Here is a 57,397-nt window from a genome sequence, read left to right on the forward strand (position 1 = left end):
CAGGCTTCATTTGAAGAAAGTAAGGATCGGCTACTAACTCGTTTTGGAAAGGATGACTAACCATCGCAGCTTTTCAGTTCCCGTTTCAACGGATTTTGGATGTAAAAGAAAACGAAAAGTCTCAGGCTCAGCTCGAAATGGCCGAGTCGCTCAAAGTGCAAGTGGGTCTCGAGTACGAAACGCACCAACTTGAAAAAGACATTCATGCGATGCGTGAGAGACTTGAACAGCGACAGTTAGAGGGCCTTCCCATTCTTGAGCTTTTAAAAGAAGAAGAGCATATTGCGTATCTCGAAAAGCAGCTTGAACGAAAACGACAACAACTGAATCAGGTAGAACACAGGGTGAGCGAGCAGCAGGATACATTGGCTTCAAAAGTAAGAGAAGAAAAGACGTGGCAATCGATTAAAGAAACGCGAAAAGAAGAGTTTGATCATGATCAGAAAATGATTGAACAAAACGAATTGGACGATCTAAACACCGTTCGCGCGTACATGCTGGCAAGAAACGGCTAAAAGGAGTGAGAGGGATGCGAAAGCGACAGAAAAGTACATGGAAAGAACGCATCATTCACGGTTTTCTTTTACCGCTTGCCTTTATGGCAACCGTCCTGCTCGTCGTTCTTCCGTTTCTCGGATATGACCTGTTTGCCGTGGCCACTTCCCTTACGAAGAAACCAATTGCTTATGTTGAAAAAAATTTGACGGCTGAAGCAACGGATCAAAGTGAAGAAGATTTGCTGGAAAAAGAGATTGATCACAAGGACAACGAAATATCTTCATTAAAAAAACAGCTTGATGAACAAGAAATAGAGCTAAAGAAAAAGCAATCAGAGCTAGAATCGTTAGCAGAGGAAATGAAAAGTGAGTTAGCTGACAAGGAAGATCGTGAGAAGAAGCTTCAGCAGCTAGCGAAAACCTATGAAGGGATGTCAGCTTCAAAATCTGCGTCCATTATGGAAAATCTCACCCTAAACGAAGCCGCTTTACTGCTGGATGCAATGGGGAGCACGGAGCAGGCGGCTGTGCTAGGTAAAATGAATTCGACCATAGCCGCTGATCTAACGATTGCTTTAAAGGATCTTGAAAGAGCGGAAGATCCTGAACTTGCAGCGATGCAGGAAAGAGTGGCGCTTCTGATGAATGCGATCGACCGAAGTAACAGTACGCTTTCCACTTCAGATGTTGCTAAAGATCTATCCGAAATGCCTGAAGAAGAAGCGGCCGATATCCTTTCAAAGATGGCTCACTCAGATAAAGAGAAAGAAGTGGGACTCTCCATTCTTCAAGAACTGGAAGACGACAAGCGTAAGGCGTTACTTGCCAAAATGGAAGAATCGATTTCATCGAGTTACGTTACGGATTTAGCGAACTGAGAGGAGGTGAATAAGTGAACGCCATCCAGTCACTTGGGAAAAGCGTGATCGTGCAGCCAAAGGGAAAAGCGAATAGTTCAACCGAATTTTCTTCCCTGTTAAACACAGTGGAAGAAAAGAAGAATGGAAAAGAAGCCGAGCCATCAGCTGAATTAAAAGAAGAAACAGTAGCTGAACAAGAAGCCGGAGTACAAAAAAGCAGTGAGCTACCGTTTCATTTTTTAGTCATGAATTCCGTAGTTGCTCCGTTAGAAAATGGACAAGATGATCAAGCGTCTAGCCAAAAGAAACTTCCAGATAATGATGAAAATGAGGAACTTGATAAAAATAACGAACCTCAAATCATCCTACCTGGATTTACGAAGCAAGAATTGATGAAAATGGAGCGGGGCGGTATACAACTTCCATATGAAAAAATCACTTCCGAACCCTACTCGAATAGGCAGGTAAGTGGACAGGCGATTCAAGAAAAGGCAGAACTTCAGCTGGAAGGTGTCAGTCTACCTGGTTTTACGAAACAAGAATGGTTGAAGATGGAGCAAGCGCTCGTTGCTGAAGTTGAAAAGCTTGTCGACGGAGACGGGAAAAAGCTAGTAGAGGGTGCGAAGGTTCAAGCCCCAAAAGAGCTTCTTGCGACGATAAACCAACTCATAGAGGAGCAATCTTCACAAGAAAAGAACCTTGTTAAAGAAATGGATCAAACCACTCAACCAAAAGAGCAGGTTATTACTGTTAAAGACGAGATGGAAAGACCGGTAGTAGTTGAAGCAGCACAAGAAGCCAGTTCTCAAAGCGAAAAAACAGAAGTGTCTGAGACGCTAGAGAATGTGGAACAGCCGCTGGATGTAATAGGGGATGAAGGACAGACGAATGAAAAGCTAGATGGAGGGATTCCGCTAGTCAAGCAAAGTCATGACGTATCGTTAAAAGAGATGCACGTGCAAGCTCGTTACTTGAACACAGAACTAAGTGAAATGATAACGGAGCGCATGCAGCTTTCTAAAAATGGCGATGAAACAAACATCAGAATCAAACTTTCTCCAGAAAATCTCGGACAGCTTGATATTCGGTTAACCACATTAGATGGAAAAGTAACAGCGCATATCGTGACTGCGACTGCAGGCGCAAAAGATCTCATTGAATCACAGCTTCATCAGCTTCGTCATACGCTCGTTCAGCAGGGCATTCAGCTTGATGAAGTCGAAGTCGTTCAGCAGTCTCAGGGATCCCAACAACCTTTCATGCATGATGGACGGGGAGAACAGGGTCAGCAGTTTCAGCAAGGAAAGCAGCGCCAGGGAAGAAAAGGCGAATATGAATTAGAAGACAATCCACTTGTAACAAGCGAGAAAGAAGAAAGCACGTCAGGCGGAATAAACTACGCCATTTAGGAGGGATTACGTGAATACAAACTCCGTTTCAGCAACTCAAGTAGCACAAACACAAAAGACGGAGGCACCAGGTCAGCTAGGAAAAGATGATTTCCTGAAAATTCTTGTTGCCCAGCTTTCGAATCAGGATCCGATGAAGCCGATGCAGGACACCGAATTTATCGGTCAGATGGCGCAATTTAGTTCACTCGAGCAAATGACAAACATGAATACGTCGTTGAACAAATTTGTTGATCGTCAGTTACAAAGCTCGATGACCGATTATGCGGATTTGATTGGAAAAAGCGTTCAGTGGCAGGAGAATAACGAAGTAAGCTCTGGTAAGGTTCAAGCTGTTTTATACAAGGAAGGCACCGTACTCGCAGAACTTGATAATGGTAATCAAGTAGATGTTTCCCTTTTAGAGCGTATCGAAACGAGGGGATAGCATGGCAAACATTCAAGTGAATCAAGTCTATTATCCGAAGCAGCCAGTTCAATCCTCACAAAAGCAGGCGACAAAAACCTCTTTTGCTGAACAGCTAAAACAAACCATACAGTCACAAGTTTCATTTAGTCATCACGCACAGGTTCGACTCGAGCAAAACGGCATTTCACTTTCAGATCAGCAGCTCCAGCAGTTAAATGACGGAGTCGAGAAAGCGCGAGAAAAAGGGTCAAAAGAATCGCTCATGCTGATGAAGGATCTGGCATTTGTCGTTAGCATAAAAAACAACAAAGTCATCACCGCCATGAAACAAGATAACATGGAAAATCAAATCGTAACGAACATTGATTCAGCACTTATTTTATAGTGGCCGGACCGAGCAGGAGGCCGATTCGCTGTGGACCGATTGAAGCAGCGACACAATTAGAGGGGGAAACAACTTGTTAAGATCAATGTACTCAGGCGTTTCAGGAATGAGAGGCTTTCAAACGAAGCTAGATGTGATTGGGAATAATATAGCGAACGTGAATACAACGGGTTTCAAAAAAAGTAGGGTGATGTTTCAGGACTTATTGAGTCAAAATATGGGCGACGGTGGGGTTAATACAAAACAAGTTGGGCTAGGTGTAACGAACTCTGCCATTGATACAATGCACACAGCTGGATCACTTATGACAACAGGAGTAAAGACAGATCTGTCAATTGAAGGAGAAGGATATTTTCAGGTTCAACGTAAAGAAGCAAATGGAACAACTACTAAACTATTAACAAGTTCTGGTAATTTCTATATTAACAATAATAATGAATTAGTAACTTCTCAAGGTTATAGCGTACTTAATGATGCTGGACAACCAATTACAAATCTACCTGCTGATTTTGCAATTAATCGTCAGGGTGAAATTGTTCAAACTGATCAAAATGGTAACTCAACTATTTTTGGAACAATAAGAACTGGAACGGTTGCCAATCCGGCTGGCCTTTCAAAAGATGGAGGTTCAACATATAAAGTAACGGATAAATCTGGTGGGTTTACTAATGGACTTCCGGATGGTTCTCGTGTCGTTTCCGGCCAACTCGAAATGTCCAACGTTGACCTAACCGAAGAGTTCACCGAAATGATCGTAGCACAGCGTGGGTTCCAGGCGAACTCAAGAGTGATTACAACGTCAGATGAAATCCTTCAAGAAATCGTCAATTTAAAACGATAGGGGGTAAGGGCTGAGGTTTCTCCTCGGCCTGCTCTGTTCATATGATATCGCTAACCAAATTAAATCGAGAAACGATGATGTTAAATGCCATCTACATTGAAACGATTGAATCAACGCCAGATACGATGATTTTATTAACGAACGGCAAACGCTATGTTGTGATTGAAACGATCGATGAAGTGAAACGACTTGTGACAGAATTCTACCGTACCATTAATGTATTAGAGAAAAAATAGACGAACGGGGGTGATCATGTTGTCTGATATGCTATCGCCAGCAACTGTCGACGCGCTTCTTGCTGCTATTGATGAGCCTGGCAAGAAGAAGCCAATAAAAGAACGAAAAGTGCAAACGTATGATTTTAAAAGAGCGCTTCGCTTTTCACAGGATCATATTCGAATTTTAACGCGTATTCATGAAAACTATGCGCGACTCATGACGACCTATTCATCTGCTCAGCTTCGGACGATCATTCAAGCCTCCGTTCATTCTGTTGATCAGATGCCATTTGAAGAATTTGTGAAGTCCATAACAGAGAACTCCATTCTTAGTCTCTTTGTTGCTTCACCATTACAAGGACAGATGGTGCTTGAAGTGGCGCCAGAGCTCGCATATGCAATGCTTGATCGCATGCTTGGAGGGCAGGGGGTTCAACCGGATAAGCTCTCCCATTTAACCGAAATTGAGACGATGGTGATTGAACGAATTTTTAGTAAAATTCTTGAAAGCTTTCAAGATGCCTGGACGTCCGTCCTTAAGCTGAAAACGGAATTAAAAGAGCTTGAAGTGAACCCACACTTTCTTCAAATTGTATCGCCGAACGAAACGGTCGTAACCGTGACTCTGCGTGTAAAAGTGGGAGAGGTGAGCGGCGATATTCGAGTCTGTCTTCCTCATGTAGTACTTGAGCCCATTATGCCGAGGCTTTCAGCTCATCACTGGCTGTCCAATCAAAAAAAGGATCGCGAGCCGCAGGAAAGCAAGGAACTTGAAAAAAGACTAAAGAAGACCAATTTAGGGATTATCGCTGAGCTTGGTCATTCTGAAATTACCATTGAAGAATTTTTAAATTTGGAAGATGGTGACGTTATTCGCTTAAATCAAACGGTTTCTGATCCGCTTATTGTTAAGGTGGATAACCGTGTGAAGTTTCATGGGCAGCCTGGCACATCAAAAGGTCGAATGGCCGTACAAATCACTGAAGTGAAAGAAGAGGAGGAAATAGGCCATGACGGATGAGCGTCTTTCAAAAGAAGAAATCAATGCCTTATTTCAAGAAACAGCAGCGGGAAAGGAGGGGGACCACGTGCGTTTTCATGAAATTGAGAAAGAAGCACTTAGTGAGCTGTTTAGCGTCGCAATTGGAAGTCTGACAACAACACTCTCTTCGGTTTTTATGCAAGACGTCTTTGTATCGAATGTGAAGATGCAGTTCCTTCCTGAAGATCGTTTGCAACAAGAGGTGCCTCTTCCTTACGTGGAAGCCGCCATCCGCTATGAAGGAGCGGCAGCGGGTCATACCATCATGATGGTAAACCCTCCAGACGCTCAGGATATGGCTGATATATGGCTCGTTGCAAAAGGAGATGAAGGCGACCCAAGCGTTGATAAAAGCTTAACTACTGTCATGACTGGCATGATGGAAAGCCTACATAAGGGACTTAGTATGGCATCTGGCTCTTCATTTTCTGGAACGTTTACGAATCTTCAAGTTGTCTCAGAATTAACCAACTCTGTGCTGCTTGAAAATGCACCTGAATCGGTTTATGTAGACATTACATTTGAGCTTTCCATTGGGTCAATTGTGCAAACCGTCGTTCATCATGTCATTCCAGCAACAGTAGCCAAACAAATCAGCGAACTACTTGTGAGCGCTGAAGACCTTCAAGACGCTGAAAAGCAAGAGATCGAGAAGGCAAAAGAGCAGGAGGCCGAAGTGCACCCAAAATCATTAAACGAGCCTGAACAGGTGTCAGAAGAAAAGGAATCAATGGACTCATTTGCCTCACGCGTGACAGAGCCTGAGCCGAGTATCCAAAACGTTCAGTTCACGAATTTTAGCCAGGAAGATCACCCGTATAGTGAGCAACGAAACCTAAATATGTTGTTAGATATTCCGCTTCAGGTGACTGTCGAATTAGGACGAACGAAGCGTATTGTAAAAGACATTCTTGAGCTTTCACATGGATCGATTTTAGAGCTTGATAAGCTTGCCGGAGAGCCGGTCGATATTTTGATTAATAGTAAACTCATCGCAAAGGGCGAAGTTGTCGTGATCGATGAGAACTTTGGGGTCAGAGTAACGGATATTTTAAGCGCAGCCGAGCGTTTGTCAAAGCTGCGTTAGAAGGAGCGTTTAGAGATGAGACAGCATGTGATTAGCATCATGACACTCCTGTTATGCCTTGTCATCTTTATGCCCGATCCTGTAATAGCAGCGAATAACGGCAGCGTAACAGATTGGCTAACGGAAGAGGGAGACCAGCCTTCCGAACCTCAAGAAGAGCCGGCTGAGGTGGGAGCAAACACGAACATTTTTTTTCTCCTTATTAAGCTCGTTTTCTATACGATCGTCGTTGTTGGGCTGATTTATTTGCTTATTCGCTTTCTATCAAAACGTCAGCAAAAGCTTCAGCATCACTCGGTGTTTACACCGATTGGCGGAACGCCGCTCGGTAACAATAAATCAGTTCAAATGGTGAAGGTTGGGGATTCGCTTTATATGATCGGTGTTGGAGATAACGTCAATCTGTTGAAAGAAATTGAGGATAAGGCAGAAGTAGAGCGCATCTTAGAGCAGGCGGAAGAGCAGAAAACAGGTTTTTCGTTTAGGAATCAAAAACAAACGGGCATTCAAGAGTTGATTCAGGCAAGTTTAAAGAAACAGCGAAACAAACGTAGTAACTATTGGAACGACGGCGATGAAAGGGACGATAAGTAATGGATTTGCTCATAAACTTAACGATTCCAGGCCTTGATTTCGGATCAAACGCCACAGAAGATGTGTCCGTCACCATTCAGCTTGTCCTCCTCTTAACCGTTCTTTCGCTTGCCCCGGCCATTCTTGTCTTGATGACGTGTTTTACGAGAATCGTTGTCGTTCTTTCGTTCGTACGCTCAGCGCTTGCGACGCAGTCAATGCCACCGAATCAGGTGCTCATCGGTCTCGCTTTGTTTCTAACCTTTTTCGTCATGTCTCCCGTCCTTTCAGAGATTAATAGTGAGGCGCTTCAACCTTATCTGAATGAAGAAATCGGACAGGAAGAAGCGCTTGATGCAGCTGAACAGCCAATTAAAGAGTTTATGGCGGGCCATACGCGCGAAAAAGACCTGGCGCTTTTTTATAAATATGCAGAACTAGAGAAACCAGAGTCGGTTGAAGACATTCGTCTCACTGCTCTCGTTCCTGCTTTTGCGATTTCAGAACTGAAAACGGCATTCCAAATTGGATTTATTATTTTTATCCCTTTTCTCATAATTGATATGGTTGTTGCCTCAACGCTTATGGCGATGGGGATGATGATGCTACCGCCGGTTATGATTTCGTTACCGTTTAAAATTCTATTATTTGTGCTTGTCGATGGCTGGTATTTGGTCGTCGAATCACTTCTATTAAGCTTCTAAGGAGGACGACGATGACGCCGGATATGGTCATTTCACTTGCAGAAGATGCCGTTTATACCGTGATTATTATTTCAGCTCCGCTTCTGTTAATCGCTCTTGGCGTAGGGTTAATCGTGAGTGTGTTTCAGGCGATGACGCAAATTCAAGAACAGACGCTGGCCTTTATTCCAAAAATCGTTGCCGTACTGTTAACGATTGTTCTGTTTGGACCGTGGATGCTCACTACGCTACTCGATTACACAACGAATTTATATCAAAATTTGTATAGGTTTATCGGCTAAAAATGGAAAGCATCGTAAACGCTCTGCCCTTATTTTTACTAGTCTTTATGAGGGCAACGTCGTTTTTTATAACTGCCCCGGTGTTCTCAACAAGAAGCGTTCCAAACCGCTTTAAAGTGGGACTTGGGTTTTTTATTGCTTTGATTGTGACGGCAGGGTTAGGAGCTGAAACAGATTTAACCCTCGATCTCATGTTTGTTGTCTATATTTTAAAAGAACTGTTTATTGGATTGTCACTAGGATTTATTGCTTCTCTTATTTTGTACACCGTACAAGTTGCAGGTGCCTTCATCGATTTTCAGATGGGCTTTGTCATTGCAAATGTCATTGATCCTCAGACGAGAACCCAGGTACCGATTATCGGAAACTTTAAATACATGCTTGCCTTACTTTTTCTCGTTTCCGTAGACGGACATCATATGATGCTTGATGGACTAGTTAGAAGCTATGAACTTTTACCTGCTGATACGCTTCTCAGCCAGTCGGACAGCCAGTCACTTGCTCGATTTATTGCTGAAGTTTTCGCCGGGATGTTCTTCTCCGCGTTTCAGCTGGCGTTACCGATCGTTGCTTCTCTTTTTCTTGTCGATGTGGCGTTAGGGCTTCTCGCAAGGGCGGTTCCACAGGTGAATATCTTTGTTGTTGGATTGCCTTTGAAAATTTTTGTTGGCTTTGTTCTCATCCTCGTAACGATTCCGACGTTTTTCTTTTTACTCCGAGGCGTTTTTCAAGAAATGCTGGAGACGATGGGCCAGCTTATTCAATTATTGGGTGGGTAGTGTGATGCAAACATATCGCTTCCAGATGGATCTTCAGTTCTTTTCACAAGAAAAGACAGAGAAAGCAACACCGCAAAAGAAACAGGAATCTCGTAAAAAGGGTCAGGTGGCAAGAAGTGCTGAGATCCCATCCGCTTTTATGATGATTGGCGTTTTTTTATTTATGTCGTTCATTGGGGGATGGATGATCGAAAGTCTCCAATCGATGATTCGAGGCAACCTTGTCCAGATTACGAACTGGACACTCACAGAGCAAAATGTCGATCGCATGTTAAAAGAAAACGTCTGGCAAGCGGCGATGATCGCGGCACCGCTCATGGGCATTTCGCTCGTGATGGGTGTGCTAGGAAACTATATGCAAGTTGGTTTTCTCGTTTCCACCGATCCGCTCCAGGCAAAGCTTGAACGAATTAATCCATTAAAAGGAGCCAAGAGGATTTTCTCGGCTCGAACGCTCGTAGAACTATTAAAATCATTAATTAAAATCACTTTTATTTCAGCTGTTACGTTTATTGTTCTTTGGAATAAGCGAGAGGAAGTCATGCTTATTTCGCAAAAGTCGATCGGGGAAGCAACTGCTCTTGTAGGCTCACTCATCGTTCAAACGGGTTTAGCTGTAGGAATTCTATTATTATTCCTTGCCCTCTTAGACTATGTTTATCAGAAATATGACTTTGAAAAAAACATCCGTATGTCAAAACAGGACATTAAGGATGAATATAAAAAGAGCGAGGGAGACCCGCTCATTAAATCAAAAATCAAAGAAAAGCAGCGTGCACTCGGAATGAACCGCATGATTGCGGAAATTCCAAATGCAGACGTCGTCATTACGAACCCAACGCACTTTGCTGTGGCGCTTCGGTATGACCCGAAAGAAATGGATAAGCCGACAGTGGTTGCAAAAGGGATGGACTATGTTGCGCAAAAGATTAAAGAAAAAGCGAAAGAGCATGACATCATGACGACAGAAAATGTTCAGCTTGCGCGCGCGCTCTATCATCAGGTGGAAATAGGTGAAGGGGTTCCAGAAGAACTTTTCAAAGCCGTTGCGGAAGTACTTGCTTACGTTTATAGCATAAAAGGCTACCCGGGAGGAGGGAACTAAGAATGAAGATAAAAGATTATGCCGTGCTCGTATCCGTCATCATGATTGTGATTATGATGGTGATCCCGTTCCCTCCGCTTTTACTCGATTTTCTCATTATGATGAACATTAGCCTGGCGCTGACGATCATTCTTGTTGCGATGAATACGAAAGAGGCACTCCAATTCTCGATCTTTCCTTCACTTTTATTATTAACAACGCTCTTTCGCCTTGGCTTAAACGTCTCGACAACGCGCTCCATTTTAACGAATAAAACAGGTGGACAGGTGATCGAAACGTTTGGTTCCTTCGTAGTTGGTGGAAGTGTTGTCATCGGACTCCTTGTGTTCCTGATTCTTGTGATTATTCAATTCATTGTGATTACAAAAGGATCCGAACGAGTAGCGGAAGTAGCTGCTCGGTTTACGCTCGACGCAATGCCAGGGAAGCAAATGAGCATTGATGCCGATTTAAACGCAGGCATGATTTCAGATCGTGAGGCGAAAGTAAGTCGAGAGAAAATTGCGCGCGAAGCTGACTTTTATGGGGCGATGGACGGAGCCAGTAAATTTGTGAAAGGCGATGCGATTGCCGGAATTGTCATTACGCTCATTAATATTATTGGTGGACTCATTATTGGAATGGTCGTTCATGGGATGCCGGTTGGTGATGCGGCAACGACTTTCACACTTCTCTCGATCGGTGATGGACTTGTCAGTCAAATTCCTGCCCTTCTTATTTCAACAGCGACAGGGATTGTTGTGACGCGCGCGGCATCAGATGGCAACCTTGGATCAGATATTACCGCGCAAATCTTCGCTTATCCGAAGCTTCTCTACGTAGTTGGAGCTGTTGTCACACTCCTCGGTCTTGCGACGCCGATTAATCCCCTTCTTACGTTTCCAATCGCAGGTCTTCTCGTCTATGGAGGCTGGATGATGCAAAAGAACTTGGATCAAACAAAAGAAGTCGAATTAGCGGCAGGCGAGGAAGAAGTCGAAGAAATGAAAAAGCCAGAAAGTGTGACGAGTCTTCTTCAAGTCGATCCCATTGAGTTTGAGTTTGGCTACGGACTTATCCCGCTAGCCGATCAAAAGCAGGGTGGAGACCTACTTGATCGCGTCATTATGATTCGTAGGCAGATTGCACTTGAGTTCGGCATTGTTGTGCCGGTTATTCGCATTCGTGACAACATTCAGCTTGAACCAAACGAATACGTTATTAAAATTAAAGGAAACCGCGTCGCTGGTGGACAAGTCCTGTTGGATCAATACCTTGCGATGAGTAGTGGTTTAGAAGATGACAGCATCACAGGCATTGAAACGGTTGAACCCGCTTTCGGACTTCCGGCTCTCTGGGTAACGGAAGAAATGAAAGATCGTGCCGAGCTTTCGGGTTACACGATTGTCGATCCGCCGTCAGTGGTCTCCACTCATTTAACAGAAGTGATCAAGCGCCATGCGCATGAATTGCTAAGTCGTCAGGAAGTGAAGCACCTGCTTGATAATGTGAGAGAAACGTCTCCAGCTGTTTTAGAAGAACTCATTCCCAATATCCTAACAATCGGTGATGTGCAGAAAGTGCTAATGCGACTCCTGAAAGAGAAAGTCTCGATTCGCTCGCTTGATATGATTCTCGAATCGCTAGCGGACAACGGGGTGCGAACAAAAGATACCGATGTCCTGGCGGAATATGTAAGGCAGTCTTTATCACGTCAGATCACATCTCAAATAGCTGTGCCTGGAGAACCTGTCAAAGTTTTGACGGCAGGAGCGCGGCTTGAAAAGCGCTTCGCGGAATCGGTTCAGCAGTCCGATCAGGGCAGCTATTTAGCCCTTGATCCTGAAACGTCGCAAGCGATTTATCAAGAAGTGTTGCAACAGGTCAACCGCCTTCAGCAGTCGGGCATTCAGCCGATTCTATTAACGTCACCAGCGATTCGCATGTATTTACGCCAATTTTTAGAGCGCTATATGCCTGAACTCACGATTCTATCATATAGCGAATTAGAGCCTGATGTTGAAGTCCAGAGTGTAGGAGTGATTAATCTACCATGAAGATCAAACGTTATGTGGTCACCCAGCTTCGCGAAGCGATGCCCCTTATTCGACAGGAGCTTGGCCAGAATGCAGTTATATTAGAAACAAAAAAGGTAAAAGTGGGTGGGATTTTCGGCTTATTTCGAAAACATCGTCTTGAAGTGCTGGCTGCACTTGATGAAGAAAAAGTAGTGAAAGAAGAGACAGAATTTGCGTCGCTTTTACAATCTGAGAAAAAGCGTCGGGAAGAGTCGCCTGAACGAGTGGAAGAGGTTGCGCCTCAAGTGAGTAAACAACCAGAACCTGAGACGCAGGTGCTTGATGAGCTGAAATCGATGAAAGAAATCATGATGCAAATGATGGAGAATGAGCGTTTACCGAAACAGTTAAAGCCAGTACAAGCCTTTTTAGAAGCACAAGAATTCTCGCCGGCCATTCGCTCAGGTGTCATGGCGGAACTACTGATTAAATCAAAATCTTATCCAAGTTATACAAAAGAAGATGCTTTTATATGGATGAGACAGGAATTTGCCGAACGAATAAAGAATTATCCTAGTATAAGAAGTGAACCGAAGAAAATACGGTGCTTTGTTGGTCCAACAGGTGTGGGGAAAACAACAACAATTGCAAAAATAGCCGGGCATTTATTGTTAAAAGAGCATCAATCCGTTGGCCTTATCACGTCAGATACGTACCGGATTGCCGCAGTTGAACAGCTTCGAACATATGCCGATATTCTTGGTATCCAAATGGAGGTCGTTCAGTCTCCTGCCGATTTAGAACAGGCGCTTGAACGTCTTTCTGACTGCGATGTCATTCTCATGGACACGGCAGGTCGGAATTATCAGCAGTATAGCTATATTACACAGTTGGAATCGCTTCTATCCGGTCAAGAATTGTCCATTACGCTCATGTTAAGTCTGACTCATCGTTATTCTGATATGAAAGTGATTGCCGATAATTTTCATTCGCTCGGTGTTTCGGAAGTGATAATGACGAAGATGGATGAAACAACAGTGCGAGGGCCTATTTTTAATTTTATGGAAGACTATAACCTCCCGATCACGACCCTAACAACTGGACAGAACGTCCCTGACGATCTCGTGAGAACGACTCCCGATCTCCTTCTTGAGCTAGTGAGGGAGGAGCGGTGATGGATCAAGCCAATCAATTACGTGAAGAAGTGAAGCGGCTGACTTTCCCTACTTCAAGTCAGCGAAAAACAAAAGTAATTGCGGTAACAAGTGGGAAAGGCGGCGTAGGAAAATCGAATGTATCGCTTAATTTTGCGCTTAGTCTTGTTGCGTTAAATAAAAAAGTAGTCATTTTCGACTTAGATTTCGGTATGGCGAACCTGGATGTGCTGATGGGCGTTACGCCAAAAGAAACGATTATGACGATGGTTGAGAAAGAGCTATCTCTTGAAGCTGTCGTTGAAACAGGCATAAATGGTCTTCAATATATCGCAGGTGGTCATGGGATCGGGAAAATTCTTACGTTAGACGGACAGCATATGACTCATTTCTTTAAAGAAGTTAGCTCTCTTCAAGGCAAAGTCGATTACATTATTCTTGATACAGGCGCAGGGCTTACCTATGAAGGGATGCGGTTTTTACAAGCAGCTGATGATGTGTTTCTTGTCATTAACCCTGAGCCGCCTTCCATTACAGATGGTTATAGTGTACTAAAAGCACTTTATATGAAGAATAACTCAGCTTCTGTGAAATTGATCGTCAATCGATCTCTTAATAAGGAAGAGGCAGAACAGACGTCGCTTAATTTCCAAAAAGCCTCTGCTCAGTTCTTAAATAAGACGATTGATTTCCTTGGGGCAATTCCAGACGACCCTTATGTACGAAAAGCGGTTATTGCACAGTCTCCTTATTTACTGGAATATCCTAATTCGAAAGCGGCAAAAGCGATTGACGAATTGGTTCGAACCTATTTAAACCTTCCTGCGGCTTATAAGCTTGGCGTGAAAGGCTTTTTAACTAAAATACTGTTTCATAAATAAAAGGGTAGAATTTTTCAGGTGGTGAACTTCATGAAATCCAAAATGGATAAACAGACAACCGAATATTGGAGGGCGTGGAAAGAAGAGAAAAAAGAAGAAGCGGGTAACTATCTGATGTCGCTTTATCGTCCGCTTGTTGATTTCGCTGTACAGCGCTATGCATCTGCCCTCCCCTCTACCGTTCAGCGTGATGATCTTACGAGTTTCGCGTACCAGGGGCTACTTGATGCACTTGAAAAATTCGAGCCAGAACGTGATTTGAAATTTGAAACGTACGCCGGCTGGCGGATTAAAGGAGCGATCATTGATGGGCTTCGTCAAAATGATTGGGTGCCTCGTTCCGTTCGTGACAAAGCGCGTAAAATTGAAGAGGCTTATGCCGTTTTAGAACAGCAAAATCAAACGTCGAGCAGCGATCAGGACGTGGCTACGTATCTTGGAATGTCGGTTGCAGAAGTTCAGCGGGTTATACAAGATGCTTCTTTATCCACAATGGTATCAGTGGATGAACCTGTACAAGAGGATGATCAGCAAAAAATGGAACGGTATAGTGTCATTGAGAACGAACAGGCTGAGTTACCAGAAAAACATCTCCACCATCATTTTATTAAACAGCTATTAGCTGAAACAATTGACCGCTTACCTGAGAAAGAAAAGCTTGTTGTCTCGCTCGTTTATTTTGAAGAATTGACGCTTACTGAGATTGCAAGAATTCTAGGGTTATCCACGAGCCGCATTTCCCAACTACACTCGAGAGCGCTCCTTCGTATGAAAGGTGTCCTACGAGCTAACAAAGAACATGTTCAATCAATGTAATCGGAGTGATCACCATGTATTCATTCATTTTTATTAGCGTTGCGCTTCATCTAGTTAGCTTTCTTTGTATCGTGCTTCTTTTTCTAAAGCAAACGAAGGGAACAGAAGTACGAGACGAAATTGCAGCTAGTATGGAAGTCTATATCGAGCAATTAGAGGAAGACAATGATCGTCTCTTAAAAGAAGTGAAATCATACGTCGATAAACGGGAAATTCAGTTGAATACGCGACTGCGCGTTTTAGAGCAGGGAAAGATGCGTGCTTCAGAAGGAGTGGAGCCAAAGAAACCAGTCATTGTTCCACACCCTTCCGTTCACAATGAGCGGAATCAAAAAGCCATTCAGCTTCACCAGCAAGGTTTTTCGGTGGCGGACATTGCGCGGATTTTAAGCTGTGGGGTTGGAGAAGCAGAGCTTATTGTGAATTTGCATGGAAGGTCTGAACAGCAATGAAAATTCAGCAGCATGGCAAACCATTACTTGAATCGTTAAAGATGGATCTGCCAAAAGGAAACAAGCAGGCGGGATTTCAATCTGTGATTCAGGAGGCATCCAAAGAGCTAAAAGGGTCTGAGCTAAAGCGCCTTTTGCAACAAATTGATCGCCAGGGAGAGCTACTTGGGAAAGAACGAACGTTTCAGAATTTATCTGCCTACAAGCGGATGGTAAAACAGTTTCTTGAAGAAGCAGTTAGCCAGGGACTCACGCTATCAGAGAAAAACAGCATGGATCACTATGGAAGAAGTCGCACGTACAAGCTAGTGGAAACGGTGGAGAATAAGCTGATCGAAATACAGGAAGAAATGAGAGAAAAAGAGAAGGACGGGATGACCTTATTATCGCTCGTTGGGGAAATAAAAGGGCTGCTCGTTGATCTTTCTCTCTAGTTCGATCGACTCATCTAAAAAAGGAAGTATTGACTCATGTTCATTTGCATGAGTTTTTTCTATAATAGAAATAAGAACATATGTTCGAAATGATGGTTGTGATTTGTGACGGCCAGAATACTTTCATTCCTACAGACAGAGAAAGGAGAGGTGAGGATATGAAAAGTGGTTTGTATATAACAGATAAAATGGTTGAGGAGTTAAAGGGCAATCTCTTGTTTCAGTCATTTATTCAAGAGGAAAGGCATTGGGCAAGTTTTATGGACGCAATGCAGGATCGTGAAGCGCTAAACAGGCTCAATACTCTTTTTCGTCAGTACTATACGGAAATTCGCTTTATCGCTTACGTGACGAAGCTTATTCGTTACACGGCCATTAACTTTGATCGTAAGCGCAGGCTAGGTCATCTTCGCTTTCCTCTCACACTTGATCAGCCTGTAGGTGCGTCAACCGCCTGGATTGATTTAATCGAAAATCCAAAGACGAATGAAGAAACTAATTCGTTTGAAGAACTTTTCCTGGATAAATCTCTTTTTCTAGCCTATAGCCGATTAACGGGCAAACAGAAAGAAGCGCTCGATCTCTTTTATCGATTTGAATATTCCGATACGGAAATTGCTAGAGAGTCAGGCATTTCACAGCAGGCCATTAGCAGAAGGCGTAAGCGAGCATTAGAGAAGCTCAGCTTTGCCGGAAAGGAGGGGAGCGTATGAGTATCACAACGGTTATCAATGCCATTATCGGTGATCTCGGGTTTCCGATCGTGGTTTCTCTCTATTTACTCGTTCGATTGGAGAAGAAAATTGATGAGTTAACAAATGCGGTGACGGATCAGGAAACGAATAAGAAGGGATGACTATGGAGAAAAGACTGTATTCAGCGTTACAACGAGCAAAGCAGAAAGATGAAGAAGGACTGAAAGAGGTTATTCAACAGTTTGAGAAAAAAATAGAAGCAGAGCTCAGGCAAACCTCCCTTCAAAATAGGGATGATTTGCGCCAGGAGTTAGTGATCAAGGTGATGGAAGCCGTTGAGAACTATAAGATGGAGGAAGTGCCAAACTTTGAACAGTTTATCGAAGCCCATAAAGGAAAGAAATAGGAAACTTTTCCACGGTTTCTCTCGTATAATTGGATAGAGGTGAAGCCGATGCTGAAAGTTGCGATTGAAGAAGCGGGTTACGAAAAAAGAGAAAGTAAAATTCGAGCGATTGGATTCGAAGTAAAGAGCGGCGAGCTGCTTGGTTTATTAGGTTCGAACGGAGCGGGGAAAAGTACGACGATTAAGACCATTCTAGGATTGTTAAAAGAGTGGAAAGGAAGCGTCACGTTTGAAAATGGGACACGCTATGCTTACGTACCAGAGCAGCCCGTGTTCTATGACAGCTTAACGCTCTGGGAGCATTTAGAGCTCGCAGCAGCGGCAACTGCGTTGGCCGATGAAGACTGGGAAGAGCGTGCAAAGGATTTAATCCGTTACTTCCAGCTTGAGCAGGTGATGCATCATCTACCGTCAAGTTTTTCAAAAGGAATGAGACAAAAGGTCATGCTCATTACCGCGTTTATGCTACGGCCTGATGTGTATATCATTGATGAGCCGTTTCTAGGATTGGATCCGCGGGCAACGAAAGACTTTTTAAAGTTAATTGAAAAAGAACGAGCGCGCGGTGCGGCGATTTTAATGTGTACGCATGTGCTTGATACGGCTGAGCGTATTTGTGATCGTTTTGTATTGCTATCGAACGGGACACTTCTAGCAAAAGGATCGCTAGAGGAAATGCGTGAACAGTCTGGCGCTGGCTCAGAAAGTTCACTTCTTGACTGTGTTGATACGCTAATGGAGCAGCGATTATGACCGGTCTCCAACTATTGCGAAAGCGCGTACGTGACGATCGTCGTTATAAAATCAGGGATCTGCGTACAGCGCTTGATTGGACAGTTTGGCTTTATATCTTGATTCCAGCGCTCGTCATCGGCATCGCTTATTACCGATCGTGGTGGATGACAGCCCCAGACTGGCTCGCTGGAGTGCCGGAGCAGGCGGCTGTTTTCCCACTTTTGTTGTTTGCGACGACCTGGTCGTTACGAATGTATACAGAAGAAGCGGATCAAGTGTATTTGTTACAAAACGTTTCGCTTAGTCAACGGCTAAAAAAGTGGGGCATCGCTCATTCATTAGGTAAAGGAGTAATGATGAATACCCTTGGAATAGGAGTTGTTCTTCCGTTACTTGTTACCGGTTGGGGCTGGAGTTCGGAACGAATTGTTGTCACAGCCTTCTTTCTTCTACTGGTGAGTTGGAATGTAAGAACGTGTCGGTATTTCATCGATCTATTTGTGCCTTCAATCTGGGTGAAATGGATGCCAGTAGGATTAGTGAATCTGCTTTCTGTTAGTCTTCTTCTCTTCATGAGCCAGGTTGGCTGGATGTACGAATGGGCGGTGGTTGTCGGGATCGGGAGCTTACTCCTTTTGTTGGTTGTTCAGCTACGGGTGCGTGTGAAGATGAAGGGAACCTTTTTTTACGATGCGGTGATTGAGAGGGGTCATAAGCAAAGCATCACGAAATTTTTAATGGGACGCGTTGGGGTAGCGCCGGCGCCCCTATTTACTCGAACACGCCCTTTTCTGTTTCGTGGATCAAGAAGGATACGGAAGAAACGTACTCCGGAGGCGAGAATGGTTGATCTTTATACGAAGTGGCTCCTTCGATCAGTAGGGAAGGTGCACTATTACCTACAAGTGATTGGTTGGGGAACCGCAGCAATCTTTCTTCTTCCGCTCGTTATAAAAGTAGTGGTGCTCCTCTTTGCGCTTTATGCGTTGATTGGACTATCGAAAGCGGACTGGCGTGAGTTCTCTGAAGGTGGCTACGCCCAGTTGTTTCAGTGGGAGCAAATGCTAAGAGAGGAAGCCGAGAAACAAGCGTTAAAACTAGTGGCCATGCCGTGCTTTCTGTTGTTGTGTGTCGTGACGGGGGTTTCATTTCCAGGATGGATTGGGTTGGTGCTTTTTCCGCTAGCTGGCTGGTTTGTTTTTAAAGAAAGCGTGCAACTCGTGCACCGAAGTTTGCAAACAGGTAAGTGGGAAGATTCGAAAGGTGTATGAACAATTTCAGAATTCATTGCTTCGCTCAAGCGCTTTCCGCTATGATGGGAGAGAAGATTCGGATGAGGGAGCGGATAATGTGATAAAGGTATTTTTAATTATTGGTGCGATTAATGCGGCACTTGCGGTTGGACTTGGCGCATTCGGAGCACATGGATTAGAAGGAAAACTATCAGAAAAGATGCTCGAAACGTACAAAACGGGCGTACAATACCACATGTACCATGCGCTTGGTTTAGTTGGCGTGGCGATTGCGGCAGATAAACTTCAATCCGCAGGACTCATGCAATGGGCCGGCTGGCTCATGTTTGCCGGCATCGTGTTATTTTCCGGAAGCTTGTACGTACTTAGCTTGAGCGGAATAAAGATTTTAGGTGCCATCACACCTCTTGGTGGCGTCGCGTTTATTGCAGCATGGATTTTGGTTGTGGTAGCGGCGTTTAAGGCATAGAGTGCCTGTCACCACCCGCTATTTGTCGAAGGAGGGCAGGTGGGAGAGGTTTATTGGCTAAATTCTCAGGATATTGGCCAAAAGTGAAATATATTGGCCAAAATCAAGATATATGAGCCAAATTCTCTTTTTATTGGCCAACGCAAAAAGCTGCCGGAAATCCGGCAGCTTTTTCATAAGGGCTAACGCGGAGAATACTGCGTCATTTGCTGTAGGGGATAATTATACTCAAGCTCTTCATCAAATGTAATATAGTCCAAATAAACCATAAGTAAAATATATCGTTTGCCTGTTTGAGGATCTGAAAGGATAATATGATCTCTTCCGGCTGCTTCGATCACACCTTTAAACACTTTGGCGTTCCATTTGTCGTTATTCTCGAATGTCATGTACACAGTAGCGATCTTTCCTAGATTGAGACGGAGGATGTTTTCAATGTAGGATTGTTCAACGACAAGCTGACCGGGGAAGCCTCCTCCCTGGGTTGATGCCCCTTGAACCTGCTGACCTTGCCCTGGGTATCCTGAAGGATATTGTGCCATCTGTCCGCCTTGCCCTTGCTGAGGCATTTGACCATAGCCGCCTCCCCGGTTTTGTGACGATGAGGTGTTCCAGTATTGATTATTCATCATAACCCTCCTTAAGCATTCTTTTACAAATTGTTGTACACTTCCGCCCGTTCATTTTCAGTCGGCTGATTGAAACAATGTGGCTTACCGTCTACCCACTGGTTCTATCACTAGAAAGAGGGCGCAATGCTTAAAGAACCAAAGCGAATCGCTATTAAATTTACTAATGGCACGTAATAAAAGAAGGGATAATGCCATGGCTCTACGTAACTCATTGTATGTACGAAATAAAAGAATATGCCTAACAGAAAATGACTTACAGAAACCAAAAAGCCCTTCTAAACACGGTAAAGTGTTAGAAGGACTTTTGATTATACGTATAAAAATTGAGGGAGGCGTTCTTTTGGAAGGTGCGTTCCAACAAAGAAACGACCAAATTCCCCGTAGCGTGCACTCACTTCATCGAAGCGCATTTCATAAACGAGCTTTTTAAATTGAAGGACGTCATCTGCGAAGAGCGTCACGCCCCATTCCCAGTCGTCAAAGCCAACAGAACCAGTAATGATCTGCTTTACTTTACCAGCATAGCTACGTCCGATCAGCCCGTGGCTTCGCATCATGTCTCGACGCTCTTCCATTGAAAGCATGTACCAGTTGTCGTTGCCTTCGCGCTTCTTGTTCATTGGGTAGAAACATACGTAAGGTGCTTCCGCTAGTTCTGGCTTTAAGCGAGCTTGAATGCGAGGATCGTTATCCGGGTCGCTATCTTTTCCAGCCATATAGTTACTGAGCTCAACGACAGAAACGTAAGAGTATTCTTTCACTGTATATTCAGCTAGCGTTGTTTTGTTAAAAGCGTTTTCGATTTCATTTAACTCTTCCATAGTCGGGCGGAGGAGCATTAGCATAAAGTCCGCTTTCTGACCTACGATGGAATAAAGCGCATGACTTCCTTGCTTATGACCTGCGGTAACTTCCCATTTTTCAAGGAACGTAAGAAATTCATTCATTGCAAGATCGCGTTCTTCACTTGAAAGCTGTTTCCAAGCTGTCCAGTTCATGCTTCGAAAGTCATGAAGGCAATACCAGCCATCAAGAGTTACGGCTGCTTGATTCATATCTGATTCACTCCTTATCAATTATCACACCTTTAGGAGAAGCCTACAGAGTCTGCTCCAATAAAGGTCCGATTGGTCCAACTAGCCATCAGAGAGAATGCACGTCCTGATGGAAGTTTCACTATATCCACTACCTACTATACCAATACTTCTTCTTCATTAAAAGCGATTGAGAGTGACGATTACATGAAACCTCCACATCCTACTTTTCGTAAAAAGAGAAGAGAGTAACTGGAGGGGATCCGATGGTTAAACACTTAAATGATCGCTTAAAAGAAGTGGAAGAAAGTGAGCAGCTAAAGAATGAGTTGGAAAAAAAGCTTGATCAAGTGACAGAGCGAATGGGAGAAGCGATTGAAAAGAAATCTTATTTCAATCAGCAGCTTGAGAGAGATAAAAATGATGTGGAAAAATTAAAGAGAGTGAGTCTTGATACCATTAAAGCAACCCTTAAGGGGACAAAAGAAGAAAGGGTAATGAAAGAAAATCAGGAGATGCTTATAGCAAAACAAAACTATGATCAAGCAGTCGAAGAGGTAAAGGAACTTGAAGAAGAGCAGAGAAAATACATTTCAGAACTAAATCAGTTAGGAGATCCGCAAGCTACTTATGAAAAACTTATCAATGAAAAGGCAGCGTTTCTTTTGGAAAATAGTACAGCAATAAGTATAAAAGTTTTAGAGGCATATGAACGAGAAACGGCATGCAACGAAAGCCTACAAGAAGTTAATAAAGCGATCGGTATCCTAGAAGGTGTGATCGCGTTCCTTCAGGAGGCATTGAAAAAGCTAGATAAAGCCAAAGGATGGGGAACGGTTGACTTACTTGGTGGAGGTCCAATTTCGTCACTTGTGAAACATCGCCACATGGATGAAGCAAAAGATAACATTGAGCAAGCACAGATTAGGTTTGAAGACTTTCAACGTGAACTCTCACATGTTAAACCGGTTAACGAACAGATTGTGGAGTCGGAGCTTCTTACTTCTGCTGATATCTTAATTGATAGTATCATCTTCGATTGGATCGTGCAGGATAAGATTTACAACACCGAAGAAGAAGTGAAGAAGCAGCTACGGGAGCTTGAGCATGTGATGCGCAGCCTGGTAAATGAAAAGAAAATGGCAAGAGAACAAGTACAAAAAGCAAAACAGAAACGAATTGCGTTAGTGAAAATGGCCTAACGGAGGTCCCGATTTGGAAGCTTAGAAAGCCTCTACGAAGTGAATGAGAAGACATCCATTCGTCTGAAAAATAGAACTTTTATATGCAAAGGCTTACACTTTGGGATTTATTTTCGTTTTTCGGGAAAAAGGGTTATCGTAGGAGTTGGATATTAAAATGAATGAGGTGAAACCAATGAGTGATCTTTTTACAAACATGAAAGACCAGGTAAAAGCAGGTAATCCGACAATCGTATTTCCTGAAGGAACGGATGAGCGCGTATTAGCAGCAGCAAACCGCCTGGCAGAGGATGGCATCCTTAAGCCAATCGTTATTGGTGGAGAAGAGGCTATTCAAGATAAAGCAGCAAGCTTAAATCTGACCATGCACAGCGATCTCACTGTAATGGATCCAGCGACTTATTCTGAAATGGATGCGCTAGTGGAATCATTTGTAGAACGTCGTAAAGGAAAAGCAACGGCTGAGCAGGCGCAGGAAATTCTTCAGAATGTAAACTACTTTGGCACAATGCTTGTTCATACTGGCAAAGCAGACGGTCTTGTAAGTGGTGCTGCGCATTCAACTGGCGATACAGTTCGCCCTGCCCTTCAAATCATTAAAACAAAAGAAGGCGTAAAGAAAACATCTGGCGCTTTCGTTATGGTAAAAGGTGATGAGAAGTATGTTTTTGCTGACTGTGCGATTAACATTGCACCTGACAGCAATGATCTAGCTGAAATCGGCGTAAGCAGTGCTGAAACAGCGAAAATGTTCGGCATCGATCCGAAAGTTGCGATGCTCAGCTTTTCGACAAAAGGTTCAGCTAAATCCCCTGAAACAGAAAAGGTGGAAGAAGCGACACGTCTTGCAAAAGAAATGGCTCCTGATCTAGTCATTGATGGTGAATTCCAGTTTGACGCGGCCTTCGTTCCGGAAGTGGCTCAAAAGAAAGCACCTGAATCGCCACTTAAAGGGGAAGCGAATGTGTTTGTATTCCCTAGTCTTGAAGCAGGAAACATTGGCTACAAAATGGTTCAGCGCCTCGGTGGATATGAAGCCGTTGGTCCGGTTCTTCAAGGATTAAACAAGCCAGTTAACGACCTTTCTCGCGGATGCAGTGAGGAAGATGTGTACAAGCTTGCCTTGATTACGGCAATGCAAAGCCTATAAGAAACGTAAAGCCCCTGAAGGTTGTCCTTCAGGGGCTTTTTCAAATTACCTGAGCGCTTTTTCATTACGCGTAAAGACGCGCTGGTAATTGTAATCGTACAGAGACAGCTCTGGAATGGAAAGGTGAGCCGTTGTTAATGAACCGGTGTACCTCTTAAGTGTTTTTAAGGCATTCATCATCATATCAGGAACTCTAAGCTCTTCTCCAATTAATTCACTAAGCGAAGCCATCGTTTCTGGCACAATTTCTGGATAGGTGAATTTTGTTGGTTCCCCGCTTACACCTCGTTTGTAAAACTCCTGAATGACAGATGCTCGTTCCGCTCCGCTTCCGTCCACGCATAAGTAGACTTGTACAGCAACGCCTCCTCGAAGCCTACGCTGCGAAATACCGGCAAATTTCTTGCCATTCACACTTAGATCATAACGACCTGGACAGTACGAACCAACAATTTCCCTATCTTCGATCGTTACGTTGTAAGGCAACAAAATTTCCTGGACGAAATCCACCATTGCCTCATACCCCGTATCAATATCAATATGCTGTTGCTTTTCAGCGAATACAAGGGAAAGGTTAAGTACGCCAGCATCGAGAACAACTGCAAGTCCGCCAGAGTTTCTAACAATCACGCGGTAGCCTAGATTTTTTAAATAGTGAACGGCTTCCTCAAAATAAGGAAGTCGCGTATCTTGTATGCCAAGGACAATCGTATTGTGATGAACCCATGAGCGCAGTATTGGTGGCGATTCGCCGCTTCCAGCGGAATTGCATAGCGTATCATCCATTGCGAACGATTGGAGAGCATCAAACGATGGACCCAGTGTTGATTGATCGATAATCCGCCATTTAGGCTGATAAAGAACTGAATCATTGTTTCCCATCTTCTTACCCCTTCTTCACGTACTAATCGTTCCTATTATAGCAGACGAAGGGAGTATTTAGACACTATCCGACAGTATTTCCCGGGTGATGACAAGATGGGTGATCCATATTACCCATTTTCACAGCTTATTTCCCTATAAAACTTTGATTTTATAAGAAAAACACGATCTTGCGAAAAAAAGGAAATTGCGAGAATTGTCTAAAATGATATAATGAGAATTACGGTAGTTTCAAGTTAGCGAGCGAGCGGGTATAGATAGAAAAGAAATGGTAATCTATGTAAGAGCTTTCATGTATGACTTAGATCATAAGAAGAATTTACATAACCTAGATAGAAGCCAGCATTGTGCGGTCCGTATTATGCACACGATGATGGTAATGATGTCGATCAGACGAAAGGGGACATGTTTATGAAGCTAACAGTTAAAATTATTGCGGGTCTTGTTCTAGGTATTCTTGTTGGTGTGATCTTTAATTTATTTGCACCAGATGCCTTTGGACCTGTCGATCAATATGTGCTTGGTCCTGTTGGGCAAATCTTTTTGAACTTAATTAAGATGCTCGTTGTACCAATCGTATTCTTCTCCATCGTTGTCGGAACAGCTGGAATAAGCGATCCGAAGAAGCTAGGACGAATGGGAGGAAAAACCGTTGCGTTTTTCCTAGTTACAACTACCATTGCCATTTCAATTGCGATGGCGCTTGCTTACTTAATTAAGCCGGGTGTAGAAGGTTCATTCTCAGGTAGCTCGGATTTTAAAGCGGAAGAAGCACCACCGGTCCTGGATACGATTATTAATATTATCCCAACCAATCCAATTCAAGCGATGGTTGAAGGAAACATGCTTCAAATTATCGCATTTGCTATTTTCGTAGGTTTTGCGCTTGCGATTCTTGGTGAACGCACGAAAGCACTACGTGATCTTTTTGAACAAGGTAACGACGTGATGATGTATCTTGTTAAAATCATTATGGAAACAGCGCCATATGGTGCTTTTGCACTGATCGCTTCTGCTGTCGGTGGTCAGGGGAAAGAAGCACTACAATCGATGGGGATGTATTTCATCGTTGTACTCGGAGCCTTGCTCATTCATTTTCTCTTCACGTATGGTAGTGCGATTTACTTCCTATGTAAAGAGAATCCAATTAAATTCTATAAAGCTTTTGCGCCAGCGATGGCAGTTGCTTTCAGTACATCTTCTAGTAGCGGTACGCTACCAGTATCGATGAAAACCGCTCAGGAAAACCTGAAAGTACCAAAGCAAATTAGTAGTTTTGTCCAACCGCTTGGAGCGACAATTAATATGGACGGAACGGCTATTATGCAGGGTGTTGCTACAATATTTATTGCTCAAATTACCGGAGTTGACTTAACCTTTACACAGCTGATAATCGTTGTGGTAACGGCAACACTCGCTAGTATTGGGACGGCAGGTGTACCAGGGGTAGGACTCATTATGCTCGCAATGGTTCTAAAGCAAGTTGGTCTACCAGTCGAACCGATTGGCCTCATTCTTGCCGTTGACCGTCTTCTCGATATGACCCGTACAGCGGTTAACATTACAGGTGACGCAGCATGTGCCATGTATATCGCAAAATCTGAAGAGAAGCGCGAAGGCAAAGAAGCTGAAACTGTTCTATAACATCTAATAAGAGAGGAACGATTCCTCTTACAAAGTTAAATGCTATGTTCAGTGTTAGTCTTTCCATTCTTTTCTTTATACCCCAACATCATGAGCCTTCTCCCATTACCGGGGGAAGGTTTTCATTTAGGATGGGGTGGTATATAATGAAGGGATGAATTTGACGGAAGGAGCCTGCCGCAAAATGCTCGAACGATTAAACGAAGAGAAAGTATTTAAAGACCCTGTTCATCGCTATATCCACGTTCGATACCGTTTAATCTGGGATCTGATTGGTACGAAAGAATTCCAGCGTTTGCGCAGAGTTCGCCAGCTCGGAACGACGTATCTCACATTTCATGGAGCGGAACATAGTCGTTTCAGTCATTCACTTGGCGTTTATGAGATTGTGAGACGTATAAATGAGATTTTTTCACAGTACGAGGGTTGGGATGAAGAAAACGAGTTACTAAGCATGTGCGCTGCACTGCTACACGATGTTGGGCATGGACCTTTTTCACACTCGTTTGAAAAAGTATTTAACTTGGATCATGAAGATTTTACTCGCATGGTCCTTCTTGGCGACACGGAAATTAATAAGGTGCTTCGAAGAGTGAGTGAGGACTTTCCACTTCAAGTTGCTGATGTGATTGCCAAAACACATAATAACAAGCTTGTGGTGAGCTTAATTTCAAGCCAGATTGACGCGGATCGGATGGACTATTTGCTACGAGATGCCTACTTTACGGGTGTTAGCTATGGTCAGTTTGATATTGAACGCATTCTACGGGTCATGCGTCCAGGAGACGATCAGATTGTCATTAAGCAAAGTGGCATGCACGCTGTGGAAGACTATATTATGAGTCGCTACCAAATGTACTGGCAAATTTATTTTCACCCTGTTACACGTAGTGCAGAAGTGATTTTAAGTAAAATTCTACATCGTGCAAAGCAATTATTTGCACAGGGATATGAATTCCAATTTTATCCAATTCATTTTTACTCTCTTTTCAAAGAAGATATTCGTCTTGAAGATTTTCTGAAGCTAGATGATTCGGTTGTGATGTTTTATTTCCAAATTTGGCAGGAGGAAAATGATCAAATCTTGAGAGATCTCTGCGAACGGTTTATGAATCGAAGGTTGTTTAAATACATTGAATTTAATCCAATGCAGCAGATGAACGCGTGGAGAGAGCTTTATGACTCGTTTCATGAAGCGGGGATTGATCCTGATTACTATCTTGTGGTTGATTCATCTTCTGATTTGCCGTATGATTTCTATCGGCCAGGAGAAGAAGAAGAACGTTTGCCGATTCATTTACTGAAACCAGGTGGAGATTTACGTGAGCTTTCGCGTGAATCGGATGTAGTGGAAGCCATTTCCGGTAAAAAAAGAACCGATCATAAATTGTATTTTCCTGCAGACTTTATTCTTGAAGGAAATACAGATGCTACTCGTCGTATTAAGTCATTGCTTCAAATCGATTAGCTGTTCAAAAAGAAAGTGAGTCCTGGCATGAAGGTTGCTTCCGCTACAGGTCTGCTCTGTGTTCAAAAAAAGAGGTGAGCGATTAACCTCACTTTTTGACCATTTTCTACTAAACTAAGAATGCTTTTTGGACAACCTGTAAAAAGTACATGGGAGGGGTGCAGGTTGCTAGAAGATCACGCGAAAGTGATAGCTGTGTTGAAAGAAGCCGGAGAGGTCATTGGACGAAAAAAATTACAAAAAATCATCTACATTTGCAAAAAACTGCAGTTTCCATTTAACGAAAAATATCAATTCCATTTTTATGGACCTTACTCAGAAGAGTTAACGCTACGAGTGGAGGAGCTTTGTAACCTCGGTCTCGTTACGGAAGTAAAGGAAAGCAAAGGTGGCTATTATCAATATAAATATACGGTAACGGAAGAAGGCAATGAGTTTTTAGGTCATTACGATTTTCAATTGCCTGAGCTTCGCCAGTGCATCAATGAAATTAATAGTCAGAGCTCACGTTTTCTTGAACTCGTTTCAACGATTCTCTTTTTTGATCGCCTGACGAAGGAAGAAGTAGTTGAGAAGGTTCGTACAATTAAACGAAAACAGAATTATTCCGACGATGAAATTGATCAAGCCTATGCTTTTATGAAAAAGCTCGGCTGTTAATGCCGTTTTGGCACAATAGATTAATAGAAAACAAAAGGTGTCCCGATTGGGGCACCTTTTGTTGTGGAAATTAACTTTTCATCGACATTTTCTTGTCGGTAGAAGTAAACTTTGTGAAATCTACTTTTTCAAAAATGAATCCAGCGATAACAATGACGATCATTATTAGAAAAGAAATAAGTAGTGTACTTAAATAAGGAAGAAGCAGTTCTGAAATCTCAGGCAATGTACCTGCCATCATCATCACGAGTGTAAAAGAACTAATGACGTGGAAGGTTATTCCCACTCCGAGCGCAATGGTCGTTTTTGTTTCAAGAAGGGTCGGGAGCCAGTACGTCGAAAGTAGAAGGTAAGCTACCAGGAGGGTGAGGATGGAAAAGAAGCCAGCCAATCCAGTATGATGATAGCCGCCTGCTGCTAGAATGATCGTATAAATGATGGAAGCAAGTAGTCCGAGAATGAAACTGATCACAATAGGAGAATAAAGGGTTTTTTTCATAATAAAACCACCTTCTTTACAAATGTTTCGAATTCATTACATAAATACCCGTTTGAACATTAGTATAATCGTTTCGTGATATCAAAATTTGGAAAAAGAAGTCGAGTAATTTATATGATTTTGTCGAATTCAAAAATGGGGTCAAAAGACTTATTACATGGGAGTGAGGACAAATGAGAGAAGTGAAAGTGGGCTTAGTTGGTTTTGGGTTTTCTGGAGAGACGTTTCATGCGCCTGTCATACAAGCGGTAGAAGGATTAACGATGGCAACAGTCGTCTCTTCGAATGCAGATAACGTGCATCGTTCCTTTCCGGGAATGAGTGTTGTTTCGTCTCTGGATGAGGTGTTATCTGAAAAGGAAATCGAGCTGGTCATCATCACTACACCGAACGCGTTGCATTATCCAATGGCCAAGCAGGCTCTTGAAGCAGGAAAGCATGTTGTTCTTGAAAAACCATTCACTGTTAGTGTAGAGGAAGGTGAACGCTTAATTGAAATTGCAAAAGAACAGAAATGTTTGCTAAGCGTGTATCATAACAGGCGCTTTGATAGTGATTTTCTCACGATCCAAAAGCTTATGGAAGAAGAGCAGTTGGGAACGATTATGACTTACGAGGCTCATTATGACCGTTATCGAGCGGAGGTGCGTGATCGCTGGCGAGAAGAGGATAAGAAAGGTTCTGGTATTCTATTTGATCTCGGTTCGCATTTAATTGACCAGGCGCTCACCCTATTTGGTAAACCGGATAGCGTCTATGCTGATATTCTTGCCCAGCGTGACGAAGGCAAAACAGATGACTACTTTCATCTTATTCTACAATATGGAAAAAAGAGAGTCATTCTTCATGGAGGATCTCTCGTGAAACAACACGGACCTCGTTATCAAATTCACGGGATGAAAGGATCGTTTTTGAAGTGGGGCATTGATCCTCAAGAGGAAGCGTTGAAAGCAGGGATAGTTCCTGGAGACAAGGGGTGGGGAGAAGAGAACGCTGAGGAATATGGTATGCTCACCAATGAAGATGGCACGCACACCATCGAGTCTTTACCAGGGTCTTATCAAACGTATTACAAAGAAGTTTATCAGGCGATCGTCACATCTAGTGCCCCACCTGTGGCAGCTGAAGAGGCGCTGGATGTGATTAAAGTGATTGAGCTAGCCTTAATGAGCAGTGATAAGAAGAAGAGGATGCAGTGGGAATAAAAAAGACTGGCTTTAAAACCAGTCTAATGAACGGGAGTCTGAAATGAACCTACAATGGAGTTTGCCCAATTAACCGCTTCAACATAGTCTTCTTGTAATCCACTAATTGAAACGCCAACTTGCTCCAATTGATGATCAACCCCTTGCCAATCGCATCGTTCGATGGATTTCACAAGTTGTAGGAGTTGCGCATGCGGGGAGGCTTTCTCTTCATTTGTTAAAGTTGCAATAAGGTGATCTTCAATAGGTAGTTCAGCTAGTATTTCCTTCATCGGTCTCTGGAGAATTGATTCAAGTAGAGAAAACATTCCGATAAAAGAAGCATCAGTAGCATTAAGTTTTACTTTTTTTGCAATCCGTTCGGATAATTTTGAGCGAATGAGCGAAAGTTGAATCACGTTCGCGCACTCATTCGTTTCTTTCGTTAACATAAGAATGAGGATCCATTTTTTAACCTCAAGTAATCCAAGCAGTACAATAGCCTGTTTAATGTTACTTTCCTTCACAGGAAGACCAATTGAGTTAATAAGCTTGAGCAATTTGTAAGAAAGCGCGAGGTAATCCTTCTGGGAAATAATACAATTTATTTTTTGGATTAAAAAAGCTCTGCCGATAGGGCAGAGCTTTACGTTAGGCATGAGGTAGAAAAGCAAGCTGATAGAAAAATAATACAGCGAAAAGGTAAAGCAGCGGATGAACGTCACGCCATTTTCCTTTTACAATTTTTAAGATCGGATACGTAATAAATCCGAGAGCAATACCTGTTGCAATACTTGCGGTGAGAGGCATCGTAAGGATGATTAAGAAAGCTGGAAATGCCTCGTCGAACTCGCTCCAATCAATTTTCCCAACGGCGCCAATCATTAAGCTACCAACGATAATTAACGTAGGAGCTGTAATGGCCGAAAGACCTGATAGAGAGCCAACAAGCGGACCAAAGAATGCTGAAATGATGAAAAGCACGGAAACGACGACAGATGTTAATCCTGTTCGTCCGCCAGCTGCAACACCGGCAGAGGATTCAAGATAAGCACTCGTAGGACTTGTCCCGAAAATCGCTCCTACTGTTGTACCGATTGAGTCAGCGAGAAGAGCCTGACGCGCACGCGGCATCTTTTTCCCTTTCATCAAACCAGCTTGTTCGGCAACGCCTACCATTGTACCGGTTGTATCAAATAATGTCACGAGTAAGAAGGAGAACACAACCGCATATAAGCCGTATTCAATCATATCTTTAAATGCTTGAAGCGGGCTGCCGAAGATAAAGAATTCTGGTGCAGATGGGGCTTGCATGAATCCCTCTTTAAATTCAAGCTGTCCTGTAAAGATCGCGATAATTGCCGTAATAATCATTCCAAAAAAGAGTGCCCCTGGAACGTTACGAGCCATAAGAATCAGTGTAATGATGAGCCCAACAAGCGCTAAGAGAACTTCTGGTGAATGAAGATTACCAAGGCCAACGAGGTTCTCTTCATCTGCAACGATGATGCCCGTCATTCGTAAGCCAATAAAGGCAATAAACAATCCAATTCCCGCTGTAATTCCTAGCTTAAGGTTGGCTGGAATCGCTTCAATAAGCTTTTCGCGGAATGGGGTTAAGGATAGAATAATAAATAATAATCCTGCAATGAAAACAGCGCCAAAGGCAACTTGATAGGATACGCCTGCGTCTCCCCCGACAACGGAAAAAGCAAAGTAAGCGTTTAGCCCCATACCAGGCGCAATCGCGATTGGATAATTAGCAAATAGTCCCATCCAAAGTGTTCCAACAACCGCCGCAATAATCGTAGCGATAAAGACAGTGTCGAACGGCACTCCTGTCGAGGAGAGGATAATTGGATTAACAATAACAATATATACCATCGTCAGGAAGGTGGTTAATCCTGCAAGAAATTCTGTTTTAACGTTGGTTCCATTTTCTTTCAAGCGGAAAAAGGAGTTTAACATGGTAAGACCTCCATTAAATACGAACGTTTTTTAAGCACAAATACTATAATATTCGTAATAAATGCGTTTGACAAGGGGTAATCTAAAATCAATTGTGAGAAATGCATGAATGGCTGGGACATGAATCTATTCAGGTAATTGTGATAAAATGATAGCGGACAATTGCGATTGAAGGAGGTACAATGGAATGGCAAATGAAGAAGAAAACAAGCCGAAAAAAAAGCCTTCAACAGGTTTTAACATTTTAAGTGGTGATTCTACAGACGGACACGGCGGTTATGGCGTAGGTACAATTAACCTCGATAACGTTTCGCCTGTGATTATCGATCCAACAACGGATGAAATTTATGTTGATGTCGGTGCGCTTCACGCACGTAGTGCGCTCGAAAAACGTAAGAAGCTCGTTAAGACGCGCGAAGAAGTTCCTGATGGTCATACCGCATGGATTGTATGGGTGACGCTTCAACGTAATGAGGAAGGGCCATACTATTACGGTATTGGTGCATGTGAATTTTTCTTAAATGCGGAAGCCAAACGCGCATGGAAAAGTATGCCGGAGCATGTGAACAATATGGATAAATCCATGAAAGGCAAGGTTGTGGTCGATCATATGGATGCAAAATCAAAAGAAATGCTGCGTAATTATTTAATGGAGTTTGATAAAGACGTCTACGAACGTTCAAGTGATGAAGTAAAAGCAGGACTTCAAGACTAACTTTCAATTGTTTTCTGACTAATTGATAAAATCTCTTGAGGTTTCCAGAAACTGAGCGTAAACTTATGGGTACGCAACACATATAGCTAGGACCCAAAACAGCCCGGGGAATTTTCCCCGGGTTGTTCTGGTTTTAGGGAATGTTCGCCAACATTTTCCTCATAAAGAAAGGGTGAATAACGTGTATCAAATGCCACGTGAAAAAAAGAAAGAGCTAATCGAGCGCATTCAGTCGTTCTTCTATGAAGAGAGAAACGAAGAAATCGGTGAATTAGCAGCTGAAAATGTCTTGCATTTCGTCATGTCCGAGATTGGCCCAACCTTTTACAATACAGGGATATCAGATGCGATTGGGATGACGGAACAAAAGTGGATAAGCATTGAACAGGATCTCGAAGCGCTAAAGAAGCCGGATCCAGAAGTGAAGCGGTAAAGACGGGTGTTTCACCCGTCTTTTATCTCATCCAGTGGAAGAACCGATCGAAGAACCCTTTTTTCTCTTTTGCTTGTTCTGAAGAAGGCGTGCCAGGATGGTCTTCACAAAGGTGAGACGGTTCAGTTCCTTCTATATAATACGTTAAACGCTTGACTGGGCAATTTTCAGTAGCGATCAGTCCTGTTTGAGGATCCACTTCTATCCCTACCACGTTTTCTGGCTTCTTAAAATCAGTCGCTTTCTCTTTAGCTAGCGCCTCTTCGATAAAGTTTGCCCAGATCTTCTTCGTATAAGCCCCATCGTTTCGATGATTCAGCTTCTCTCCTTTATCATAGCCAACCCAAACCGCCGCGGTAAGCTGTGGGGTAAAACCAACCATCCAGCTATCCGTTGACGTTGAGCCTGTTTTTGCAGCAGCAGGGCGTGTGAGCAGGTGGTCAACCCCGGACCCCGTAACGCGCGTGTAGCCATTGAGTGATTCATCAAAAACGCCCGTCATCATGCTTGTTGTGACGAATGCGGCGTCAGGGTCTAAAACAAGCTCAGATTGCGAGGCGTGCTCATAAATCACTTTGCCGTCGCGATCCGTAACTTTCTCGATGTAATAAGGAGAAACGCTATAGCCCCCATTGGCTAGCATGCTATAAGCTCCTGTCATTTCCATCATCCCGACAGGCTTTGTTCCGAGGGCTAGTGACGGGATGGCCGATAATTTACTTTTGATTCCAAAAGATTTTGCGGTATTGACGAGCGTTTTTTCTTCTAAAAACATATGCGTTTTCACTGCCACGACGTTATCCGAGAGCGCTAAAGCTTGCGCGAGCGTAATTTCGTCATTCGCATACACGTCTCCAAAATTGTGCGGAGAGTAGGTTTTCTGTTCGTTATCATAATAGAAGGTGGTAGGCTCACTGCGAACGAGCGTTGATGGAGTGAAGCCATTTTTTATAGCTGCATAATATAACAGCGGTTTAAACGTCGATCCCGGCGTACGCTTCGCCATTGTTGCACGGTTAAATTTACTTTCTGAATAATCTCGCCCTCCAATCATCACCTTCACAGCACCTGATGTGGGCTCCATCGCCACGAGCGCTGCTTGAATATCGCTTTTTGGATCAATGGTCGAGTCAACCCACTTTTCTGCTGCCTTTTGCATGGTGGCGTCAAGTGTTGTATAGACGTGAAGGCCACCCTGCTCGATCACACGCTCATCAAGTGAAAGAACGGATTTTAATTCTTTTTTCACTTCTTCAGCAAAATAGGGCGCGATTTCAGACTTCGCTTCTTCTGTAAATGTTTGAAGAGCCATTTTTTCAGCTTTAGCTTGTACCGCTTCCGCCTCAGTGAGCGCCTCATTCGCTACCATCGCTTGAAGTACAGTGCTCTGGCGTTCCTCTGCCCGCTCAGCATCAGCATAAGGAGAATAATAGCCGGGTCCTTTTGGAATACCGGCAAGCATTGCTGCTTCAGCGAGTGAAAGATCCTCCGCTTTTTTGCCAAAGTACGTTCTTGCGGCAGACTCAATGCCATAAGAACCGTGTCCATAGTAAATCGTGTTCAAGTACCCCTCAAGAATCTCTTCTTTTGAATAATGAACCTCAAGTCGATAGGCATAAAAAGCTTCAGCGATTTTTCGTTTCCACGTTTTATCATGTTCTAAAAAGAGATTTCGTGCATATTGCTGTGTAATGGTACTTGCTCCCTGAACTTTAGACATGGCTTTAATGTCAGCCAGAACCGCTCCACCTATCCGTTTAAAATCAAAGCCCATATGGTCATAAAAATGTCTGTCTTCAATGGCAATGGTGGCATCAATCACGTAAGGAGAAATATGTTCAAGATCAACCCAATAGCGGTTCTGGCCTTCCTGGTTAGACTCACTAATCACTTGTTCATCATTGTCATAGTAAATCGTAGTTTGTGGTACTTGAAGCTCAGGGGGCCCCATGAACACCGTTACCACATAAAGAAGCCCCATAGAAAAACCGATTAGCACTATGCCGATCATCATTAGTTTACTTAGAAGCTTTGTCCACCGCTTCCAATAATGGAATCGCTCATCATTGAGCCATTTCATGTGGTTCACCCCCCACATCGTATTAAATCTAGTATGTGACAATCTAGAAACTCTTAAACACGTTTCCCGGTGAAATCCTCTATTTTCTATAAAACAATGAGGGAAGCAATCAGTATGAAAAATAGTTGTCCAGTTTTTGAATAGGATGAATGATAAACATTTTTACGGAGAGCGGGGAGAGAAACGTATGGAAATCATGATTGCAATCATTCTTGGAATTGTAGAAGGGTTAACGGAATTTTTACCAGTTTCTTCAACAGGGCATTTGATTTTAACTGGGTACTGGCTCGATTTTACTGGTGAAAGAGCCAAAACGTTTGAGATTGTGATTCAACTTGGATCCATTCTTGCCGTTGTGGTCATGTATCGAAAACGATTCGTGGCGTTAGTCTCGCCGAATAAAGCGAGTGGATTAACACTTAGTCATCTCATTTTAGGGATGATTCCGGCAGTTATAGCGGGTTTTCTTTTACATGGATTTATTAAAAGCTATCTTTTCTCACCTTATACAGTTGTCGTTGGGCTAGTTGTAGGCGGGGTTCTGATGATTCTTGCTGATTTTAAAAAACGAACGCCTGTTACGTCAACTTTAGATGAGTTAACGCTCAAGCAGGCATTCTCCATCGGTCTTTTTCAATGCCTGGCACTTTGGCCGGGGTTCTCACGGTCAGGTGCCACGATTTCAGGTGGCGTTCTACTCGGAACAAATCACAAAACAGCGGCTGAGTTTTCGTTTATTTTAGCGGTTCCGATGATGGTGGCAGCGAGTGGGTATGATTTATTAAAAAGCTATCAATTTTTATCTTTAGCAGATCTACCTGTATTCGCAACTGGCTTTTTAGCAGCCTTTTTCGTCGCGCTTTTTGCTATTGTAACATTTATTAAATTCATTGAACGTGTTCGGCTCATCCCATTTGCAATCTACCGTTTCATGCTCGCTCTCTTTGTGTGGATGGTCTTATTCTAAAGAAAGAGATGTCGGCGTGGAAAGAATGGAAAGAAACAAGAACTGAAAGTAGAAATTTCTCTTGCTTTTTACACAGAGTCGACTATACTTTTCTTGTACTTTAAGAATAGGTAACCTGATGCTTAGATACATTTTTTTGCTACATACTAATGGTGTTTGGACCTTTGTGGTTCGGGAACGGATGTAGTGTAGCAATTCGATATAGAGGAGTGGTACAAATGGAATTATGGTATACAGAAAAACAAACAGAACGCTTCGGCATTACGGCGAAAATTAAGCAGACGTTGCATACGGAGCAAACGGACTTTCAACGTCTTGATATGATTGAAACAGAAGAATTCGGTAACATGCTCGTTCTTGATGGAATGGTCATGACAACGGAAAAAGACGAGTTCGTCTATCATGAAATGGTCGCACACGTGCCTCTTTTCACTCACCCTAATCCAAAACACGTATTAGTCGTGGGAGGAGGAGATGGCGGTGTGATTCGTGAAGTGTTGAAGCACCCATCTGTTGAAAAAGCAACGCTCGTTGAAATTGACGGCAAAGTCATTGAGTATTCGAAAAAGTACTTACCTTCGATTGCAGGCGCACTTGATAACGAGCGCGTTGAAGTACTTGTTGATGACGGCTTTATGCATATCGCGAAAAGCGAAGGAGAATACGATGTGATCATGGTCGATTCGACTGAACCTGTTGGACCAGCTGCAAAGCTATTTGAACGCGGCTTCTACGAAGGCATTTCAAAGGCGCTTAAAGAAGACGGTATTTTCGTTGCGCAAACCGACAACCCTTGGTTTAAAGCGGACTTGATTACACAAGTATCTAAAGATGTTAGAGAAATCTTTCCAATTACACGTGTTTATACGGCAAACATTCCGACGTATCCAAGCGGTCTTTGGACATTTACAATTGGTTCGAAAAAGAACGATCCGCTTGAAGTTCCTGAAAGTCGCTTCCATGAGATTGACACAAAATACTATACAAAAGAACTTCACACTGCTTGCTTCGCACTTCCTAAGTTCGTCCAGGATCTCGTCAAATGAGCATGAAGTTTGATGAAGCTTATTCAGGTAATGTGTTTATTCTAAGTAACCCCTCTTTTGATGACAGTAATGTTGTGATTTATGGTATGCCAATGGACTGGACCGTGAGCTTCCGTCCAGGTTCTCGCTTTGGTCCTGGCCGCATTCGTGAGGCATCGCTCGGTTTGGAAGAATACAGCCCTTATGCGGATCGTCATCTAGAAGAAATTCGTTATTTTGATGCAGGGGATATTCCGCTTCCATTTGGAAATCCACAGCGCAGCATCGATATGATTGAAGAATACATCGATTCGTTACTTGAAGCTGGGAAATTTCCACTTGGTATGGGTGGCGAGCATCTTGTGACGTGGCCGATCCTTAAGGCGTTTCATAAGAAGTATGATGATCTCGCATTGATTCACATCGACGCGCACGCTGATTTACGTGAAGAGTATGAAGGCGAACCGCTTTCTCATTCCACACCCGTTCGTAAGATTTGTGGGTTGATTGGTGCGGAAAACGTTTACTCCTTTGGCATTCGCTCCGGTATGCGGGAAGAGTTTCAGTTTGCGAAGGAATCTGGCATGACGATGCATAAATTCGATGTAGCTGAACCTTTGAAAAAAGTTCTGCCAACTCTAAAAGGCCGCAATGTGTACGTGACGATTGATATTGATGTGCTTGATCCAGCGCATGCCCCTGGGACAGGGACGGCCGAAGCTGGAGGTATCACCTCAAAAGAGTTACTTGAGGCGATTGCAGCGATTGCAGGTTCTGACATCAACGTTGTTGGGGCTGATCTCGTTGAAGTAGCCCCAGCCTATGACCCATCCGAACAAACGCCAATTGCCGCAAGTAAATTCATTCGTGAAATGCTGCTAGGCTGGACACATAAGAAATAAAGCAGAGAGGCTGTATTCCTATTGAATACAGTCTTTTTATATTGGAAAGAATGGAATAACTTTTCATAGGGATTCTTCTTAAGCTGGTCGGGGGTGGACAAGCCGCCTCCGCTTTTCTTGATCCAGCTACGGCGGCTACCCCCTCGAGGTCTTAAGTCTCCCCTCATTGTGACAAAAAGCGTCACATTGAGAGAAGCCTTAAGCTGGTCGGGGGTGGACAAGCCACCTTCGCTTTTCTTATAATAAGTAAGTTAATGATTTAGTGAGGACGTGAAGTGATGAGTGATCATCCGATTGAAATAACGATTGATTCCCGGATTCAGTCTGGGAAAGAGAAAGAGTCTACAAATTATTCCGTTCAGGGAAATCTTGTTGAAAAAGGCAATGCGCTTTATTTGCGTTATGAGGAAAGCCTTGAGATTGGGAAGGTTTCGACAACGGTGAAAATAGATCAAGAACAAGTGACTGTGATTCGAAGAGGGGCCCTTTCCATGCGACAGCAGTTTGCGCCGGGACAGGTGTCTGAGTCTCTTTATAAAACGCCGTTCGGAGCAATGCCGATGCAAATCCGAACAGAACGTATTGAGCAGCTAGTGGATAGAGAGAAGCATAAAGGTCGTTTAACGCTTCGCTATTTGCTTTACCTAGAAGAAGATGAAACGCAGCGACATGAGCTGTCGCTAAGCTGGAAGGGAGCAAGTCAATGAATAGTGTGGAACAAAAGAAAGAGCAGTTAAAAGAAGAAATCAAACAGGCCGTCCTAAAGGCGAACCTTGCATCCGAAAGTGAGATGCCAGAAGTGATTTTGGAATCACCAAAAGACAAGGCTCATGGTGACTATGCCACAAACATGGCGATGCAACTTGCACGCATTGCAAAGAAAGCACCACGTGCGATTGCAGAAGATCTAAAAGCCAACCTTGATATGACAAAAGCAGGAATCAAGCAGATTGATATTGCAGGTCCAGGATTTATTAACTTTTTCATGGATACGGCGTATTTAACGGAATTGATTCCTACGATTCTTGATAAAGGGAACAGCTACGGTCGTTCAGCGGACAAGAATGAAAAAATTCAGGTTGAGTTCGTTTCAGCTAACCCAACTGGAAGTCTCCACCTTGGTCACGCACGAGGAGCCGCAGTAGGGGATACGCTTTGTAACGTACTCGATCGTGCCGGATATGACGTGTCACGAGAATATTACATTAACGATGCCGGTAACCAAATTCATAACCTAACGGTGTCTCTTGAAGCACGCTACATGCAGGCGCTAGGTAAAGAAAAAGACATGCCGGAAGATGGCTATCAAGGACAGGATATTGTACAGTTCGGAAAAGATCTTGTTGAAAAAGAAGGCGACCGTCTCCTTCAACTTGAAGAGAAAGAGCGCTATGCTTATTTCCGCGAATATGGACTTGAGCGGGAGCTGGAAAAGCTGAAGAAAGATTTGAAGGAATTTGGCGTTGAATTTGATGTCTGGTTCTCTGAAACATCTCTTTATCAATCCAACAAGATCGATAACGTCCTTGCGAAGTTGAAAGAGCGCGGTGAAACGTTTGAACAGGATGGCGCGACATGGTTCCGCTCAACTACTTACGGCGATGATAAAGACCGTGTGTTGATTAAAGGCGATGGCTCTTATACGTATTTAACGCCGGATATCGCCTATCACCAAGATAAGCTATCTCGCGGTTTTGATAAGCTGATCAACATCTGGGGAGCAGACCACCACGGGTACATTCCAAGAATGAAAGCAGCGATCGAAGCGCTTGGTTATAAACGTGAGCAGCTTGAAGTGGAAATCATTCAAATGGTTAACCTCTTTAAAGACGGCGAGAAAATGAAGATGAGTAAGCGAACGGGTAAAGCTGTCACCCTTCGTGAACTAATGGATGAAGTAGGTATCGATGCAATGCGCTATTTCTTCTCCATGAGAAGTTCAGATTCCCATCTTGATTTTGATATGGATCTTGCTGTTTCTCGTTCGAACGAAAACCCTGTGTATTATGTGCAGTATGCGCACGCTCGCGTATGCAGCATTCTTCGTCAGGGAGAAGAAATGGGCTTAACAGAAGATGCGGACCTATCTCTTATTACATCTGAGAAAGAAATGGACCTTCTGAAGAAACTCGGAGAACTTCCTGAAGCGATCGCAGAAGCAGCGGAGAAGCGCATGACGCACCGCATCACAAACTATGCATTTGAGCTTGCTCAGACGCTTCACAGCTTTTACAATGCAGAGCGCGTGCTTGATCCAGAAGATCTTGCGAAAAGTGCAGCTCGGTTTAAGCTCATGAAAGCCGTTCGCCAAACGATTCAAAACACGCTTGAGATTATCGGCGTCACAGCTCCAGAAAAAATGTAGTGGACCAAGTCCTATCGCTTACTGCGATGGGGCTTTTTTAGTGTCTATGTCTATTTTTTATAATGATTCCTTCATTCGGTCATACTTTAAAGAAGAGGTGATGGGATGAAGACGGTATTCATTGCAACTTTAACAGGGTTTTTAGTTGGCCTTATTTTTGCTTTCTTAAAACTTCCGATCCCGGCTCCACCTGCTTTTGCTGGTATTGCCGGTATTATTGGCATTTATCTTGGGTTTAAAGCGTACGAATGGGTGATTGGTTTTTTTTCATTGGGTTAGGTTCAAAAGAATTTTCGATTCCTCTGACTTAAACCATCTGATGGAGGCGTTCAGTATCAAGAAAAAGTAGCAGGACTTATTTTGTGTGGCGGCTTTTCTGAGGTAAGCGAACCATTTTTGCAAGCGGAATTCAGAGCGGGGAAAGCACTTGTTCATAACATGAAATTACTCTGGTGGATCCTCGGCAAAAGGCCATGCGAGAAGTGAAGCTGAATTTAAGTTGGACCGTACATCGTTAGCACAAAGCAACGCCCTTTATGAAACAGGGCGTTGCTTTGTATGTATAGACAAACTAAGTACGCTCCAAATTTCGCTTCTACACGTAACAGAGGAGCGCGCCTTTTATTTTCATCGCTATCAAAAAATGTATCGAAAATATGTACCGCACAGCAAGCTCGTGCGCGTCTCAAATACGTCCCGCGAATTGCCGACAAAATCATGGAGAGAGCTTAATCAGATTATTCATCCCTTTGCTACTTCCATTGAATCGAGCCACCATTAAGTCGCTTGACACCGCGGACAGTTGAAAGATCTTCGATAAGCTGAAGTGCTGCGAGGTCTTTTTTCTTTGCTTCAATCATGATGTCCGCATCTTCCCCGTGTTCCTTCAACATGTTGAGAAATGGAATCGCAAATTCGCTGTCCACATAGTCCGCATGGCTGCGATAAGCACTAGTGGATTTAGGTGATGAGAGATGGAATTTAGGTCGAATGTTATGGGATTCCCATGTTTTATAAACTCGCTCAAAAAAGCGATCCGAAAGACCGTCGCCTGGATTGGCCATATGATGGTGGTAATCAAAAATGAACGGTACACCAGTTTGTTCACAAGCTTCTAGCGTTTCTTCCGCCGTATAAGTTTTATCGTCATTTTCAAGCGTCACATGAGAGCGAAGATTTTTCGGAATCTTATCAAAGTTTTTGTAAAATCGTTTCAGCGTTTCCGTCTTATCGCCATATGCTCCGCCAATATGAATGTTCACAATGGAGCGAGTATCAAGCCCCATTGCTTCTAACATGGCGACATGATAATGCAAATCACCAATTGCGTTTTCGGTTACATGAGGTTTCGGGCTTGTAAAAAGCGTAAATTGGTTTGGGTGAAAACTAACACGTAGACTGTGCATCTTAACAAGGTCACCAATTTCTTGAAATAGCTGTTGAAAAGGCGTGATATAATCCCATGTTGCTTCAGGGTGCGTCGCAAGTGGCACAATGGAAGACGACATGCGGTAGAGATCAATTTCGTGCGCTATATTGTAGTGAAGAGCTCGAAGCGTACTTTTTAAATTCGTTTCTGTAATCGTGTGCAGTTTGGTTTCTCGCTCTTCTTTTGTTAACTTTGACCATGTCGCAAACGTCATCGTTCGCGCTGGCGAAGCTTCATACAAGGCAAGCGCGTTCGAAACATAACCGAATCGAATTTGCATAGGGACAGCTCCTTTCAAAAAGATCTGAACATGTAACTTACCCGTTTGTTTCCCGTTAAAACAGAATAAAGCACATTGTCATTTAGAGAAAAGGACTAAGGAGCCGTGCGACAGGAGAAAGGACACGACTTCCAATCGACCTGTCTTGCAATCGGTTTAAATCTAGGCGTTCAGATTGAAGGAGATCTTTTTGAATCACTTCTTTCACTTCATTTACAAAATCAGTAGAATGGAAGAGACAGTTAATTTCACCATTAATATGAAAACTGCGCTGATCAAAATTTGCTGTGCCTACATCACAAAATGTATCATCAATAACAATCACTTTTGCATGGTAAAACCCGTTCATATATTGATAAACCTCGCAACCAGCCTGAATAAGCTCAACAAGATAAGGGTAAGAGGCTTCTTTAACAAGAGGATGATCTGCTCGCATTGGTAAAAGAATTTGTACAGATACTCCGCACTTTAACGCTCGCAATAGACTCGTTTGGACCGTTTGTCCTGGAATATAATAAGGCGTCCCAATTTTAATTGTTGTTGTGGCCTTATCGATGTAAGAAGCAAATGCTTCCTCGATAGCACTTCCATTTGTAATATGAAAGGTGATGGATTTCGTCCCTTTTTGCAGATCAGGTGAAGCAGCTTCGATTGGGAATGAATTGTTGTCCTTCCAGTCGAGTATAAATTGATCTTGAAGACCTTTCACTGCCTCTCCTGTTAAACGGAGATGATAGTCCCGCCAATAACCGAACTTAGGATCTTTGCTTGCATATTCGTTGCCCACATTAAAGCCACCTACATAGCCAATCTTTCCATCAATTACGGTTATCTTACGATGATTGCGTTCATTTAAAGAAGTAAAAAGAAGAGGAATAGATATTTTTCTAGAATAGGAAAAATGGATGCCGCATGAGCGCATTTTTTTGATTGTCGATTTCTTTAATCCGTGACTACCTCCGTAGTCAACAAGCAGATAAATGAGCACCCCGGCATCGGCTTTTTTACAAAGATGCTCAACAACCTTTTGACCTGTTTCATCATCCCGAAAGATGTAAAACATCATCTGAATTTCTCGGCTAGCCCTGTCGATATCATGAAGGAGCATTCGAAAAAAATCATCTCCGTCTGCAATGAAAGTGGTATCACCAGTCGTTTCGACCCATAATGAAGAAGTCTGCTTTCGTTTTTTACTTCCTATGTGCAGATCAATCACAATCCATATGACCAAAACAAGAAGAACGATAAAAAAGGACCTCATACGTTTCACCCCTTTCCATGAACGGTATAGCCATAGTTTGTCCTAAACTTAAAAAAAGTAAAAAAAAATCTCTGACTGAATGCTCATTCATTTGTTTTTGTGTTATACTAAAGTCAGAAAATTACTTGCATTCTGACTTAAAAGCGTTTTCATAAATTGTTTGAACAATCGGGGAGCACCAACGTTCAAGCATCTCAGAAGCGGCTAAGAAGGAATGACTCGAAAGGAGAGGTTTGCCAACATGGATGTTTTATTGATCGCTAACTGGATTGCTTTCATTCTTGTAACCGCTTACGCGTTGTTTTTGTTTGGTTATGTCGTTAAAACAAGATACGAATACATTAAGCTTGGAAAGAAAGCAGAATTTGATCATTCCATGAAAGAACGACTAGAAGCCATTCTAGTTAAAGTATTTGGGCAAAAGAAGTTATTAAAAGATAAGAAGAGTGGAACGATCCATGTGATGATGTTCTACGGTTTCCTTCTCGTTCAATTCGGTGCGATCGATATGATTGTGAAAGGGTTATCGCCGGAGTCACATCTTCCTCTTGGACCGCTTTATCCAGCGTTTACGTTTTTCCAGGAGCTTGTGACGCTTATGATTTTAACAGCGGTCGTATGGGCATTCTATCGTCGCTATATCGAGGCCATTGCCCGCTTGAAAAAAGGGTTTAAAGCAGGACTTGTTCTCTTGTTTATCGGTCTTCTGATGATTTCCGTTCTATTTGCAGGCGGTATGGAAATCATCTGGCATGATGCTGGTTATTCATGGAGTGCACCAGTGGCGTCAGGAATTGCGTTCCTGTTCTCATGGATCAATGAAACAGCAGCAATTGCGCTATTCTTCTTTTTCTGGTGGATCCATCTGCTCGTGCTACTAACGTTCATGGTGTACGTTCCACAATCGAAGCATGCACACTTAATTGCTGGGCCAGTAAATGTTTTCCTTGGGCGTACGCACAAAGTAGGGCAGTTATCATCTATTAATTTTGAAGATGAAAGTCAAGAAACATACGGCGTTAACACGATTGAAGATTTTAACCAGAAGCAGCTTGTTGATCTGTATGCTTGTGTAGAATGTGGACGTTGTACGAATATGTGTCCGGCAACAGCAACGGGAAAAATCCTTTCTCCAATGGATTTAATCGTTAAGCTACGCGATCATTTAACGGAAAAAGGAGCTGCGGTGACATCTAGAACACCTTGGGTTCCAGCTTACGCTTTTTCAAATACAGCAGGAAACCAAATTGCTTACCAATCACGTGCACAGCAGGAAACAGCTGCAGCAGCGGAAGGACTTGTAAGCGGAGATTTAATCGGGAACGTCATTACGGAAGAAGAAATTTGGGCTTGTACCACGTGCCGCAACTGTGAAGATCAGTGTCCGGTTGAAAACGAGCACGTTGATAAGATCATCGACATGCGCCGTCACCTTGTCTTAATGGAAGGAAAGATGGATAGCGATGTTCAGCGAGCAATCACAAACATTGAACGTCAGGGCAATCCATGGGGAATTAGCCGTAAGGAACGTGAAAACTGGCGCGATTTGCGTGACGATATCGTGGTTCCGACTGTAAAAGAAAAAGAAAAAGCAGGTGAAGAGTTTGAATACCTCTTCTGGGTTGGCTCAATGGGCTCTTACGATAACCGTAGCCAGAAGATTGCCGCTTCCTTTGCGAAAATCATGAATGAAGCAGGCATTTCATTCGCCATTCTTGGAAATAAAGAAAAGAACTCTGGTGATACGCCACGACGTGTAGGAAACGAGTTCTTATTCCAGGATCTTGCACAGAAAAACATTGAAACGTTCCAGAAGCATAACATTACTAAAATCGTTACGATTGATCCTCATGCGTATAACTCACTTAAAAATGAATATCCAGAGTTTGGGCTTGAAGCAGAGGTTTATCACCATACTGAATTATTATATGACTGGATTAAAGAAGGAAAACTGAAGCCGAAGCACGAAGTAAACGAGAGAATCACTTATCATGATTCTTGTTACCTCGGCCGTTACAACGAAGTATACGATCCACCACGTGAAATTCTTCGCAGTATTCCAGGCGTTGAAGTGATTGAGATGGACCGCAACCGTGAAAACGGCATGTGCTGTGGTGCAGGCGGCGGTTTGATGTGGACAGAAGAAGACACAGGATCCCGTATTAACGTAACGAGAACCGAGCAGGCACTAAGTGTGAAGCCATCCGTTATCGGTAGTGCATGTCCATATTGCCTAACGATGATGAGCGATGGAACGAAAGCGAAAGAAGTTGAAGAAGAAGTAGCCACGCTTGATATTGTTGAGATTTTAGAACGCTCAATTGTTCAAAAAGAAGCTGTTCTCCAATAGACTGTTTGGCAAAGGGGTTAGCTTATGCTGGTTTTTCCGACCGGCATGAGCTCTTTCCTTTGTTACTTTGTCGGTAAGGTGAGCGAGCGTTCAGTCGCATTTTATACAATAATGATAGCGTTTTCAAAAAAAGAAAGGAGAGGTTTTTTATGGGCAAAACGGTCATCGTTAGTGGCGTAAGAACGCCATTTGGAAAATTTGGTGGAGCTTTAAAGTCAATTGAGGCATCGAAACTTGGTGGAACAGCAATTAAAGAAGCATTGATACGTGCGGGTGTAGAGCCAGGAGATGTTGGTGAAGTCATTATGGGGTCAGTTCTTCAAGGAGGACAGGGTCAAATACCATCACGACAAGCGGCACGCCACGCCGGCATTCCATGGGAAGTGAAAACAGAGACGATTAACAAAGTTTGTGCATCGGGTCTTCGTAGTGTAACGCTTGCTGATCAAATCATTCGCTCTGGTGATGAAGAGGTGATCGTGGCAGGTGGAATGGAGTCAATGAGCAATGCGCCATACATGATGAAAGATGCGCGCTGGGGCATGCGAATGGGCGACAAACAAGTGGTGGATCTTATGGTGCATGATGGATTGACCTGCTCTTTTGACGGGTGTCATATGGGCGTCTATGGAAATTCAACAGCGGAAGAATATGAGATTTCAAGAGAAGAGCAGGATCGCTGGGCGACAAGAAGTCAGGAGCGAGCAGTGAAAGCGATGGAAGCGGGTATTTTCGCTGAAGAAATTATTCCTGTTGAAGTGCCACAGCGAAAAGGAGACCCACTTGTCGTTGAACATGATGAGGCGCCAAGAAAAGGCACTACAGAGGAGCAGCTAGCCAAGCTAAAGCCTGTATTCGGTGCTGACGGAACGATTACAGCAGGAAATGCACCGGGCGTGAACGACGGAGCAGGAGCGCTCGTTCTGATGTCCGAAGAACGTGCTTCGAAAGAAGGAAAAGAAGTGATGGCAACCATTCTTGCGCACACGGCCATTGCAGTTGATGCTAAGGATTTTCCGAAAACGCCGGGTCTTGTGATCAATGAACTTTTAAAGAAAACAGGGAAGTCACTTGAGGAAATTGACCTGTTTGAAATCAATGAAGCGTTCGCGGCCGTTGCATTAACAAGCGGAAAAATTGCTTCTCTTGATGAGGAAAAGGTGAATGTACACGGCGGTGCAGTGGCACTTGGACATCCAATTGGCGCAAGTGGTGCACGCATTTTGATTACGCTTATTCATGAATTAAAGCGACGCGGTGGTGGCATTGGCGTTGCAGCCATCTGTAGCGGCGGTGGTCAAGGCGACGCGATCATGGTTCAGGTATAGGAAGGGAGCATAACGATGGAAATCAAAACGATTATGGTAATTGGTGCAGGACAAATGGGAGCAGGAATTGCACAAGTATGTGCAGCATCCGGCTATACCGTCTATATGAATGATTTGAAGCAGGAATTTATAGATAAAGGACTTGTAAGAATTGAGAAAAACCTCTCAAAGCAAGTATCCAAAGAGCGGATTACACAGGACGATTTGAACGGAACGATGGAGCGTTTAAAGCCAACAACGGATTTGCAGGATGCAAAGCAGGTCGACATCGTAATCGAAGCTGCTGTAGAAAACATGGAAGTGAAATGCAATTTGTTCGCACGACTGGACGAAATCGCGCAAGAACATACGATTCTGGCAACGAATACATCTTCACTTCCGATTACGGAGATTGCCGCTGCAACGAAGCGTCCTGAAAAAGTAATTGGAATGCATTTCATGAATCCGGTTCCGGTAATGAAGCTTGTTGAAATCATTCGGGGCTTAGCAACGACGGATGAAAGCTATCAGTCCGTTGAAAAGCTTGCAGTGGACCTCGGAAAAACAGCAGTGGAAGTAAACGACTTCCCTGGATTTGTGTCCAACCGCATATTGATGCCTATGATTAATGAAGCCATCTATACCGTGTATGAAGGCGTGGCATCACCTGAAGATATCGATAGCGTGATGAAGCTAGGGATGAACCATCCGATGGGACCACTAACGCTCGCTGATTTTATTGGACTTGATACGTGTCTTTATATTATGGAAACGCTTCAGGATGGATTTGGCGATGACAAATATCGCCCCTGTCCGCTACTACGTAAATATGTAAAAGCTGGATGGCTCGGACGTAAGACAGGAAGAGGCTTCTACCAATACCAGGATTAACACCACGAGGAGGAACGAGCATGGAGCTTGTATTTACGGAAGAGCAAAAAATGATGCAGAAAATGGTGCGTGACTTTGCGGAAAAAGAAATCGCCCCGATCGTTGAGGAAATGGAAGAGACGGATCGCTTTCCACGCGAAGTAATCAAGCGAATGGGTGAGCTCGGCTTGATGGGGATTCCAATTCCAGAAGCTTATGGTGGAGCTGAGATGGACTATACGTCTTACATTATCGCGATTCATGAGCTTTCAAAAGTAAGTGCCACAGTTGGTGTTATTTTATCGGTTCATACGTCTGTTGGCACGCTGCCGATTTTAGCGTTTGGAACAGAAGAGCAGAAAAAGCGCTACATTCCAAAGCTAGCAACGGGTGAATACCTTGGTGCTTTCGCTTTAACGGAGCCGAGTTCTGGATCTGACGCGAGTAGCATGAAAACACGCGCCGTGCGAGACGGAGATCATTACATTTTAAACGGCTCGAAAATCTTCATTACAAACGGTGGTGAAGCAGATACGTATGTGGCCTTCGCTAGAACAAATCCGGATGAAAAAGGGAGCAAAGGCGTGACGGCTTTTATTATTGAGCGTGATATGCCTGGATTTAGCGTTGGAAAGAAAGAAAAGAAAATGGGCTTAAACGGCTCAAATACCGTTGAGATCATTTTCGAAGACTGTCGTGTCCCTGTTGAGAATCGTCTTGGCGAAGAGGGTCAGGGCTTTAAAATTGCAATGGCGAATCTTGAAAGCGGTCGCATTGGAATTGCGGCGCAATCACTTGGTATAGCGGAAGCGGCGCTAAACTATGCGACAGCTTACGCAAAAGAACGCCAACAGTTTGGCAAGCCGATCGGGCAGAATCAGGGACTTGGATTTAAGCTTGCGGATATGGCGACAGAAGTCGAGGCAGCCAAGCTACTAACTTACCGTGCTGCAGACTTAAAAAATCACGGCATTCCTTGCATGCAGGAAGTATCGATGGCAAAGCTCTTTGCTTCGAAAGCTGCAGTAAAAGCATCGATTGAAGCGGTTCAAGTATACGGGGGATACGGCTACACGAAAGATTACCCGGTCGAACGCCTCTTTCGCGATGCAAAAGTATGCGAAATCTACGAAGGAACGAGTGAAATACAGAAGATCGTTATAAGTCGGAACCTCATGAAGTAGAGAAAAGCCGAGAATACCCGTTTTATTGGCCAAATTCCGGATATATTGGCCAAACTTCATTTTTATTGGCCAAATTCGAAATATATTGGCCAAAATCAATTTTTATTGTCCAAACCACCAAAAAGGGAGAGAAACAGGATGAACTTTCAACTATCAGAAGAACATGAAATGCTACGAAAAATGGTGCGTGACTTTGCGAGAAAAGAAGTCGAACCAACAGCAGCTGAGCGTGACGAAGAAGAGCGCTTTGATCGCAAACTGTTTGATCAAATGGCCGAGCTTGGCTTAACCGGCATTCCATGGTCTGAAGAGTACGGCGGCATTGGTTCCGATTACTTAAGCTATGTCATTGCAGTGGAAGAACTTTCTCGCGTATGTGCCTCGACAGGCGTAACGCTTTCGGCGCACACGTCTCTTGCAGGCTGGCCGCTAAATGCTTTTGGTACAGAAGAGCAAAAGCAAAAATTCCTTCGTCCGATGGCAGAAGGCAAGCTAATGGGAGCTTATGGTCTCACAGAACCAGGATCAGGTTCTGACGCTGGTGGTATGAAAACGACAGCGAAGCTTGATGGCGATCACTACATTCTAAACGGTTCAAAAATTTTCATAACAAACGGCGGCGAAGCGGAGATTTATATCGTGTTTGCTCAAACAGATAAAGAAAAGCGTCACAAAGGAATTACGGCCTTTATCGTTGAAAAAGGAACGCCAGGTTTCTCTATGGGTAAAAAAGAGAAAAAGCTCGGCATTCGCTCCTCTCCAACGCTAGAAATTATTTTTGAAGATTGCCGTGTACCAGTTGAAAACCGTCTTGGTGAAGAAGGGCAGGGCTTTAAAATTGCGATGAAGACGCTTGATGGAGGTCGGAACGGCATCGCAGCTCAAGCTGTTGGGATTGCGCAGGGTGCGCTTGATGCGGCAACGGCGTATGCGAAAGAGCGCAAGCAGTTTGGAAAGCCGATCGGCGAAAATCAAGGCATTGGATTTAAACTTGCCGATATGGCAACGAAAATTGAAGCTGCAAGACTACTAACGTATCAGGCGGCATGGAAAGAAAGTCAGGGTCTTCCGTACGGAAAGGAATCGGCGATGTCGAAGCTTTACGCTGGTGATATTTCGATGGAAGTAACAACAGAAGCGGTGCAAGTGTTTGGTGGCTATGGCTATACGAAGGATTATCCGGTTGAGCGCTATATGCGTGATGCGAAAATTACGCAAATCTATGAAGGTACAAATGAAATTCAGCGTCTTGTTATTTCAAGAATGCTGATGGCTGACTAAGAAGCGCTATGCATCCACTCGCAGAACGACTTTCAAATCAGGATGAGCGAGCGCTCGCAAAAGCCATTAGTCTAGTTGAAAATGATGCTGAAGACAAACTGGAATTGCTAAAAGATATCCATCCAATGACAGGGCGGGCCCATTATATTGGGATGACTGGATCACCAGGGGCTGGGAAAAGCTCACTCGTTAACAGGCTGATTACGCACCTTAGAAAGTTAAACCTTACCGTTGGCGTCGTTGCGGTTGACCCAACGAGTCCGTTTAGTGGGGGTGCTCTCCTGGGAGATCGCGTCAGGATGGCGGAGCATTTTACTGACTCTGGTGTTTTCATTCGAAGCATGGGAACACGAGGTAGCCTTGGGGGGCTTTCTCGAACGACGAAAGAAACGGTTCGGTTAATGGATGCTTTTGGATTTGATGTGATTTTGATCGAAACGGTTGGGGTTGGACAATCGGAGCTTGATATTATGAAGATCGCGGATACGATTGCGGTCGTTCTGAACCCTGGTAGTGGGGATGTTGTGCAAGTCTTTAAAGCTGGCATTATGGAAATTGCGGATCTTTTTATCGTCAATAAAGCAGACTTGCCAGGTGTCCCGAAGCTACTTGCTGAGCTTGAAAGCATGCTTGACCTTGTAAAACACGATGCACCATGGCGTCCACCGATCGTGAAGGCGATCTCTGTTCAGAACCTGGGCCTTGAGAATGTGTGGAAACGAATGCAGGAGCATTTCGAATACAGTAAGGCGTCTGGTGAGCGCGATGCGAGACGCAAGACATCACTTGAACGAGAAGTGATTGAGGTTGTACATGCTGAAATGATGAAGAAGCTTGTGGAGCGTGAGGAGGCCGAGGAGAAAGGGTGGGTTGAAGAAGTAACAAGCGGCTCAATTGACCCTTACTCCGCTGCAGTGAAGTTACTTCAGGATTATGCGGGTGGCTTTGAGAGGAAGGGGATGGGAAGGTGAAGAAAAACGTTCCTTCGATGGTGAAAGATGAGAAGCTAATCCAGAAACGGCGCGAACAAATGATTAAAGCAGCGGTCTCTCTTTTTAAGGAAAAAGGATTTCATCGGACGACAACGAGAGAGATCGCCCGGGTCGCCGGGTTTAGCATTGGAACGCTTTATGAATACATTCGAAAAAAAGAAGATGTGCTTTATCTCGTTTGCGATAGTATTTATGACGAAGTTCGTGAGCGGCTTGAGGAGCAGCTTAAGCCTAATATAACAGGTATCGAACGGCTGAGGCAGGCCCTTCATGCGTTTTATCATGTGATGGATGATATGCAGGATGAAGTGCTTGTCATGTACCAGGAAGCCAAGTCACTTCCCCGAGAAACGCTACCATACGTTTTAAAAAAAGAACTAGGCATGGCAGAAATTTTTGAGCGGCTGATTGAAGAGTGTGTCAACGAAGGTAAAATGCACCTTACAGAAGACGAAATCTACGGTGTTGCGCATAACATCCTTGTACAAGGACAGATGTGGACCTTTAGGCGGTGGGCATTGCATTCGCATTATTCAATAGAAGAATACACCAAGATGCAAGAAGGGTTCTTAATGCAGGCTTTAAATCCGATTGAAGCCAAAAATGGATAGAGGAGGAACAGCAGTGAGTGTAGTTGAAACATATAAACCGGTGAATCATGTTCGTTTTGTAACCGCTTCAAGTTTGTTTGACGGTCACGATGCATCTATTAATATTATGCGTCGTATTTTACAGGCAAGTGGCGCAGAAGTGATCCATCTTGGACATAATCGCTCTGTTGAGGAGGTTGTGAATGCTGCGATTCAGGAAGATGCGCAGGGAATTGCGATCTCCTCTTACCAGGGCGGGCACGTGGAGTATTTTAAATATATGTATGACCTTTTGAAGGAAAAGGGGGCTTCTCACGTCAAGATCTACGGCGGTGGTGGCGGTGTGATCATTCCGAAAGAGATTAAGGAACTTCACGCTTACGGAATCTCTCGCATTTTCTCTCCGGACGATGGCAGCGACCTTGGGCTTCAAGGCATGATTGACTTGATGATGAAGGAATGTGATTTCCCGACGTTTAAACAAATTGATAACCAGATTGATCGCTTGCATGAGCGCGATCCGCAGGCTGTTTCGAGTCTTATTACGCTTGCTGAAAGCTATGGAGGAGAACGGACAGAAGAAACGGCAGCCGCAGCTGAGCAAGTCTTCGATAAGTTGAAAGATATGGCCACGGATACACCTGTTCTTGGAATTACGGGAACGGGAGGAGCAGGGAAGAGTTCTTTAACAGATGAATTAGTGCGACGTTTTATTAATGAATTTGATGATAAAACGGTAGCCATCCTGTCAATTGATCCGACAAAACAAAAGACAGGCGGCGCTCTGCTTGGTGACAGAATTCGTATGAATGCGATCCATAATGATCGCGTCTTTATGAGAAGCCTTGCAACGCGTAAATCAAAAACAGAGCTTTCCCTTTCCATTCGCGAAGCGTTAACCGTCGTAAAGGCTGCTGGATATGATTTGATCATTATTGAAACGAGCGGAATCGGCCAGGGGGATGCCGAGATCGTTGAAATTTCCGATGTTTCCATGTATGTGATGACAAGTGAATTCGGCGCGCCTTCACAGCTTGAGAAAATTGATATGATCGATTTTGCTGATTTAATAGTGATTAATAAATACGAGCGAAAAGGTTCTGAAGACGCCTTGCGTGACGTGAAGAAACAATACCAGCGTAGTCATATGCTTTTTGAACAGGATCTTAATCAAATGCCGGTATATGGCACGATTGCCAGTCAATTTAATGACCCGGGGACCAATACGCTCTTTAAGGCACTTATCGATACGATTCATCGCAAATGTCGCAATGACTGGGCAACGAACATTGAAACGAGTGACATTGTTGAAAAGCTGAATTTAATTATTCCACCGCAGCGTCAGCAATATTTACAGGATATTTCCGGCTCTGTGCGTCGCTATCATGAATATGTTGACAAACAGGTTCAGCTTGCGCGAAAAGCATTTCAGCTACAAGGCACGATTGAAATGCTTGAGGGTGCGGACAATGATGAGACAATCGACATGCTATCGAAAATGAAAAAGCAAAACATGGATGATATGCATGGAGAAACGCGAAAAATTATTGAAAACTGGCCTGAAGTGAGGGAGAAGTATAGCGGAAAAGAATTTGTGACGGTGATTCGAGAGAAGGAAATCGTAACAGAGCTGACTACGAAAAGTCTGTCTGGTCTGGATATTCCGAAAGTCTCGCTTCCGAAGTATGAGGACTGGGGAGAAATTGTTCGCTGGGTATTAAAAGAGAACGTTCCAGGATCCTTCCCCTATACAGCCGGAGTTTTTCCTTTTAAACGCAAGGGTGAAGATCCGAAGCGTCAATTCGCTGGCGAAGGAACGCCGGAGCGCACAAACCGCCGTTTCCACTATCTTTCGGAGAACGAAGATGCGAAGCGTTTAAGCACGGCATTTGATTCGGTTACGCTGTACGGAGAAGATCCAGACTATCGACCTGACATCTATGGAAAAGTTGGCGAGAGTGGCGTAAGCATTTGTACGCTTGATGATATGAAAAAGCTTTATGCAGGCTTTGATTTATGTGCACCATCAACCTCTGTTTCAATGACGATTAACGGCCCGGCTCCAATTATTCTAGCCATGTTTATGAACACGGCGATTGAGCAGCAAACACAGCGGTTTGAAGAAAAAGAAGGCCGTAAAGCAAATGAGCAGGAGCTTGCGGAAATAAAGGCAAGGACACTAAGTACCGTTCGTGGAACGGTTCAAGCCGACATTTTAAAAGAAGATCAGGGTCAAAATACGTGTATTTTCTCCACGGAATTTGCGCTACGAATGATGGGAGATATTCAGGAGTACTTTATTCGTGAAAACGTACGTAACTACTATTCAGTTTCGATTTCGGGTTACCATATTGCTGAAGCTGGTGCCAATCCGATCTCGCAGCTGGCATTCACGCTTGCAAATGGGTTTACGTATGTGGAGTACTATTTAAGCCGCGGTATGGACATCGATAAATTTGCGCCGAATCTATCGTTCTTCTTTAGTAATGGTCTGGACCCGGAATATACGGTGATAGGAAGAGTGGCGCGCCGAATTTGGGCGACTGTGATGCGAGAGAAGTATGGTGCCAATGCGCGTAGTCAGAAGTTAAAGTATCACGTTCAAACGTCAGGTCGATCACTGCATGCGCAAGAGATGGACTTTAACGATATTCGCACCACACTACAAGGATTGATGGCGATTCATGATAACTGCAACTCGCTTCACACGAATGCGTATGATGAAGCAGTGACAACGCCAACGGAGGAATCCGTTCGACGAGCAATGGCGATTCAAATGATTATTACGAAAGAGCATGGACTTACGAAAAATGAAAATCCACTACAAGGTTCTTTCATTATCGAAGAGTTAACCGATCTTGTAGAAGAAGCTGTTCTTAGCGAATTTGAGAAAATTAACGCGCGTGGTGGCGTGTTAGGTGCGATGGAAACGCAGTATCAGCGTGGTAAAATTCAAGAAGAATCCATGCACTATGAAATGTTAAAGCACAGCGGTGAGCTTCCGATTGTTGGAGTGAATACGTATAAGAATCCAAATCCACCGGCGGAAGAAGAGTGGAACATGGAGCTTGCGCGAGCGAGTAAGGAAGAAAAGGAACAGCAAATTACAAACTTAAACCAGTTCCAGAAAACGCATTCAGAAAAGACCCAAGAAGCGCTTAATCGCTTGAAGCGTGCTGCTTTAAGTAAGGGTAATATTTTCGAAGAGTTAATGGAAACAGTGAAGGTTGCGAGTCTTGGTCAGATTACGAGAGCGCTTTATGAGGTGGGCGGAAAATACCGTCGAAATATGTAAACAGTAAAGAACTTGTCAAATGCAAGCGTTCATATTATTGTAGGAGGAAGGACTTCCCTTCCTCCTTTTCGTTCGAAAGCGATAGCCAAAGGAAGGATCAATCCTTATTATTTCAATAGATTTGTTTGAAAATCGTAGCATAGATTGTGTAATTTTGTTTATAATGAATGGTATGTTTTGCATTAGGATCGCTTAGCGAAAAGCTAGTTTTACATGAACAGCTATTATTCATAGAGATAATTGAAAGGGAGTGCCGATATCGTGAATAGCTTAAAGCAGTTGTCTGCTGACGACATTCAAGAAACATCCATGATTGATATTATGTATTTCATCCTGCAGGACGAGAAGAAACCCGTTTCTTTCTATACACTGATGGATCAGATCGGAAAGATGAAAGGACTATCTTCGGAAGAGCTTCAAGAAATGCTTGCAGAAGTTTATACAAACCTGAACACAGATGGTCGCTTTGTAACGCTTGGAGACAACCAGTGGGGTCTAAAGGGCTGGTATCCAGTTGAACAGTCACAAGAAGAGCTTGCAACAACGATCAAGCCGAAGAAACGCAAGAAGTCTCAGGACGATGATGAGCTTGGTTTCGACGAAGATGACGAAGAGGATCTTGAAGACCTTGAAGTCGATGATCTTGAAGATTTTGATGACGACGAATTCGATGATGATACAGAAGATTTGGATGAAGACCTCGACGATGACGATGATGACGATTTGGAAGACGACGAAGAAGAAGAGAAATAATTTCTGTCGCTTCTTGACTTTCAGTAGCGAAATCGGTAGAATCATTTTTGGGCTTCACCAAAATACTAAACTAATTTATAGATACGATATAAAAACAAAAGTGCCCCCCATTTATGGGACAGGTGCCACTTTTGTTTTTTTGTTTTTATACTCCTATTGAGAAGTTGGCATTTAGCCAATGCGAGTGGACCTTCCGTTTAAGATAAGAAAATTGTAACCATCTGCAAAGATTTTATGAAAAAAATAAAATCTCTCGTTTCAGATGAATCCTCTCCCTTTCTAAAAGGGCAGAATACAAACCATGAGGGGGCAGAAAGATGACAGCAAAACATAAGAAGTATATCTTCGTAACAGGCGGCGTAGTTTCGTCACTTGGTAAAGGAATAACAGCAGCTTCACTAGGACGTCTTTTGAAAAACCGCGGTGTGAGCGTAACGATTCAGAAGTTTGACCCATACATTAACGTGGACCCAGGGACAATGAGCCCTTATCAACACGGAGAGGTATTTGTCACAGATGATGGCGCAGAAACCGATCTTGACCTTGGTCACTACGAGCGTTTTATCGATATCAACCTTTCAAAAAACTCGAACGTCACAACAGGGAAAGTATACTCAACTGTTCTTCGTAAAGAGCGTCGCGGTGACTATCTTGGTGGAACGGTTCAAGTTATTCCGCACATTACGAATGAAATCAAAGAGCGTATTTTCCGTGCTGGAAATGAAACAAACGCTGACGTAGTAATTACTGAAATCGGTGGAACGGTCGGCGATATCGAAAGTCTTCCATTCCTTGAAGCAATTCGCCAAATCAAGAGCGATATCGGTAAGGAAAACGTGATGTACATTCACTGTACGCTTCTTCCTTATCTAAAAGCAGCAGGTGAAATGAAAACAAAGCCAACGCAACATAGTGTGAAAGAACTTCGCAGCCTTGGTATTCAGCCTAACGTCATCGTTGTACGTGCGGAGCAGCCTGTGCCACAAGAAATGAAGGATAAGATTGCGCTATTCTGTGACATTGATGAACACGCCGTTATTGAAGCACAGGATGCCGATACGCTTTATAAAGTACCTCTTGCTCTTCAAGCACAGAAGCTTGACGAAATTACTTGTCAGCACCTGAAGCTAAACTGTCAGGAAGCGGACATGGACGAGTGGAACGAACTTGTTGATAAGGTTCAAAACCTTTCAAGAAAAACGAGAATTGCCCTTGTTGGGAAATATGTTGCTCTCCAAGATGCTTACATTTCGGTAGTAGAATCTCTCAAGCATGCTGGTTACGCATTTGATGCAGACATCGACATTAAGTGGGTGAACTCTGAATCAGTAACGCAGGAAAACGTAGAAGAACTTCTTTCTGATGTGGATGGCATTCTTGTTCCTGGTGGATTCGGCGATCGCGGAATCGAAGGAAAGATCACAGCGATTCAGTATGCGCGTGAAAACAAAGTACCTTTCCTAGGAATTTGTCTCGGTATGCAGCTTGCTTCTGTTGAATTTGCTCGTAACGT

60 protein-coding genes (2 of these 60 running past the window's edge) are annotated in these 57,397 nt (G+C 43.5%); 51 read left to right on the forward strand and 9 right to left on the reverse strand.

Annotated elements, in window-relative coordinates; all coding sequences use genetic code 11:
* The 27 genes from fliI to PQ511_RS09395 all read left to right on the forward strand — a co-directional run.
* Positions 1 to 60, forward strand: partial view of a flagellar protein export ATPase FliI gene (fliI, locus tag PQ511_RS09265; RefSeq protein WP_273851618.1) — the end only. It extends 1,260 nt beyond the left edge of the window; 60 of the gene's 1,320 nt are visible here — the last part of the coding sequence; its start codon lies off the left edge, out of view; it ends in the stop codon at positions 58 to 60.
* Between the two features lie 2 nt (positions 61 to 62).
* Positions 63 to 515 (forward strand): flagellar export protein FliJ, encoded by a 453-nt coding sequence (locus tag PQ511_RS09270; protein WP_489753150.1) that lies wholly within the window; start codon positions 63 to 65, stop codon positions 513 to 515.
* 14 nt (positions 516 to 529) lie between these two features.
* On the forward strand, positions 530 to 1,375 hold the full coding sequence (locus PQ511_RS09275; RefSeq protein ID WP_273851620.1) for a MotE family protein: 846 nt from the start codon (positions 530 to 532) through the stop codon (positions 1,373 to 1,375).
* Between the two features lie 14 nt (positions 1,376 to 1,389).
* Positions 1,390 to 2,766 carry a flagellar hook-length control protein FliK gene (locus PQ511_RS09280; protein ID WP_273851621.1) on the forward strand — a complete coding sequence of 459 codons (1,377 nt, stop codon included), beginning with the start codon at positions 1,390 to 1,392 and terminating at the stop codon, positions 2,764 to 2,766.
* Positions 2,767 to 2,776: 10 nt separating this feature from the next.
* Positions 2,777 to 3,193 carry a flagellar hook assembly protein FlgD gene (gene flgD, locus PQ511_RS09285; protein WP_273851622.1) on the forward strand — a complete coding sequence of 139 codons (417 nt, stop codon included), beginning with the start codon at positions 2,777 to 2,779 and terminating at the stop codon, positions 3,191 to 3,193.
* A 1-nt stretch (position 3,194) separates the two neighbouring features.
* On the forward strand, positions 3,195 to 3,560 hold the full coding sequence (locus PQ511_RS09290; RefSeq protein WP_273851623.1) for a TIGR02530 family flagellar biosynthesis protein: 366 nt from the start codon (positions 3,195 to 3,197) through the stop codon (positions 3,558 to 3,560).
* Between the two features lie 73 nt (positions 3,561 to 3,633).
* The gene (locus PQ511_RS09295; protein ID WP_273851624.1) at positions 3,634 to 4,401 is read left to right on the forward strand and encodes a flagellar hook-basal body complex protein; all 768 of its coding nucleotides are present in this window, start codon (positions 3,634 to 3,636) and stop codon (positions 4,399 to 4,401) included.
* 41 nt (positions 4,402 to 4,442) lie between these two features.
* Positions 4,443 to 4,637 carry a flagellar FlbD family protein gene (locus tag PQ511_RS09300; RefSeq protein WP_273851625.1) on the forward strand — a complete coding sequence of 65 codons (195 nt, stop codon included), beginning with the start codon at positions 4,443 to 4,445 and terminating at the stop codon, positions 4,635 to 4,637.
* A gap of 19 nt (positions 4,638 to 4,656) precedes the next feature.
* Positions 4,657 to 5,640, forward strand: coding sequence for a flagellar motor switch protein FliM (gene fliM, locus PQ511_RS09305; protein ID WP_273851626.1), 984 nt, complete (start codon positions 4,657 to 4,659; stop codon positions 5,638 to 5,640).
* Entirely contained in the window at positions 5,630 to 6,748 is a 1,119-nt protein-coding gene (gene fliY / locus PQ511_RS09310) for a flagellar motor switch phosphatase FliY (protein WP_273851627.1), read from the forward strand. The genes fliM and fliY overlap by 11 nt, the downstream gene beginning before the upstream one ends.
* A gap of 15 nt (positions 6,749 to 6,763) precedes the next feature.
* A complete protein-coding gene (locus PQ511_RS09315; RefSeq protein WP_273851628.1) occupies positions 6,764 to 7,342 on the forward strand; it encodes a flagellar biosynthetic protein FliO in 579 nt (192 codons plus the stop codon).
* Positions 7,342 to 8,025 carry a flagellar type III secretion system pore protein FliP gene (fliP, locus tag PQ511_RS09320; protein WP_273851629.1) on the forward strand — a complete coding sequence of 228 codons (684 nt, stop codon included), beginning with the start codon at positions 7,342 to 7,344 and terminating at the stop codon, positions 8,023 to 8,025. The genes PQ511_RS09315 and fliP overlap by 1 nt, the downstream gene beginning before the upstream one ends.
* A gap of 11 nt (positions 8,026 to 8,036) precedes the next feature.
* The gene (fliQ, locus tag PQ511_RS09325) at positions 8,037 to 8,306 is read left to right on the forward strand and encodes a flagellar biosynthesis protein FliQ (RefSeq protein ID WP_098445458.1); all 270 of its coding nucleotides are present in this window, start codon (positions 8,037 to 8,039) and stop codon (positions 8,304 to 8,306) included.
* A 2-nt stretch (positions 8,307 to 8,308) separates the two neighbouring features.
* The gene (gene fliR / locus PQ511_RS09330; protein ID WP_273851630.1) at positions 8,309 to 9,085 is read left to right on the forward strand and encodes a flagellar biosynthetic protein FliR; all 777 of its coding nucleotides are present in this window, start codon (positions 8,309 to 8,311) and stop codon (positions 9,083 to 9,085) included.
* A 4-nt stretch (positions 9,086 to 9,089) separates the two neighbouring features.
* Complete coding sequence (flhB, locus tag PQ511_RS09335; RefSeq protein WP_273851631.1) at positions 9,090 to 10,190, forward strand: flagellar biosynthesis protein FlhB; 1,101 nt, start codon at positions 9,090 to 9,092, stop codon at positions 10,188 to 10,190.
* 2 nt (positions 10,191 to 10,192) lie between these two features.
* Complete coding sequence (flhA, locus tag PQ511_RS09340) at positions 10,193 to 12,226, forward strand: flagellar biosynthesis protein FlhA (protein ID WP_273851632.1); 2,034 nt, start codon at positions 10,193 to 10,195, stop codon at positions 12,224 to 12,226.
* Positions 12,223 to 13,362, forward strand: coding sequence for a flagellar biosynthesis GTPase FlhF (flhF, locus tag PQ511_RS09345; RefSeq protein ID WP_273851634.1), 1,140 nt, complete (start codon positions 12,223 to 12,225; stop codon positions 13,360 to 13,362). The genes flhA and flhF overlap by 4 nt, the downstream gene beginning before the upstream one ends.
* Positions 13,362 to 14,222: a MinD/ParA family protein gene (locus PQ511_RS09350; protein ID WP_273851635.1), complete on the forward strand. Its 861-nt coding sequence runs from the start codon at positions 13,362 to 13,364 to the stop codon at positions 14,220 to 14,222. Before flhF ends, PQ511_RS09350 begins: the two co-directional genes overlap by 1 nt.
* Before the next feature lie 30 nt (positions 14,223 to 14,252).
* Positions 14,253 to 15,038, forward strand: a complete 786-nt coding sequence (locus PQ511_RS09355) for a FliA/WhiG family RNA polymerase sigma factor (RefSeq protein ID WP_273851636.1) — start codon at positions 14,253 to 14,255, stop codon at positions 15,036 to 15,038.
* A gap of 14 nt (positions 15,039 to 15,052) precedes the next feature.
* Positions 15,053 to 15,490 carry a DUF6115 domain-containing protein gene (locus PQ511_RS09360; protein ID WP_273851637.1) on the forward strand — a complete coding sequence of 146 codons (438 nt, stop codon included), beginning with the start codon at positions 15,053 to 15,055 and terminating at the stop codon, positions 15,488 to 15,490.
* A complete protein-coding gene (locus PQ511_RS09365; protein WP_273851638.1) occupies positions 15,487 to 15,924 on the forward strand; it encodes a YaaR family protein in 438 nt (145 codons plus the stop codon). The genes PQ511_RS09360 and PQ511_RS09365 overlap by 4 nt, the downstream gene beginning before the upstream one ends.
* Positions 15,925 to 16,082: 158 nt before the next feature.
* The gene (locus PQ511_RS09370) at positions 16,083 to 16,637 is read left to right on the forward strand and encodes a sigma-70 family RNA polymerase sigma factor (RefSeq protein ID WP_273851639.1); all 555 of its coding nucleotides are present in this window, start codon (positions 16,083 to 16,085) and stop codon (positions 16,635 to 16,637) included.
* Complete coding sequence (locus PQ511_RS09375; protein ID WP_273851640.1) at positions 16,634 to 16,780, forward strand: YvrJ family protein; 147 nt, start codon at positions 16,634 to 16,636, stop codon at positions 16,778 to 16,780. The genes PQ511_RS09370 and PQ511_RS09375 overlap by 4 nt, the downstream gene beginning before the upstream one ends.
* A gap of 2 nt (positions 16,781 to 16,782) precedes the next feature.
* The gene (locus PQ511_RS09380) at positions 16,783 to 17,025 is read left to right on the forward strand and encodes a helix-turn-helix domain-containing protein (RefSeq protein WP_273851641.1); all 243 of its coding nucleotides are present in this window, start codon (positions 16,783 to 16,785) and stop codon (positions 17,023 to 17,025) included.
* 48 nt (positions 17,026 to 17,073) lie between these two features.
* Entirely contained in the window at positions 17,074 to 17,778 is a 705-nt protein-coding gene (locus PQ511_RS09385; RefSeq protein ID WP_273851642.1) for an ABC transporter ATP-binding protein, read from the forward strand.
* Entirely contained in the window at positions 17,775 to 19,031 is a 1,257-nt protein-coding gene (locus tag PQ511_RS09390; protein WP_273851643.1) for an ABC transporter permease, read from the forward strand. The genes PQ511_RS09385 and PQ511_RS09390 overlap by 4 nt, the downstream gene beginning before the upstream one ends.
* A gap of 82 nt (positions 19,032 to 19,113) precedes the next feature.
* Entirely contained in the window at positions 19,114 to 19,482 is a 369-nt protein-coding gene (locus PQ511_RS09395) for a DUF423 domain-containing protein (protein WP_273851813.1), read from the forward strand.
* A gap of 182 nt (positions 19,483 to 19,664) precedes the next feature.
* Here the strand turns inward: PQ511_RS09395 and gerQ are convergent, their stop codons facing one another.
* Positions 19,665 to 20,114 (reverse strand): spore coat protein GerQ, encoded by a 450-nt coding sequence (gene gerQ / locus PQ511_RS09400; RefSeq protein WP_273851644.1) that lies wholly within the window; start codon positions 20,112 to 20,114, stop codon positions 19,665 to 19,667.
* Positions 20,115 to 20,422: 308 nt separating this feature from the next.
* Complete coding sequence (gene hemQ / locus PQ511_RS09405; protein WP_273851645.1) at positions 20,423 to 21,169, reverse strand: hydrogen peroxide-dependent heme synthase; 747 nt, start codon at positions 21,167 to 21,169, stop codon at positions 20,423 to 20,425.
* 245 nt (positions 21,170 to 21,414) lie between these two features.
* Here hemQ and PQ511_RS09410 point away from each other — a divergent pair, with 245 nt between their 5' ends.
* Positions 21,415 to 22,350, forward strand: a complete 936-nt coding sequence (locus tag PQ511_RS09410) for a hypothetical protein (protein ID WP_273851646.1) — start codon at positions 21,415 to 21,417, stop codon at positions 22,348 to 22,350.
* 175 nt (positions 22,351 to 22,525) lie between these two features.
* Positions 22,526 to 23,500, forward strand: coding sequence for a phosphate acetyltransferase (gene pta, locus PQ511_RS09415; protein ID WP_273851814.1), 975 nt, complete (start codon positions 22,526 to 22,528; stop codon positions 23,498 to 23,500).
* Positions 23,501 to 23,545: 45 nt separating this feature from the next.
* Here pta and lipL read toward each other — a convergent pair whose 3' ends face one another.
* Positions 23,546 to 24,382 (reverse strand): octanoyl-[GcvH]:protein N-octanoyltransferase, encoded by an 837-nt coding sequence (gene lipL / locus PQ511_RS09420; RefSeq protein WP_273851647.1) that lies wholly within the window; start codon positions 24,380 to 24,382, stop codon positions 23,546 to 23,548.
* Positions 24,383 to 24,793: 411 nt separating this feature from the next.
* Here lipL and PQ511_RS09425 point away from each other — a divergent pair, with 411 nt between their 5' ends.
* From PQ511_RS09425 to PQ511_RS09435, 3 genes are all read left to right on the forward strand, one after another.
* A complete protein-coding gene (locus PQ511_RS09425) occupies positions 24,794 to 26,026 on the forward strand; it encodes a dicarboxylate/amino acid:cation symporter (protein WP_273851648.1) in 1,233 nt (410 codons plus the stop codon).
* 154 nt (positions 26,027 to 26,180) lie between these two features.
* Positions 26,181 to 27,494, forward strand: coding sequence for an HD domain-containing protein (locus PQ511_RS09430; RefSeq protein WP_420541677.1), 1,314 nt, complete (start codon positions 26,181 to 26,183; stop codon positions 27,492 to 27,494).
* A 165-nt stretch (positions 27,495 to 27,659) separates the two neighbouring features.
* The gene (locus PQ511_RS09435) at positions 27,660 to 28,154 is read left to right on the forward strand and encodes a YwgA family protein (protein ID WP_273851650.1); all 495 of its coding nucleotides are present in this window, start codon (positions 27,660 to 27,662) and stop codon (positions 28,152 to 28,154) included.
* Positions 28,155 to 28,224: 70 nt separating this feature from the next.
* Here the strand turns inward: PQ511_RS09435 and PQ511_RS09440 are convergent, their stop codons facing one another.
* Positions 28,225 to 28,653 (reverse strand): hypothetical protein, encoded by a 429-nt coding sequence (locus PQ511_RS09440; RefSeq protein ID WP_273851651.1) that lies wholly within the window; start codon positions 28,651 to 28,653, stop codon positions 28,225 to 28,227.
* A 173-nt stretch (positions 28,654 to 28,826) separates the two neighbouring features.
* Here PQ511_RS09440 and PQ511_RS09445 point away from each other — a divergent pair, with 173 nt between their 5' ends.
* Complete coding sequence (locus tag PQ511_RS09445) at positions 28,827 to 29,858, forward strand: oxidoreductase (RefSeq protein WP_273851652.1); 1,032 nt, start codon at positions 28,827 to 28,829, stop codon at positions 29,856 to 29,858.
* A 23-nt stretch (positions 29,859 to 29,881) separates the two neighbouring features.
* Here the strand turns inward: PQ511_RS09445 and PQ511_RS09450 are convergent, their stop codons facing one another.
* A complete protein-coding gene (locus PQ511_RS09450; RefSeq protein WP_337957752.1) occupies positions 29,882 to 30,496 on the reverse strand; it encodes an HDOD domain-containing protein in 615 nt (204 codons plus the stop codon).
* Complete coding sequence (locus PQ511_RS09455) at positions 30,489 to 31,805, reverse strand: NCS2 family permease (RefSeq protein WP_273851654.1); 1,317 nt, start codon at positions 31,803 to 31,805, stop codon at positions 30,489 to 30,491. Before PQ511_RS09455 ends, PQ511_RS09450 begins: the two co-directional genes overlap by 8 nt.
* Positions 31,806 to 31,992: 187 nt before the next feature.
* Between PQ511_RS09455 and PQ511_RS09460 the strand changes: the two genes are divergently transcribed.
* Both PQ511_RS09460 and PQ511_RS09465 read left to right on the forward strand, forming a co-directional pair.
* Positions 31,993 to 32,520: a YwhD family protein gene (locus PQ511_RS09460; protein ID WP_273851655.1), complete on the forward strand. Its 528-nt coding sequence runs from the start codon at positions 31,993 to 31,995 to the stop codon at positions 32,518 to 32,520.
* A 190-nt stretch (positions 32,521 to 32,710) separates the two neighbouring features.
* Entirely contained in the window at positions 32,711 to 32,953 is a 243-nt protein-coding gene (locus tag PQ511_RS09465; RefSeq protein ID WP_273851815.1) for a DUF2164 domain-containing protein, read from the forward strand.
* Between the two features lie 22 nt (positions 32,954 to 32,975).
* On the opposite strand, the gene PQ511_RS09470 is transcribed toward PQ511_RS09465, so the two are convergent.
* Positions 32,976 to 35,033 (reverse strand): transglycosylase domain-containing protein, encoded by a 2,058-nt coding sequence (locus PQ511_RS09470; protein ID WP_273851656.1) that lies wholly within the window; start codon positions 35,031 to 35,033, stop codon positions 32,976 to 32,978.
* A 187-nt stretch (positions 35,034 to 35,220) separates the two neighbouring features.
* On the opposite strand from PQ511_RS09470, the gene bacA reads away from it, so the two are divergent.
* The 6 genes from bacA to PQ511_RS09500 all read left to right on the forward strand — a co-directional run bounded on the left by bacA (position 35,221) and on the right by PQ511_RS09500 (position 40,571).
* On the forward strand, positions 35,221 to 36,000 hold the full coding sequence (gene bacA / locus PQ511_RS09475) for an undecaprenyl-diphosphate phosphatase (RefSeq protein ID WP_273851657.1): 780 nt from the start codon (positions 35,221 to 35,223) through the stop codon (positions 35,998 to 36,000).
* Positions 36,001 to 36,218: 218 nt separating this feature from the next.
* Positions 36,219 to 37,046 carry a polyamine aminopropyltransferase gene (gene speE / locus PQ511_RS09480; RefSeq protein WP_224590904.1) on the forward strand — a complete coding sequence of 276 codons (828 nt, stop codon included), beginning with the start codon at positions 36,219 to 36,221 and terminating at the stop codon, positions 37,044 to 37,046.
* 2 nt (positions 37,047 to 37,048) lie between these two features.
* Positions 37,049 to 37,927, forward strand: coding sequence for an agmatinase (gene speB / locus PQ511_RS09485; RefSeq protein ID WP_273851816.1), 879 nt, complete (start codon positions 37,049 to 37,051; stop codon positions 37,925 to 37,927).
* A 278-nt stretch (positions 37,928 to 38,205) separates the two neighbouring features.
* Entirely contained in the window at positions 38,206 to 38,634 is a 429-nt protein-coding gene (locus PQ511_RS09490; RefSeq protein ID WP_273851658.1) for a YwiB family protein, read from the forward strand.
* Positions 38,631 to 40,292, forward strand: coding sequence for an arginine--tRNA ligase (argS, locus tag PQ511_RS09495; RefSeq protein ID WP_273851659.1), 1,662 nt, complete (start codon positions 38,631 to 38,633; stop codon positions 40,290 to 40,292). The genes PQ511_RS09490 and argS overlap by 4 nt, the downstream gene beginning before the upstream one ends.
* A 105-nt stretch (positions 40,293 to 40,397) precedes the next feature.
* A complete protein-coding gene (locus tag PQ511_RS09500; RefSeq protein WP_273851660.1) occupies positions 40,398 to 40,571 on the forward strand; it encodes a XapX domain-containing protein in 174 nt (57 codons plus the stop codon).
* Positions 40,572 to 41,044: 473 nt separating this feature from the next.
* On the opposite strand, the gene uvsE is transcribed toward PQ511_RS09500, so the two are convergent.
* A complete protein-coding gene (uvsE, locus tag PQ511_RS09505) occupies positions 41,045 to 42,001 on the reverse strand; it encodes a UV DNA damage repair endonuclease UvsE (protein WP_273851661.1) in 957 nt (318 codons plus the stop codon).
* An 82-nt stretch (positions 42,002 to 42,083) separates the two neighbouring features.
* A complete protein-coding gene (cls, locus tag PQ511_RS09510) occupies positions 42,084 to 43,262 on the reverse strand; it encodes a cardiolipin synthase (RefSeq protein WP_273851662.1) in 1,179 nt (392 codons plus the stop codon).
* Positions 43,263 to 43,503: 241 nt separating this feature from the next.
* On the opposite strand from cls, the gene PQ511_RS09515 reads away from it, so the two are divergent.
* The 10 genes from PQ511_RS09515 to pyrG form a co-directional block, all read left to right on the forward strand.
* Positions 43,504 to 45,612, forward strand: coding sequence for a (Fe-S)-binding protein (locus PQ511_RS09515; RefSeq protein ID WP_273851664.1), 2,109 nt, complete (start codon positions 43,504 to 43,506; stop codon positions 45,610 to 45,612).
* Between the two features lie 149 nt (positions 45,613 to 45,761).
* Positions 45,762 to 46,940, forward strand: a complete 1,179-nt coding sequence (locus tag PQ511_RS09520) for an acetyl-CoA C-acetyltransferase (protein WP_273851665.1) — start codon at positions 45,762 to 45,764, stop codon at positions 46,938 to 46,940.
* A 15-nt stretch (positions 46,941 to 46,955) separates the two neighbouring features.
* Positions 46,956 to 47,810 carry a 3-hydroxybutyryl-CoA dehydrogenase gene (locus PQ511_RS09525; protein WP_273851666.1) on the forward strand — a complete coding sequence of 285 codons (855 nt, stop codon included), beginning with the start codon at positions 46,956 to 46,958 and terminating at the stop codon, positions 47,808 to 47,810.
* A gap of 20 nt (positions 47,811 to 47,830) precedes the next feature.
* On the forward strand, positions 47,831 to 48,973 hold the full coding sequence (locus PQ511_RS09530) for an acyl-CoA dehydrogenase (protein ID WP_273851667.1): 1,143 nt from the start codon (positions 47,831 to 47,833) through the stop codon (positions 48,971 to 48,973).
* Positions 48,974 to 49,111: 138 nt separating this feature from the next.
* Positions 49,112 to 50,254, forward strand: a complete 1,143-nt coding sequence (locus tag PQ511_RS09535; RefSeq protein WP_273851668.1) for an acyl-CoA dehydrogenase — start codon at positions 49,112 to 49,114, stop codon at positions 50,252 to 50,254.
* A gap of 8 nt (positions 50,255 to 50,262) precedes the next feature.
* Positions 50,263 to 51,225 (forward strand): methylmalonyl Co-A mutase-associated GTPase MeaB, encoded by a 963-nt coding sequence (meaB, locus tag PQ511_RS09540; RefSeq protein WP_273851669.1) that lies wholly within the window; start codon positions 50,263 to 50,265, stop codon positions 51,223 to 51,225.
* Between the two features lie 17 nt (positions 51,226 to 51,242).
* Positions 51,243 to 51,857, forward strand: a complete 615-nt coding sequence (locus tag PQ511_RS09545) for a TetR/AcrR family transcriptional regulator (RefSeq protein WP_273851817.1) — start codon at positions 51,243 to 51,245, stop codon at positions 51,855 to 51,857.
* 13 nt (positions 51,858 to 51,870) lie between these two features.
* Positions 51,871 to 55,131 carry a fused isobutyryl-CoA mutase/GTPase IcmF gene (gene icmF / locus PQ511_RS09550; RefSeq protein WP_420541678.1) on the forward strand — a complete coding sequence of 1,087 codons (3,261 nt, stop codon included), beginning with the start codon at positions 51,871 to 51,873 and terminating at the stop codon, positions 55,129 to 55,131.
* Between the two features lie 261 nt (positions 55,132 to 55,392).
* The gene (gene rpoE / locus PQ511_RS09555; RefSeq protein WP_273851671.1) at positions 55,393 to 55,884 is read left to right on the forward strand and encodes a DNA-directed RNA polymerase subunit delta; all 492 of its coding nucleotides are present in this window, start codon (positions 55,393 to 55,395) and stop codon (positions 55,882 to 55,884) included.
* A gap of 317 nt (positions 55,885 to 56,201) precedes the next feature.
* Positions 56,202 to 57,397, forward strand: the 5' portion of a protein-coding gene (pyrG, locus tag PQ511_RS09560; protein ID WP_273851672.1) for a CTP synthase. The gene runs 415 nt beyond the window's last position; the window shows 1,196 of its 1,611 coding nt (coding positions 1-1,196); its start codon is at positions 56,202 to 56,204; its stop codon lies off the right edge, out of view.

The organism is Guptibacillus spartinae (genome assembly GCF_028610625.1).
Taxonomy (GTDB): domain Bacteria; phylum Bacillota; class Bacilli; order Bacillales; family Guptibacillaceae; genus Guptibacillus; species Guptibacillus spartinae.

Bases quoted from the DNA above. Each gene is read 5' to 3' on its own strand.
- PQ511_RS09465 (WP_273851815.1), top strand. From the start codon at position 32,711: ATGCCACGTGAAAAAAAGAAAGAGCTAATCGAGCGCATTCAGTCGTTC.
- PQ511_RS09440 (WP_273851651.1), bottom strand. From the start codon at position 28,653: ATGAAAAAAACCCTTTATTCTCCTATTGTGATCAGTTTCATTCTCGGA.
- PQ511_RS09350 (WP_273851635.1), top strand. From the start codon at position 13,362: ATGGATCAAGCCAATCAATTACGTGAAGAAGTGAAGCGGCTGACTTTC.
- PQ511_RS09425 (WP_273851648.1), top strand. From the start codon at position 24,794: ATGAAGCTAACAGTTAAAATTATTGCGGGTCTTGTTCTAGGTATTCTT.
- fliQ (WP_098445458.1), top strand. From the start codon at position 8,037: ATGACGCCGGATATGGTCATTTCACTTGCAGAAGATGCCGTTTATACC.
- fliP (WP_273851629.1), top strand. From the start codon at position 7,342: ATGGATTTGCTCATAAACTTAACGATTCCAGGCCTTGATTTCGGATCA.
- PQ511_RS09500 (WP_273851660.1), top strand. From the start codon at position 40,398: ATGAAGACGGTATTCATTGCAACTTTAACAGGGTTTTTAGTTGGCCTT.
- PQ511_RS09450 (WP_337957752.1), bottom strand. From the start codon at position 30,496: ATGCCTAACGTAAAGCTCTGCCCTATCGGCAGAGCTTTTTTAATCCAA.
- PQ511_RS09410 (WP_273851646.1), top strand. From the start codon at position 21,415: ATGGTTAAACACTTAAATGATCGCTTAAAAGAAGTGGAAGAAAGTGAG.
- PQ511_RS09385 (WP_273851642.1), top strand. From the start codon at position 17,074: ATGCTGAAAGTTGCGATTGAAGAAGCGGGTTACGAAAAAAGAGAAAGT.
- PQ511_RS09375 (WP_273851640.1), top strand. From the start codon at position 16,634: ATGAGTATCACAACGGTTATCAATGCCATTATCGGTGATCTCGGGTTT.
- argS (WP_273851659.1), top strand. From the start codon at position 38,631: ATGAATAGTGTGGAACAAAAGAAAGAGCAGTTAAAAGAAGAAATCAAA.
- fliR (WP_273851630.1), top strand. From the start codon at position 8,309: ATGGAAAGCATCGTAAACGCTCTGCCCTTATTTTTACTAGTCTTTATG.
- PQ511_RS09370 (WP_273851639.1), top strand. From the start codon at position 16,083: ATGAAAAGTGGTTTGTATATAACAGATAAAATGGTTGAGGAGTTAAAG.
- flhF (WP_273851634.1), top strand. From the start codon at position 12,223: ATGAAGATCAAACGTTATGTGGTCACCCAGCTTCGCGAAGCGATGCCC.
- flhA (WP_273851632.1), top strand. From the start codon at position 10,193: ATGAAGATAAAAGATTATGCCGTGCTCGTATCCGTCATCATGATTGTG.
- bacA (WP_273851657.1), top strand. From the start codon at position 35,221: ATGGAAATCATGATTGCAATCATTCTTGGAATTGTAGAAGGGTTAACG.
- PQ511_RS09490 (WP_273851658.1), top strand. From the start codon at position 38,206: ATGAGTGATCATCCGATTGAAATAACGATTGATTCCCGGATTCAGTCT.
- PQ511_RS09315 (WP_273851628.1), top strand. From the start codon at position 6,764: ATGAGACAGCATGTGATTAGCATCATGACACTCCTGTTATGCCTTGTC.
- PQ511_RS09300 (WP_273851625.1), top strand. From the start codon at position 4,443: ATGATATCGCTAACCAAATTAAATCGAGAAACGATGATGTTAAATGCC.
- fliY (WP_273851627.1), top strand. From the start codon at position 5,630: ATGACGGATGAGCGTCTTTCAAAAGAAGAAATCAATGCCTTATTTCAA.
- PQ511_RS09275 (WP_273851620.1), top strand. From the start codon at position 530: ATGCGAAAGCGACAGAAAAGTACATGGAAAGAACGCATCATTCACGGT.
- PQ511_RS09470 (WP_273851656.1), bottom strand. From the start codon at position 35,033: ATGAAATGGCTCAATGATGAGCGATTCCATTATTGGAAGCGGTGGACA.
- PQ511_RS09535 (WP_273851668.1), top strand. From the start codon at position 49,112: ATGAACTTTCAACTATCAGAAGAACATGAAATGCTACGAAAAATGGTG.
- uvsE (WP_273851661.1), bottom strand. From the start codon at position 42,001: ATGCAAATTCGATTCGGTTATGTTTCGAACGCGCTTGCCTTGTATGAA.
- PQ511_RS09515 (WP_273851664.1), top strand. From the start codon at position 43,504: ATGGATGTTTTATTGATCGCTAACTGGATTGCTTTCATTCTTGTAACC.
- PQ511_RS09380 (WP_273851641.1), top strand. From the start codon at position 16,783: ATGGAGAAAAGACTGTATTCAGCGTTACAACGAGCAAAGCAGAAAGAT.
- PQ511_RS09460 (WP_273851655.1), top strand. From the start codon at position 31,993: ATGGCAAATGAAGAAGAAAACAAGCCGAAAAAAAAGCCTTCAACAGGT.
- flhB (WP_273851631.1), top strand. From the start codon at position 9,090: ATGCAAACATATCGCTTCCAGATGGATCTTCAGTTCTTTTCACAAGAA.
- PQ511_RS09525 (WP_273851666.1), top strand. From the start codon at position 46,956: ATGGAAATCAAAACGATTATGGTAATTGGTGCAGGACAAATGGGAGCA.
- PQ511_RS09445 (WP_273851652.1), top strand. From the start codon at position 28,827: ATGAGAGAAGTGAAAGTGGGCTTAGTTGGTTTTGGGTTTTCTGGAGAG.
- PQ511_RS09430 (WP_420541677.1), top strand. From the start codon at position 26,181: ATGAATTTGACGGAAGGAGCCTGCCGCAAAATGCTCGAACGATTAAAC.
- PQ511_RS09290 (WP_273851623.1), top strand. From the start codon at position 3,195: ATGGCAAACATTCAAGTGAATCAAGTCTATTATCCGAAGCAGCCAGTT.
- cls (WP_273851662.1), bottom strand. From the start codon at position 43,262: ATGAGGTCCTTTTTTATCGTTCTTCTTGTTTTGGTCATATGGATTGTG.
- PQ511_RS09355 (WP_273851636.1), top strand. From the start codon at position 14,253: ATGAAATCCAAAATGGATAAACAGACAACCGAATATTGGAGGGCGTGG.
- PQ511_RS09520 (WP_273851665.1), top strand. From the start codon at position 45,762: ATGGGCAAAACGGTCATCGTTAGTGGCGTAAGAACGCCATTTGGAAAA.
- PQ511_RS09365 (WP_273851638.1), top strand. From the start codon at position 15,487: ATGAAAATTCAGCAGCATGGCAAACCATTACTTGAATCGTTAAAGATG.
- speE (WP_224590904.1), top strand. From the start codon at position 36,219: ATGGAATTATGGTATACAGAAAAACAAACAGAACGCTTCGGCATTACG.
- PQ511_RS09530 (WP_273851667.1), top strand. From the start codon at position 47,831: ATGGAGCTTGTATTTACGGAAGAGCAAAAAATGATGCAGAAAATGGTG.
- PQ511_RS09455 (WP_273851654.1), bottom strand. From the start codon at position 31,805: ATGTTAAACTCCTTTTTCCGCTTGAAAGAAAATGGAACCAACGTTAAA.
- PQ511_RS09360 (WP_273851637.1), top strand. From the start codon at position 15,053: ATGTATTCATTCATTTTTATTAGCGTTGCGCTTCATCTAGTTAGCTTT.
- speB (WP_273851816.1), top strand. From the start codon at position 37,049: ATGAAGTTTGATGAAGCTTATTCAGGTAATGTGTTTATTCTAAGTAAC.
- gerQ (WP_273851644.1), bottom strand. From the start codon at position 20,114: ATGATGAATAATCAATACTGGAACACCTCATCGTCACAAAACCGGGGA.
- meaB (WP_273851669.1), top strand. From the start codon at position 50,263: ATGCATCCACTCGCAGAACGACTTTCAAATCAGGATGAGCGAGCGCTC.
- pta (WP_273851814.1), top strand. From the start codon at position 22,526: ATGAGTGATCTTTTTACAAACATGAAAGACCAGGTAAAAGCAGGTAAT.
- PQ511_RS09545 (WP_273851817.1), top strand. From the start codon at position 51,243: ATGGTGAAAGATGAGAAGCTAATCCAGAAACGGCGCGAACAAATGATT.
- lipL (WP_273851647.1), bottom strand. From the start codon at position 24,382: ATGGGAAACAATGATTCAGTTCTTTATCAGCCTAAATGGCGGATTATC.
- hemQ (WP_273851645.1), bottom strand. From the start codon at position 21,169: ATGAATCAAGCAGCCGTAACTCTTGATGGCTGGTATTGCCTTCATGAC.
- PQ511_RS09390 (WP_273851643.1), top strand. From the start codon at position 17,775: ATGACCGGTCTCCAACTATTGCGAAAGCGCGTACGTGACGATCGTCGT.